Origin of the sequence: Eubacterium oxidoreducens, assembly GCF_900104415.1 — a bacterium.
GTDB lineage: Bacteria > Bacillota > Clostridia > Lachnospirales > Lachnospiraceae > Eubacterium_C > Eubacterium_C oxidoreducens.
In genome coordinates this window covers 1-57,671 of sequence record NZ_FMXR01000006.1, presented here as the reverse complement: position 1 = coordinate 57,671, position 57,671 = coordinate 1, and the positions used below count along the sequence as shown (strand labels likewise).

Sequence of the window (57,671 nt, the reverse complement as noted above, 5' to 3'; positions counted from 1 at the left end):
CATGGAAATGGTCTTGATGGACTAAAAGCGCCAAATCAAATATTAGATGCCGGAAACTCCGGAACAACCGTACGTCTTTTAAGCGGTATTTTGGCCGGACAACAATTCGCATCACAGATCACCGGCGATGCGTCTATCCAAAAAAGACCAATGAATCGAATCATCGAACCGCTTTCAAAAATGCATGCTGCCATCCAAAGCGATCGGGCAAATGGTTGCGCACCGTTATCCATCAGCCCTTCACAGCTTAGAGGAATCACTTATCATTCACCGGTTGCTTCTGCTCAGGTAAAATCCTGTGTATTACTTGCAGGCATGTATGCGAATTCTCCCACTACAGTGATTGAACCTGCGCTTTCTCGTAACCATACAGAGCTCATGCTATCTGGGTTTGGTGCAGAAATTACATCTCACAATTTTACTGCAACGATTAACCCAAGGCCTAAATTACATGCAATGAAAATCCAAGTTCCGGGAGATATTTCTTCTGCCGCCTACTTCATTGCCGCTGCCTTACTAATTCCAAACAGCGAAGTTTTGATCAAAAATGTTGGTCTCAATCCAACAAGAGATGGCATTATCAAAGTTGCGCAAAGCATGAATGGAGATATTCGTTTCCAGAACAAACGCATCGTATCCGGCGAACCAGTCTGCGACCTTCTTGTTAAACACAGTAATCTAAAAGCAGCTAACATTGGCGGAACCGATTTGATTCCAACACTAATTGATGAAATTCCGATCATCGCGGTAATGGCTTGCTTCGCACAAGGAACAACCGTTATCAAAGATGCGCAAGAACTAAAAGTTAAAGAATCCAATCGCATTGATGCTATGTGTCTTAACCTAAATCGTATGGGTGCTCAAATCACACCTACCGATGACGGCATGATTATAGAAGGCGGCAAACCGCTTCATGCAAGTTCTTTGGTTACAACACATAATGACCACCGAACAGCCATGGCCATGACTATTGCAGGACTTGCCATCGGAACCAAAAACCCATTAGACAATTCCGATTGCGTCTTTGTATCCTATCCGAATTTTTTTGATGACTTGCATCAATTATTGCAGTAAAAAAAGCTACCGCTTAGATCTATCAAACCATCTAAGCGGTAGCTGATTTTTTATTTTATTATTTTCCTAAATTTTCCTCAAACAATTGATAAATCTCAATCTTAACAGCATCTGCATCCGGCATTCCTACGAAAGTAGCGCCATAATCATATTCATCCCCAACCTTATTACAGCGAACAACTTCTAAGACTGTTTCAATCTTCTCTTTTGTCCAAATTGTAATCTTCGCATTATAATATGAACCAATCTCAAGCGGAACCTTTGTTTCAAAGCCTATACCGCTCTTGGACATATCTTTCACTTTTACATTAGCAAATTTTACAGTTGTTATTCCATCGCCGTTGTCAAGTCTTTCAATTTCCACATTGACATCAAGCGGCAAACGCTTTGATTTTCTTCTTTCGTCCATAATACACTCCTCCTGAGATTGTGAATAATATTTATAAATATTTTCTCACAACCCCAAATCGATGTCAATGAATTACAATATTGTTCCCAGTGTTCTTCTATTTAAACCACCACTTAATAAAAGCCGTAGCCCAGGGGAGCATCCCCAGTTCGTTTAGCTTATCTATTAATTCTAAAATCGCAAACGGAGCAACCGCAACCAACACATATAGCCATTTAGGTGTCCAGTGTTCTATCTCCTTAGTGTCCGGTTTTTCAACCTTTGACACATCAATGTTTTCTTCCTCTGCTATTATATATAAACATTTTGTATAAGCATTGATATAAATCTTTTTGCTCACTTCCCTCATAATCAGCCCAAATATAGCTAAGCCAACAAACACAAATACAATTTGCCATCTTGGCTGAAATACAGCCACCATCTCCAGCGAAATGCCCCCTACAACCACTAGCATAAGACGTTTCACTCCATAACTAGCCTCCTTCGGTTTTTTTTGCACCACTCGAATCCCCCCTATAACGCATTCTATAACCAGATAGATTATCAAGATTGCGCTCATTACGTGCAAATACAAATTTTTAAATTCTGTTATTTCAATAAAACTCATTCTTTATTTTCTCCTTTTTGATTTGATTCTTTTATTTATTCAAACCACTTAATAAATGCCGTAGCCCAGGGGCACATTCCCATTTCATTTAACTTATCTAAAATTTCAATTATAGAAAAAGGACCACAGAACGCTAGAATGTATACCCACCTAGGTGGCCAATTCTTTACTACTTCTTCCGGATTTTTTTTCTTCACTTTGGACTGGTCTGTTCTCTTAAATACGCTCATAGTATAAATTCCCTCTTCATATTGATCCACGTAATAATCAATAACACACGATCTTACAAACAAAGCAAGAAGCACACATATAATTAGCACAAAAATGATAGGCCATCTTGGTTGAAATAACCCTGCCCATGAAGGACTTCCTAATATCAATGCCGTCAAGCTCATCCTCTTCATTCCATAACTTGCTTCCACCGGTTTATTTATCCTTATTAGGATCCATTCTATTAGTTCCTCTGCATATATATACATCCAAAAAAGTATAAGCGTTGACAATATGAGAAATTCTCTAAATTCTGTTATTTCAATTAGACCCATTAACATTGTGCCATCTCCTACTACTTACTACTGTTTTTTTGTAGATAATAAAACCCCGGCTCTCTATCTTTCCCAATATTGTTCCCGGTGTTCTTCTATTCAACCCACCACTTAATAAAAGCCGTAGCCCAGGGAAGCATCCCAAGTTCGTTTAGCTTGTCTATTAATTCTAAAATTGAAAACGGAGCAACCGCAACCAACACATATAGCCATTTAGGTGGCCAGTGTTTTACCACTTCTTCAGGGTCTTTTTTTTCTATCTTTGACACATCAACTTTTTTTGACGTCCCATTATATATACACCCTTTTTATAAAGTTCAAGATAAGCATTTATACTCACCTGTCTCTCGAATAATCCTAATAGAACTAATCCGACAAATACAAAAACTATTTGCCATCTTGGCTGAAATATTGCCACGATTACAAGCGATAATATTCCTAAAGACACTAACATAATACGTTTTATCCCATAACTAGCCTCCTTGGGTTTGTTCCGTTTCACTCGAACCGCCTCTATAACGCCTTCTGTAATAAGATATATCCACATGATACAAATCATTAAATCTAAATACCAGTCTCTAAATTCTGTAATTTCAAGAAAACTACTATCAAGAAAACTCAACATTATTTATCTCCTACTTACTACTATAACGGGACCTTCCAAATATCCAATATCTTCTCGATGTGCGGATATTTTTTACTGTATCGCTTCTTCGATGCTTTCAATATTATTCATCGGATCATCCCAGGTTGCCTGTACCTCTCCGTTCTTCGCCCAAATCACAAAAGGCACTGAGTTAATCCCATATGCTTCAAGAAAACTCTGATACTCATCATTATTGCTCTTTTCTTGATCTAAATTCGTATAATATGTGGTCAGCTCCACACTATCACGTTCCAACACTGTTGTTATCTCATTTTCAAATTCAAAGCAGTCTTGACAATCTTCTCGACCAATATACACGACAACATCGTCTGCATTAGTTAACACATCCTCAACTTCCCTTAAGCTTACTCCATCAAACCATTCGCTTTCTATATAATCTTCCTGCTTTGCAGCCCCCACGGTGTAACCCTTAAACTCATTATAATGAATCACAATGTTAATCACACACAACGCAACGGATACTATTAGCAAAATAATCGAAAACTTTCCCCTATCGGCAGATCTCCATGCCATTATCAAAACCACCGCCAGTACAGCAAAAATCAATGAAATCCATGACATTACGGATGACGCAGTAGACTCACTAATCGATGGATTGCTATCTAATATATACCCGCCACGTATCAGTATAATCACCGAAACCATGATGGGAATCATCATTAATATACCTAATAAATACTTTTTCATGTCCTCACCTGTTATGAAGTGACCTCCTGTCAAGTGTTTTTTCAAGAAATCACATCAAGCTTTTCCTTTCTTTAGTTTTAACACTGGGTACAGAGGCATTGTTGTTATGCAGATGAAATCTGATAACATCTGATTTCTCTGCTTAGTCACAAATTATGATATTACCTATGCCACTTTACTGGATGCTGCTTTTGTGGACTAATTCTTCAGATGCCTTTCAGACAATCTTCGATTTGAATACACACATCATTCACATAGGAACTGTATAGTATAACCATCGAAGGAAGCAAATCCTTAGATAAAACTTTTTCATAATCTCCCTCTTTTAAGAACCTGCGATAAGGCTGAATTCTCCCCCCTCATGTCAGTCCTATCGCAGGTTCTTTTTTTGAATCTTTTGCGGTTAGCACTACTCAAACTGCTTTGTCTCTTTAATCAAAAACAATAATTCCTTCTTTACCACTTTTCTTACATAACATTCATTTACGATAAAATCTAAGATTCCTAGAAGAATACTCACGCCGATTATCATAAGAATTATAATAGAAATCCGTTGGCTATCCATCATAAGCACTGTCAATAAAACGATGCATATTCCGGCTACCAACCAAAGGCCTGCAAAAATTTTATTTATATTACGACGATAAACAGCACGAAGTCTCTTCTCGCTAAATCCCATAAATTTCATTATGCCCATATCCTTTCGGCTCATATCAACATAGGCGATCAAAGAAAGGACTAAATTTATTGATGCAACAATTAACAGTACTGCAATCATCAAAAAGAACAAAACACCATTTTTCTGCAGACTGCTTCCCATGGCATCAAAGGCCGAAAAAGTATAGTTGATATCATAACCTGCCTTTGCTAATTTTTCGGCAGCCAAATCAACCTGATACAAATCATCCACATATACATATGCGGAATATACTGTAATCTTGTCTGCTACTTCGGCATCATAAATACTATCCATTTCATTATATTCGTCATAATATTTTTTCAAAATATTTGAAAACGTATCCTCATTTACATATACTTCGTAAAGCTCCTCAAAATCATCCGAAAAATAGTCAATGGATTTCTTTGCTATGACATCTTTTCTTGGATATGTAATCCTATTCGAATCATTGGAGGATACATTTCCCTCATTATCAACTTCAATAAGCGGTATATCAATTTCAAGTTCTTCCTCTTTAAAATCATTGGTGTAAAAAGTATCACTTTCCATTTTTTCCAATGATATATAATCCTCTGCATCCCGGTCTGCTCCAATAAGATTTACCGCATATTCATCGTTTATTGTTGCTCCGTTTATGGAATAAAGGAACCCTACCGTTCCCTGAATATCTTTCGTATCCATTATCTTTTCTATTTCTTCTTTATCGATACTGTTAAGATTTCGATAAGAATTATCTGCATATTTTCCCTCAAGCGACAAAATATGAACGATATCATTTTCCGTATAATTCTTTTTCACATCGTTAGAATAATTAAAATAGAATAGCAAAGAAAAGCACAAAAGCGCTATCATGATCACAAATATGATGAGGGATAATTTAAGATAGGAACCGGATTTTCTTAAGATAAGTTTTGAAACGTATTTATCATTATACTTCAATTAGTTCCCCCTCCTTAAGCTCCAGTAATGTATAATCGGATGTTTTCTTTATATACTGATGACTTACTACAATTACAAGAGGGCATTCTAGGGAGAAAATATATTTCATTATCTCCTCACTGTTCTTTTTATCAAGATTTGCGATTGGTTCGTCCATCATTATAACGTCTGCACTTGAGCAAGATAAGATTGCTAACTGAACTCTCTGCCTTTCCCCGCCGGAAAGGAGACCCACCTTTGTTTTTAATTTATCCCGCAAATTAAATTTATCTGCATATCTTTGTATCAGTTCCTCTTTTTCTTCCGATTCAATAGCGATACATTTAAGCATAATATTTTCATATACGGTCAAATTATTAAAAATCATCGGTTCCTGGAACAAATAATTTATTACCAAATCATTCGTTTTAATATATCCGGAATCGGGTTGAAGATATCCCGAAATCAAATTGAGGAGTGTTGATTTTCCGCCCCCGTTTTCGCCTTGAATAATATATCTTCCCTCGTGAAATTCGTAAGAAAGCTTTTTAAAGATCTCTTTGTTTTTATATTGAAAACACAACTCGCTAATCGTAATCATATCTCTCATTTTGTTTTTTCGATCTCCAATACATCTGTCTGACCTTCACAATATATATTTAATTTTGAGTCATCAATAATGTAGCCGTCAAAATCTTTTTCCGTTTTTATAATCTCGCCGCTTTCAATATCAACAATATCAGCGGAAATGTCATTTTCTTCATCTACATAAACTTGAAGAAGCAGCCCATAATCGGAAAGGACCTCAAGATCTGCATCCTCTTTTGTTGAATAATATTTCTTTCCGTTTAAATCCCGCAAATTGTTTTTACTATCAATATACAAAAGCTCATCGTTATAACGGTAAATATAATCTGTGTCTATTTTTGAGATTTTGTGAGATTTATTCTTTTTCAATGAATAATCATATAATTCAATGGCCTCTTCATCCTCTAAATATTCTGTATAATATAAGTCGTCATTAATTATGACACCGTTTGATACGAGAGGTTTGTCGAATTCATAAAAATCAACGATTTCATCTCCTTCGATATACGCAAGAGCCCTGGTCTCGGAATCCCCCAGGTCATTGATTCCATGTATAAAATACATATTTTCATTATAATAGCCAATAGGACAAAGAGAATCTGTTTCTACCACATCATAAACAGATTCCGCACAATGCGTTTCTTTATTGAATTTAACAACACTAAACTTATTGTAACCGGAACTGCCTATCGTATAATAGGTGTTATCATACTCTTGCCCTTTTACTCCATAGGCAAATAAATTATTGGCAGCAGAGCTATAAAGCGCTTCCCACTCCTTTGAATCTGTATTATAAACACCCAAATTTTCTTCGTAGGTGTTATATAGAAGTACCTCGTTTCCTTTAATCGCTGTTTCCGAAAAATAATTGTAGTCACTTACTGCTTCATCTTCGTATGAATATACATCAGTTTCATCTTTTGAAGAATCGCAGCCACACAATGCACATATTGCTGCTGTCACTAGAATTATTTCTAAGGTTTTTCTCCCCATGTGCTTCCCCTCTCTGATTGTACCTACACGTGATAAAGGGCTTGGCTTACCAACCAAGTTCCTTACTCAAATATCCTTAAAATTTGATTAACATCCGCATGATACGGTTGTCCTCTTATATCCGCCAGCCAGCTTTACAGAAGCTGTTGTTGTAATCCAAAAATTATATCCTGCCAAATCACAATCTGGTGAAATTGTAAAATTCGAACGTTCGAACTCTACTTTGCTCCCGTTTGTTGAAGCCCAATACTTTGTTTTAGATTCAATATTCTGCCAAGTACTACTGGATCCCGCCGAAATTGAATACGAGTTTTCGTGCCAGAATATTTTGCATATACATAAAACTTAACTTTTCTTACAACACCACTTGAACTTAGTGAGCCATACGTCTGACGTTCTGCATGTGCATAAAGAGTTCCCCCACCATTTACAGAAATATTTTCATCATCTTTTGTGTAATAATTGGCCAGATTTGCAACACTCACATTGACCGGAAAAATAGATAACCCAAGAACTAAAACCGTAGAAAATTTAATAACTTTTTCATTTTCCCCTCCCCAACTTGAAAAGCTTTAAATTGCTTAAAATGCTTACATCCTACACTCTAGCCTTCCTATAATTTTTTGTCAAGATTTTCTATATTATCCGTAATAAACATAGCATCCCCAAAGGAGAAAAAACGATATTGTTCTTTTACAGCTTCTTCATAGGCAGCTAACACATGCTCTCTTCCGGCTAACGCAGATACCAACATCAAAAGCGTAGACTGCGGCAGATGAAAATTCGTAATAAGGCAATCTAGAATCTTAAACTGATATCCCGGATAAATAAAAATATCCGTCCAGCCACTTTTCGCACTCAACTGTCCATCCTTCGCAGCAGACTCAATCGTTCTGCAACTTGTCGTTCCCACGCATATCACTCTGCCGCCTTTCTTCTTCGTATTATTAATAATATCAGCAGCTTCCTGATCTATCTGATAAAACTCACTATGCATATGATGATCTAATACATCCTCTACTTTTACCGGGCGAAAAGTTCCAAGTCCAACATGAAGTGTAACCTCTGCGATTTCGACTCCCATCCTACGAACTTCTTCTAACAATTCTTTCGTAAAATGTAAGCCAGCTGTAGGTGCTGCAGCCGATCCATCGTATTTCGCATAGACGGTCTGATAACGGTTTTTATCTTTTAATTTATGAGTGATATAAGGCGGAAGTGGCATCTGTCCAAGTCTGTCTAATATTTCTTCAAATATACCTTCATATGAAAATCGAATCAATCGATTTCCTTCTTCTACAATATCTACCACTTCACCTTTTAGTAATCCTTCACCAAAGGACACTCTCGCGCCGACTTTCATTTTCTTTCCCGGCTTTACAAGACATTCCCAAATATCATTTTCTTTTCTTTTTAGCAAAAGCACTTCTATTTGTGCACCGGTATCTTCTTTTTCACCATATAATCTAGCCGGAATCACTTTCGTGTTATTCAAAACAAGACAATCTCCCGGCTTCAAATACTGTGTAATATTTTTGAAAATTTCATGTTTCAACTTGCCGGTTTCTTTATCCAAAAGAAGTAATTTCGAAGACGAACGATCTTCTAATGGATCTTGTGCAATTTGTTCTTGTGGTAAATAAAAATCAAAATCTTTTACAAGCATTTATATCGCTCCTATATTTTTTACTAAGACAACATAACCTATCATAAGCAGATTCTTATTTATTGTCAATGAAAAAGGCGCCCCTTAGGACACCTTTTTTCGCTCTTGCAGGATGAAACGTCAAGACTCGCTCGCGAGTCTTGCGCGCCGGATTCGGGTCTGCTTCAGCAGACAAATTCCTGTCCGAATCCGTGCGCATCCTCGCGGAGCGTTTAACTCAGTCGGAGCTTGTACCCCGACTGAGTATAGTTTGTCATAACCCCCACCTACGCTAACGCTTAGTGAGGTGGGGGATTTCTTCGACTGAGTTAAATCCTCTTATTAATAAGTATGAACATATCCTCCGATTGTTCCTAATGATTTCACTGCTTTCTTTGAGCCTTTAATCTTTCCATTTACTATTACTTTGTAATAATAATAATATTTCTTTGTATTCACGCTTTTCTTAGCAACTTTTGTAACTTTATAGCTGGTTTTTTTCGTAGTTTTCACTTTCTTCCAATTAAGAGTGGATGTATCCGAAACATAACTAGAAGATTTTGCGCAATAGACCGTATAACTCTTGGCATTTTTTACTTTTTTCCATTTTACAATAAAGCTTCCTTTTTTCAAGCCACTCTTTGAAGAAGTATCCTTAGCCTGTGATTGTGCAAATAACGTTTTAGAAGCGCCTTTAAAGGTTATTCCATTAGATTTAAAGTACGGTGTAACTACAATCTTATATCCGGTACCAGGTTTTGTACAGGCAAGTTCATAGTAAGTTCTTGCATAAGTAGAATAATATGTTTTAATTTTTTTGCCCTTATAATTATATACCTGAATGATATATCCATAATTACTGCTTCCGTCTGCACAACCATAGCTCAAATAAGAAGCATCACTATCTACTGTCCAACCGATTCTTGCTTTATATTTCGAAGAAGATGAAAATCCAAAATGATCCACCAAAGCCAACTTATTAATTGCAGACGGAGTAGTCATTGCATAGCCGTAATAGGCATAATTATAAGTACTTGTTTCTGTATTCGGTAACACATAAACTGCAACATAACTATTTTGCACCAAACCTGAGATTGTTACTGTCTTGGACGTGACAATTGTACTTCCCGAACTCATTGTCGAACCATTATAACCAATTACATATTCTACCGTCCAGCTTGTTGATGCTGAATTTGAATCATCCCATGTAAGAGTAACCGAATTACTCGTCGCCTTGGTCTGCTTTAAATTATTAACCGTTCCGTAATATCTTACAGAACCTTTTGCCTCATCTTGAAGAACCGAATTCTCCATCATCTCCGACTGATTTGTCGTATCTGCAAATGCATTTACATTTCCCATGGTTATCATCGTAAACGCTGCCAAAAGCAGACACAGTGTTTTTTTAAACTTTTTCATTTGTTATATCCTCCCATAATATAATCCAATATTTATTATTTTCTAAGTTCTATCTGTAATTCTTCAAGCGCTTTTAAGATTTTATCCATCGCCGCAACAACATCAGCATCTTCAAGTGTACGATCTTTTGCTCTAAATACAAGTGAATACGCCATGGATTTAAATCCTTCTTGCACCTGTTCCCCTTCATAAAGGTCAAACAAAGCAAGAGATTCTAATATCTTACCACCTCTCTTCTTAATGACAGCCTCAATCTCACCTGCCATAACATGCTTAGGTACCAACATAGAAATATCGCGGGTAATCGCCGGATATTTAGCAATACCTTCGTATTTACGGTTAAATGTTGCCATCTCAACAATATAAGGCATATCAATAACCGCAACATAAACGCGGCCTTTCATATCATAATTCGCCACTACCTTAGGATGAACCTCTCCAAGATAGCCAACAATCTCGTTATGATAAATAATATCTGCCTTTCTTCCAGGATGCAGATATGGTCTATCGCATTCAGGTGTATAGTAAATCTCATCCTCCATGCCAAGCTGGTCAAACAATTCTTCCACAACCCCCTTCATGCTGAAGAAATCGCCCTCTCCATACATCCCAAGGGTGAGCTGCATTCTCTCTTCCGGAAGTTCGGTAACCGGAACTTGCTTAGGTAAATAGATATTACCCAGTTCATAAAGTCGAACATCTTTATTTCTGCGATTATAATTCGTTGATAGCGATGTGAGCATTCCATTCAAGGAAACCGTTCTCATTATGGAGAAATCTTCACCTAACGGATTCGAAATCGTTACCGCATTTCGCACCTTGCTATCTGCCGGTATTAATAACTTATCATATACCTTTGGACTTTCAAAAGAATATGTCATTCCTTGTGAGAATCCGCAGAATTCAACTACATTCTTAGCAATCTGTTCAATCCGAAGTTTATAAGACAAATGGCCGGCAGTTGCTTCTCCGGTAGGAAGCGAAGTTGGAATCTTATCATATCCATAGAATCTAGCAACTTCTTCCGCAAGATCGTTCATACATTTTAAATCCTGTCTCCAAGAAGGAATCACAATTGATTGCTCACCCAAATCATAGCCAAGACCAATCTTCTTAAAGTAACCAATCATTTCATTTTCCGGAATATCAGTGCCTAAAAGCGCATTGATTGCATCTGCATCAAAAGGTACCCGATTGCCACTTTTTTTGTTCGGATATACATCCACAATACCACCAACTACTTCACCAGCTCCAAGCTGTTCAACCAATTCACAGGCGCGGTTTATTGCTTCAAGTGCCGTATTTGGATCTAATCCTTTTTCAAACTTACTTGATGCATCCGTACGAAGACCAACTTTCTTAGATGAAAGTCGAATATTCGTACCATCAAAGCAAGCAGCTTCAAAAAGCATGGTATCTACCTCATCTGTAATCATTGAATTTTCTCCACCCATGATTCCGGCGATTCCAATTGGCTTTTCTCCATCGCAAATCATAAGTACATCATGATCAACTTCACGCTCTTGTCCATCAAGGGTAGTAAAATGTTCATTATCATTTGCTCTTTTTACAATAATTTCATTACCGCTAATTGTAGACAAATCATATGCATGCATTGGCTGACCATATTCTTCCATTACATAATTGGTAATATCAACAAGGTTATTAATCGGTCGAATTCCATGCGCAGCAAGTCTTCTTTGCATCCATTCCGGAGAAGGTGCAATCTTAATATTTTTCACAACTCTAGCTGTATATCTCGAGCATAAATCTTCATCCACAATGGACACTTTTATATAATCTTGTGTTTTTTCCTCATTACCGGTTGGATTTATTGTTGGTTCTTTAAATTCACATCCAAAAGTTGCTGCAGCTTCACGAGCAATTCCAATCACACTAAAGCAATCTACTCGATTAGAAGTAATCTCATATTCAACTACCACATCATCAAGCCCAAGTGCTTTTACTGCATTTTCACCCGGTTTTACATCTTTTTGGAAAATATATACACCATCATCCGGCGCTTCCGGATAAAAGTCCTTTGTCGAGCCAAGTTCTTCTATTGAACACATCATACCATTTGACTCAACCCCTCTTAATTTTCCTTTTTTAATCTTAATGCCACCTTTGGTTATTTTTCCATCGTGACCACCGGCAACTCTTCCGCCATCTAAAACAACCGGAATCTTATCACCTTCTTTTACATTGGGTGCGCCTGTTACAATCTGTACCAAATCACTCGTTCCAACATCCACTTGACATATAATCAATTTATCAGCATCCGGATGCGGCTCAATCTTTTTTATCTGTCCAACTACAATATTCTCAAGATTTTCGTCTAATATTTCTATTGTTTCAACTTTAGACCCGGATAATGTCATACCGTCTACATATTGCTGTGGTGTGACATCGAGCTCAGGTACTAAAACTTTAATCCAATTAAGTGATGTCTTCATGTTCTATATCCTCCTAAAACTGCTCTAAGAAACGAATATCATTTTCATAAAGCAGACGCATATCGTCGATTTCATATTTTAACAATGCAATTCTTTCAAGACCTAATCCAAATGCGAAACCACTATATTCATTAGGATCGATATTGCTCATTTCCAACACATGTGGATGAACCATACCACAACCAAGGATTTCTATCCAGCCTTCACCTTTACAGAATCTGCAACCTTTACCACCACATTTGAAGCAAGATACATCAACTTCAGCACTTGGTTCTGTAAATGGAAAATGATGCGGTCTAAATTTAATTTTGGTATCTTCCCCAAACATTTCCTTTGCAAATTGCTGTAATGTTCCCTTCAAATCAGCAAATGTGACATTTTTGTCTATCACCATACCTTCAATCTGGTGGAAAGAAGGCGAATGCGTTGCATCCACTTCATCCGAACGAAAGACTCTTCCCGGGGCAATCATACGAATCGGAAGCTTTCCCTTTTCCATTGTTCGAACCTGGATTGGAGAGGTTTGTGTACGAAGAACGATATCACTGTTTACATAAAAAGTATCCTGCTCATCTTTTGCCGGATGATTTGCAGGAATATTAAGTGCCTCAAAATTATAGTAATCATATTCAACTTCCGGACCTTCTACGACTTCATACCCCATACCAATAAAGATTCTTTCGATTTCCTCTAACGCTATGGTATTAGGATGTTTGTGTCCAATTTTACTTTTCTTTGCAGGAAGTGTTACATCTATAACTTCTTTTTTTAATTTCTTTTCCAAAGCGGCATCCTCAAGTGCCTGCTTTGTTTCATTTAATATTTCTTCAATATTCTTACGAACATCATTGACCATCTGGCCAAACTGTGGTCGTTCTTCAGGCGATAAATCTTTCATCCCTTTCATAATAGATGTAAGTTCACCTTTTTTTCCAAGAATCGATACTCTAATTTCATTAAGAGTATTCAAATCCTGCGTCTCTTGCAATTTTTTTAAAGCTTCCCGGCGTATTTGCTCAAGCTTTTCTTTCATGGTTAATATACTCCTTTAATTTAGTTTCTTTGTATCACCAAGATCTTCCGTCTTTTCCTCATCTTCATCTATAAAATGCGCATATTGATTACGCACAATGGAAAATCCCGATCTAAAATTCTTAACTTCTTCATCGTGATGAAGTTTTTGAACTTCTAAAGCCCTGTTTCTTTCATCGAACTGTTCACGATATTGTTCATGAACCTTTTTGTATGTGCGTTTCGAATTTCCTGTGTTTTCTTTTCTTCCCGGTAAAATAGCATGCACCGCGCGCACCGATTTTTTTTCTTTTAACTTGGCATAAAGCACCCGAAATTCAATTTCAAATATCACATTAACTTCCGCACAAATAAGCATTATCGTAAGACAGATATACAACCAAAATGTAATAATCATCAAGGATGCCAATGATCCATACCACGAAAAAGAATTCGATAGCTTTACAAAAATCGATAAGAAAAAAGTAAATACATACCATGACGCAGCACATCCAACCGCACCAGGTAATTGATAGAAAACAGAAGAATTCTGCGGGCTGTTAGGCAAAAATTTAAACATAAAAGTAAAAAATGCTACCAACAGTACAAAAATAATCAAAAATCTTCTTCCAAGCAAAAACGAAATAAATTTTGCAAAAACGGCTTCATCATAATTATTTGTCATCTCTGCAACATTGGTTCCAAAAACCAATAACATCATCAATACAATCACGACAACCAAAAACAGCGAGGTGAAAATAATCGCTCTTAATCGAATCAAGAACCAGTTACGAGTCTCACGAAGATTATTAATCTGATTTAAAGCATTTACAATACAATGTACGCCTTTTGAAGCAGACCAAATCGCAAATATCGCACTGACAGAGATAACTCCTGCTGATTGACTATAAACCGTATCAACAATTTCAGTCACATAATTTGTCACATACTCAGGTGTAATCTGTTCAATAATATAATGAATCGTATCTATACTTGCAGGTGTATATTGAATCAGCCACCCAAGTAAAATAATAAAAGGCACTGCAGACAGAACCAAAAAATAACAAATCTGCCCTGCATATGCACTAATACAATCTTCCTGATATGCTTTTATTAAAAAATTTCGAATAACTTTTTCTATATCTTTTTTGTCAACTTTTCTATTCATAATCTACTCTCTAAAAAAGATATCTAAAAATATCTTTTTTCCCAGAGTGCCGTTTCCGGAATTTTGAGTCCTAGCAATAAGCCAGGTGGGCCTCCGCAACTACTCTTTTGCCGTCCACTAACTGTCCTGCGACAGGAGGCGTGACATCCAAGCAGCGATATAAGAATCCCATTCAAAATGATGTAGGTTCAAAATATCCGGCGGCTCGAACACCCCAGGAAATAGTCATGTTATTATAACGAGTTGGCTTCTTTTACTACTTTCATTATAGCATCTTTTGCGTCAGATGGAAGCTTATTATAACCTTCAATTTCTGTATCCAAAGATGTTACATAATCCAAGCGATCCTGCATTCTCGCTTTCATTTGATCCACATAGGATTTATCGTTAAGGTCAGGCACAAAACCTTCCCAATCAAAGATTTCGATATCTGAAAACGGTCCCCATTGTTTGAAGGTAGCCTTTTTCTCAACAATGGATTCCAAAATTCCAAGCGTATCCTTAGGCTGCACTTTCTTGCCCATAAAATCTCCGGTGTTGATAATGTAACAATCTACATTTTTTTCTTCTACCAATTTCTTGAATTTGGAATAATCATTTGCCAGCGGATAGGTTCTAAACGGATTCGCATACGGCTCAACAACTAATGCATTTGGATCAACGCCTTCTTTTAATCTTTCGGCTGAAGAACGCTTTGTAGCAAGTGTTGCTCCCATAACAGCTGCAAGAGAAGCTCCTTTCAACTTAACAACCGGTGGGATTGTAGGATCTTTCATAATCCAGAAAATTGCATTAACCGGAGAATCAAGCTTATCTACACGGTTAGGTGACCAAAGCTTTGATTTAATTGCGCGTCCATTACCGTTACGTACATCTTCCGTAACCAAAACAACCTTGCCGTCTTCATCTAAGGTTGCAGCACAGTTTTGCGCTGTAAGCAAATATTTATTATCTTCACAATCGCATGGATAATCTGCTGTCTTATCAAAATATGTTGGCTCTAATGCAATCGATGAGCAAGTATCAGAATTGATTACAAATGCATCATCATGAAGTACCATAATAGAAGGATATTTTCCGTTATGCTTTGCATGCGTCAATGTTGATTTTCCTGAGCCGGAAAGACCAAATACAGCTGCAACATATTTAGAACCATCTTCTAAGGTATATTCTTTTTGACCACCATGGCAGGAAGCATATCCGTTACGATTCGCAATTGCCCATGCAATTGTCAAAGTTCCTTTCTTATGTTCCCCAAAATATCTCATTCCAAGAATTGCTGCACAATTTTGTTCTGTATTAAAATAACAAAGGCAATTTGGATCAGATACATCCGTTTGATCGGTACCTTTCCACTGCGGATCCGAGAAAATATAAATATCCGGCTCATTTCCATATACTTTGGAATTTTTATACATCTTTACATACTGTTCAGACTGATACTGGAAGTTAAGCATCCAAGAATAAAGAAGATTTTCTTCTCCTTGCGGAATTAACAGATGTGCTTTTACCATAAATTCCGGATCCAGTCCGATATAAACCTGTGCATGATACAGCTTCTTCCAGCGAGCATCATAAACGGCATCCATAACAATCTTATCAAGCTTCGTTTCATCTACTCCAGGTTGTCCTACGATTCTTCTTGCAGGAGCATAACGACCGGTTATAGAACCATCATTAAAAAGCAATACTTTAGCATCCGGCTCTAATCCGAAATCTTCACCTTTGTATACCGGCATATCTGTTACAACGGTTCCCGGTGAATTTTTTGCAAGTTCATACGCCTGCTTTAAAGTATTAATCTTAATGACATTGTTTCCATAAAAAGCGGTCTCAATAATTGATCTCGTTTTTGAAAAACCAACCTTTCCCGGTCCAATCTCACTACGTTTGAAATTCGCTACTGTTGCCATTAGTCTTTCCTCCTAAATGTTTATAAATAGTATTATTTTACAAATGCGCTTTTTCCAAATACATATGGCATTATATCAGAAAAAAGCATCGTTTTAACATCTTCTTTTGTTCGGCATAAATATAACTCAAATGTATCAACATCCACAAATTCACAAAGAGCCTGCCTACACACACCGCACGGAGTAATATAGTCTTTCTCATCATCCGAGCAAATTGCAATCGCTCTAAATGATTTACATCCTTCTGAAACAGCTTTAAACAAAGCTGTTCTTTCCGCACAATTCGTCGGAGTAAATGCTGCATTCTCAATATTACATCCGGTAAAGACTCTTCCATCTTCTGCAAGCAATGCTGCCCCAACCTTAAAATTAGAATATGGAGCATATGCCAATTGTTTTGCTTCATATGCTTTTTGAACAAGCATTTCTTTTGTCATATCTTAACCTTCCAACATGCTGATTGCACTACTCGTTCCAATGCGCGAACAGCCTTCTTCAATATACTGTTCCATCTCTTCCCGAGTTCGAATTCCACCTGCCGCTTTTATTTTAACATTTTGTCCGATGTATTTTTTCATCAATCTTACATTGTCCAAAGTTGCGCCTTTTGTACCAAATCCTGTCGAGGTTTTGATATAATCTGCATGGCAAGCAGTTACAATCTTACTCATCTGTATAATCTGTGCTTCTGTCAAATAGCAAGTCTCAATAATAACTTTCAAAATCTGATCTTGACATATGGCACGAATTGCCTTGATTTCTTCTTGTACATATGTATAATCTTCATTCTTTACGGCTCCAATGTTGATTACCAAATCAATATCACTTGCTCCGTCAGAAACTGCTTTTTTCGCCTCTGCAATCTTCGCCGTTGTAGAACAATTCCCAAGCGGAAACCCAATCACAGTCGTAATTGGCAGATTCGGATATTTCTCATGAACTTTTGCAATATAGCAACTTGGAATACATACACTTGCCATCTTATGTTCAATTGCTTCCTTGCAAAGTTTATCAATCTCGTCCCAAGTTGTAAATGCTTTTAATGCTGTATGATCAACATAGGAATATAATTCTTCTTTTTCCATATTCAATCTACCTTTCTTAAACTTTTTTCATTATACTCATTTTCATTGAAAAAATCCACCTTTATTCTGAAGCTTTGGACAGTACCATTTTCCTTTTTACAAATTTCTAGATATATGTTACTATATTTAAAATTTAACGAACTTTCGTATTGATTATAAATAAAAGTACATATAGGATGAAGGAGGCAACTATTTGGAGACTAATTCTTTTTGCGAAATCACCCCCGAGCTTATTGCTCTTTCAAAGAAAAATAAAGAAGCAACAACCATTAATATGGACGATTATACAAAATATGATGTCAAACGAGGTCTTCGAGATTTAAATGGTAAAGGTGTCCTTGTCGGTCTAACGGAAATTTCGGACGTGAACGCTTCAAAAGAAGTGGATGGAAAGACCGTACCGGCTCCGGGACGTTTGTTTTATCGTGGTTACAATATTAAAGATTTAATCAAAGATATTCCTTACGAAAATCATTTTGGCTACGAAAAATGTACTTATCTTTTACTGTTCGGAGAACTTCCTTCTTTAAAGGAACATGCTGATTTTATCAAAATACTATCTAATTACAGAACACTACCAACATCTTTTGTTCGAGACATCATCATGAAAGCACCCAGTCGTGATATGATGAATACACTTGCACGTAGCGTACTTACCTTATACGCTTATGATAATCGTGCTGATGATATTTCTGCGCCTAATGTTTTAAGACAATGTCTTCAGTTAATCAGCTTATTTCCAGTACTTTCTGTATATGGTTATTTAGCTTACAAACATTACCATGACGGAGCCAGTTTATTTATCCATTCTCCTAGGGAGGACTTTTCAACAGCTGAAAATATCCTGCATTTATTACGACCGGATAGTCAGTTTAGCCCACTTGAAGCAAAGCTGCTTGACATCTGCCTCATCCTTCATATGGAGCACGGCGGCGGAAACAATTCTTCGTTTACTACACATTTATTATCCTCTTCCGCTACGGATACATATTCGGTAATTGCTGCTTCTTTAGGTTCTTTAAAAGGGCCTCGACATGGCGGTGCTAATATTAAACTCGTTCAGATGTTTCAGGATATGAAACAAGTCTTAAACGACTGGGAAGATGAAGACGAAATTTCCTCTTACTTAAGAGCATTATTAAACAAAAGAGCCTTTGATCATTCCGGTCTTATTTACGGAATGGGACATGCTGTTTATTCGTTATCAGATCCGCGTGCCGAGGTTCTTAGAGAATTTGCGCAAAAACTTTCCATCGAAAAAAATTATACGAAAGAATTTGCGCTTTATCAAAAAGTAGAACGTCTAGCACCTAAAATTATTGCAGAGGAACGAAAAATTTATAAAGGCGTAAGCCCGAATGTTGATTTTTTCAGTGGATTGGTATACGAGATGCTCGGACTTCCACTAGAGCTTTATACGCCGATATTTGCTATCGCAAGAATTGCAGGTTGGAGTGCTCACAGACTAGAAGAACTGAACCTAAACAGTAAAATCATGCGTCCTGCCTACAAATATGTTGGCAATTATAAAAACGATTAAAAAAACACAAGACATTAATGAGTCAACTCAATTAAATGTCTTGTGTTTTATTTTATTTTTCTTCTTTTGGCGGCTGTGTGGTCAAAAGTTCAAACCAGAAGGTACTACCTTTTCCCACTTCGCTCTCTACTCCATATTTGGCACTATGCAAATCCAGAATATTTTTCACAATAGAAAGGCCAAGTCCGGTTCCCATAACCGCTCTTTTATGTGTTTTATCCACTTTATAATAACGATTCCATACATAAGGAAGCTGATCTTGCTCAATTCCCACACCTGAATCCCTGACTTCTATCCTTACATATCCAGGATTTACTTTCTGTCTGACGATGACTTTTTTATCATCTCCAGTATAATTGATAGCATTATTTACAAAATTATATAACACCTGGTAAATCTTGTATTCATCAGCCTCAACATACACAAGCTGATCCGACTCAAACACAATCTCGTATCCTTCATTTTCCCGAAGTTTATTATATCTTTCAAGAACACAGCGAATTTTTTCCGTAAGATTAAATACACTTAGATTAATCTCTAATACACCGGCTTCTAATTTTGAAATATCGAGCATATCATTTACAAGATTGGTCAGCCGATCCGCTTCATCAATTATAACCTGAACATTCTCTGGCGTATTCTCATCCGGCAAATCGCGCATCACTTCAGAGTATGCCCGAATCATAGTTAATGGTGTTCTAAGGTCATGTGACACATTCGCAATCAGTTCTCTTCTAAAGCCTTCAGACTTCCCTAGTTCTTCTGCCGCATAATTCAAGGTATCCGTCAATTGACCGATTTCTCTATAATCATTTCCTTCAAACTTAACATCAAAGTTTCCTTTGGCCAGTTCTTTTGCAGATTCATTTACGCTGATAATGGATTTGGATACCGATTTTGAAAGTAACCATGCTATAAAAAGCGCAATTATGACCATCGCAATCGTAATCCACGCCAAAAGAATGCGTAACGTATTAACAGTTGCGTCAACCGGCGATAACAAAGAATGCACCAAAACGACAAGATCTTCTCCATTAACATTAACAATATTCACATAAAGAATATTTTCATACATCCCATTGGAGCCACTGTTCATTTCAAAGCTGTCATTTTCCTTTTTTTCACTGATTTCAGCCGGAATATTATCATCCGAAAAAGTCCCTGACAATCCTTCTTCTGTATGCTGAGAGCCAAATTCATCCTGATTTTCATGGTTGCCCTTAAACGAAATGATTGTACTTCCTCCATCCGCTTCAGCCTGTGAAACATACTTTTGAAAAATGCTTTCCGGTATATTTACCAATCTTGATGTTGGCAAATAACTGACTCCGTACAACGATTGTCCTTCCATATCACAGACAAGCAAAGATAGATTACTGTCCGCAGCTATGGTATCGAGTTCTTCATCTACATCATCCGCATCATTATTTTCTTCCAAAAGTCCTACAACTTCCGTAACTGCAACATCTGCTTCTTTTTGCTTAATCAGTTTATAAAAGCTTTCCAAATAGCATATCTGCAAGATCCAAAGCAATGCCAGCAAAATAACCGTCAGTACAATAAAATACGTAAAGATTTTCCATTTAATACTAAGATTTCTAAAGTTATGCCTCAAATCGATAACCAACTCCTCTCAACGTCACCAGGAACTTGCGATATGGTCCAAGTGAACTTCGAAGTAACTTTATATGCGTATCCAAAGTACGATCATCGCCATAATAATCATACCCCCATACTTCGGTAATTAACTTTTCTCTCTCAAGTGCAATATTCTTATTGCGAACCATATAGAATAACAATTCATATTCTTTTGGAGACATATCCACGCGTTCTCCGTCTATTGTTACGGTTCGACCTGTAAAATCAATAACCAGTCCTTCTTTTTCAAATATTTCGCGTTCCGGATTATCTGATTTCATAGCATTACGACTCATAACAACTTTACAACGCATCATTAATTCTTTTGGCGAAAAAGGTTTGACTACATAATCATCTATTCCAAGTTCAAATCCATGAATCTTGTCATACTCCTCACCTCTGGCAGATAACATAATTACCGGTATCTGTTTAAACTTTCTTATCTCACGACATGTGGAAAAGCCATCCAGTTCCGGCATCATAATATCAAGCAAAATAAGATCAAAGTCTTCTTCTTTACAGATTCGAATAGCTTCCATCCCATCCTTCGCTTCTTTCACCTCATATCCTTCAAATTCGGCATATTTTTTTATAATAGAGCGAATTTTCTCTTCATCATCTACAACTAAAATTTTTTCCATAAAATTATTCCTTTCCGGCCAATCGACCCAACTGCATTTATTATAAATAATTACTCTACAAAATGTAAATACGCTTTTCTTTTATCCATTATTTTTTTTTAAATACATTAAAATTTAAAGCAAATGTATTTTGTTTTTATGAAAAAAGGTGTAAAATAGTACTATATGTTAAGGAGGAAGTACGATATGGAAAATAAATCGCTCAAAGCACTAATCGGAGACGATTCCGCTTTAATCCGCAAACAACTAAAGGATGTATTGGTAGAATGCGGTTGTTTAGAAGTTTTCACCGCTGCCAACGGCCAGGAAGCGATTGATTTATACAAGGTTCAAAAACCGGATCTTATTTTTTTAGATATCGTTATGCCTGTATGCGATGGAATTGAAGCAACCAAAGCAATTCATAGTATTGATTCTCATGCCTGTGTTGTAATCATTTCATCCGTTGGAACTCAGGTCTTATTAAAAAACGCCATCGAGGCCGGTGCTAAGGATTTCATTCAAAAACCGGTAAAAAAAGAACTCATTAAATCCATTGTCGAAAAGCGCCTTAAGGGAGAATTATAATGAATAGTCATCTTTGGGGAAATTATTTATTAGAACATAAATATTTAACAGCAAAAGAGCTTTATGATGCTATGTATGAAGATAAAGATAATCATGAATTATCACTTCCTGTCATTGCCATTTATGAAGAAGCGCTAACTGCTGTCGAAGTTAATCGCATTGAAAAATATTGCGAAGAGAACTTCAAAGACTTTCGTACTGCAGTTTTAGATCTTGGTTATTTTAACGAAGATTCCTTAAATCTACTTCTTCACCAGGAATATCCAAGTTATCTTCATCTTGCGCAAGAGCTCATTGACAAAAAAACCATTGATTACAAGCTGTTTCAGGATATTATGGTTAATTATCATTCTGATACCGAAATGTTCAACGAACAACACGAAGATGAGATTGATGAAACCATTTCCTCTTTATTAGCTTCATCATTAGGACAATCTCAATCCATTATGATGTATAAGGATTATTTCTGCTTGTATATGAAGCTTTTGTTCCAGCAGTTAGCCGATACGGTTGACAGTGATTATACTCCGCTTCCGCCTATGGAATGTCCGGAATATCCTTCCGCTGTTCTAGTATCGCAAAAAGGTACCTTTGATGATGACAGCTATTTTTATTCTGCGCTTGCTATGGAAGAAGATGATTCGATTCGTTTTGCTAATTGTTTTGCTGCTAATCTGGGAATGGAACCTTTTAACGAATACAACGAATATGTATTAGCTGCGATTGAAGATTTTTTAAATACTTTAAATGGTTTTTTTGCGGTAAATATTTCAAACATTCATACGAAAGAATTTTCTATTGATCCACCACAAGATTTATCATATAAATTTTACGCCCCTACTGAGCGCAATTTTTTGTTACCGATTGTATTTTCTTTTGGAACTATCAATTTCATCCTAAGTATACAAGAATAATAATTAAGCCCAAGTCTTCTGACTTGGGCTATTTTTCTACCTTTCCCCCACCTACGCTAACGCTTAAATGTGGGGGATTTCTCCGACTGAGTTAAATGTTCAAAAATGCTTTTACTGCGTCTTCCATCTTATCCGGATCGCATTGTGTGTCATGAACAATCTGTGCATTTCGAATCTCTTCAATTGCATCCGGCACCTGTACCTTTGCAATCTTGGATAATTCATCCACAAGATCGAAATCATCCCAGGAATTATATTTTGCATCAATTGCATTCATGACGCTTCTTGTAAACTTAAACGGGCTTGCCGTAGATGCAACCACCGTAAGCTTGTTATCTTTTGTCTCTTTTACATATTTTTTGTAAACATCAGCTGCAACTGCAGTATGCGTATCAATGACATAACCTGTTTTATTATACAAATCATAAATGCATTTTGAAGTTTCTTCTTCTGTAGCAAAATTACCATAGAAATCAGAAAGCTGTGCCTTCATCTCTTCCGTAATTGTATAATTGCCATCTGTACTTAACTCTTTCATAAACGAAGCACTTTTCTCTGAATCATTTCCACAGATTCTATAAATCAAACGCTCCAGATTAGAAGAAATTAAGATATCCATAGAAGGAGATGTCGTCAAAATAAATTCACGATTTTTATCATATGTTCCATTTGAGAAGAAATCAAAAAGAACTTTGTTTTCATTCGATGCGCAAATTAATTTATCTATTGGCATTCCTAAATTCTTAGCATAATAAGCCGCCAAAATATTACCAAAATTACCGGTAGGAACTACAACATTCATGGTTTCGCCATCTTTCAAAGCTCCATCATGATATAATCTTGCAGCAGAATATACATAATAAACAATCTGTGGTACAAGACGACCGATGTTGATGGAATTTGCTGATGAAAACTGATATCCGGCAGCATCCAATTCTTTTTCAAGTTCACGATCGGCAAACATCTTTTTTACTCCAGTCTGCGCCTGATCGAAATTGCCATAGATGCCAACCACATGAGTATTATCTCCTTTTTGTGTTAACATCTGTTTTTCCTGAATAGGACTTACTCCGTCTTTCGGATAAAATACTATAATTTTTGTTCCCTTTACATCTGCGAATCCAGCGAGCGCAGCTTTACCGGTATCTCCGGATGTCGCTGTCAAAATCACAATATCATTCTTGACTTCATTCTTCTTCGCAGAAGTTGTAAGAAGATAAGGAAGTATCGACAATGCCATATCTTTAAAAGCGATTGTCTTCCCATGGAAAAGTTCAAGGAAGTATGCACCATCTGCTTCTTTCAGTTCTGCAATATTTTTAGTGTCAAACTTCTCATCATATGCATTCGAAATACAATATTTCAGTTCCTCTTCAGTAAAATCAGTTAGAAACAGCTTCATAACTTCATATGCAACTTCCTGATAGGACATCTTTCCAAGCTCAGCAAGCGATACCTTGAGCTTTGGTAGTTCATCCGGTACAAATAATCCACCATCATCAGCAAGTCCTTTTAAAATTGCCTGTGAAGCAGTAACTTTTACTTTATTATTTCTTGTGCTGGAATATAACAAATCCATGGTTGTTCCTCTTTTCTATCATTTATTTAAAGTTCGATATTTATTATATAAGAGCACCCGAACAGTGTCAACGAAATGATTTGTAATTCGTGTCAATATAATCTATAATTTTTATAGGAAATATAATTTTGCACGAATGAGATGATGACCCATGTTAAAAGGCGTTTATACCGCAAAGAAAAAGAACGGTACAGAATATTTTCGTTCTAATATTACATATAAAGGAAAGCATATTTCACTAGGAAGCTTCGATACAGAACTTGAAGCTTACGAAGCATACCTTGAAGGCGGCGATCTTATCACTCGCAGCAACATTGATATAGAAACCGCTTTTCGTGCATGCAAACGTCTATCCTTTGAAAAGATTGTTGTTCTTCTTAACTATCGTGATAACAAATTATATATTGGAAATCCTATTTACCTTCGCAAAAACTATTTCAGTTATTATTTAAGCAAGAACGAAGAACTAAAATTCGATATCGACGATTTATTCTATTATTCTTCTCATAAGATTCTTCGCCGGCAAAACCATCTTTATGTAAATGATTACGGAATGCAATATCGTATTTTAGAACGCTACGGCATTCATGCGCACAGCGTACCTAATCGTGATTATAAGTTTGCAAATGGTGATGTCACAGATTATCGTTATTCCAACATTTTGCTTTTAAATCCTTATCACGGTGTAACGACCATCCAAGATGATATTCATACAAAATATATTTGCAAAATCCATATCAATGGCTATTACAAGATTGGCACTTTTTCAAACGAAACAGATGCTGCGATTGCATACAACAAAGCCGTTGACTTCGCTTTAAAACATGGAATTGAAAAAAATTTTCCTGTTAATTTTATAGAACATCTAACCCCAAAAGAATATGCCGAGCGTTATGCTTGCGTAAAACTCTCAAAATCCTATTTGCGTTTTCTAAACGATTTATCCTAGTGTCATGCCCCTTGTTTAACCGAAACTATAACAGTTCAAAAAAGCCGCTGCTTATTCAATATAAGCAACGGCTTTCCTATTATCCTATTAGTTATTGATTAATTTATCCTCTTCGTTATTCCAGCTATAAAGCTTACGAAGTTCAGCTCCTACTTCTTCAAGTGGATGCTCAGCAGCATTTCTTCTCATAGCTTTGAAATGAACCTGATTACAGCTGTTCATGTCTGTTAAGAATTCATGAGCAAATGTACCATCCTGGATTTCTTTCAAAACTTTCTTCATAGCAGCCTTAGACTCATCATTGATAATCTTAGGTCCTGTTACATAATCACCATACTCAGCTGTATTAGAAATGGAATATCTCATTCCTGCGAAACCTGACTGATAGATTAAGTCTACAATCAATTTCATTTCATGAATACATTCAAAGTATGCGTTTTCCGGAGCGTATCCTGCTTCAACCAATGTTTCAAATCCAGCCTGCATAAGAGCTGTAACACCACCACAAAGTACAGCCTGTTCACCAAAGAGGTCTGTTTCTGTCTCATCACGGAATGTTGTTTCAAGAACACCGGCTCTTGCTCCACCAATTCCAAGCGAATAAGCTAATGCTTTTTCTTTCGCTTTACCTGTTGCATCCTGCTCTACAGCGATCAGACATGGAACACCCTTGCCTTCTTGATATTCGCTTCTAACAGTATGTCCCGGTCCCTTTGGTGCGATCATTGCAACGTCAACATTCGCCGGTGGAATAATCTGGTTAAATGTAATAGCGAAACCATGAGCAAACATAAGCATATTACCTTCTTCAAGGTTTGGCTCAATGTCTTTTTTGTACATTGCAGCCTGCTTTTCATCATTGATCAGGATCATGATGATATCAGCTTTCTTAGCAGCCTCAGCAGCTGTATAAACTTTTAAGCCCTGCTTTTCTGCTTTTGCCCATGACTTACTGCCTTCATAAAGTCCGATGATAACATCACAACCGGATTCCTTTAAGTTAAGTGCATGTGCATGTCCCTGGCTACCATAACCGATAATTGCGATTGTTTTTCCATCCAAGATTGAAAGATTACAATCTTCCTGATAATAAATTTTTCCCATTTTAGTGGTTCCTCCTAAATTGTTTTTAAATAGTTAATCCAGCATTATAACATCTGACGTTCCTCGGGAAAGTCCCGTGAACCCAGTGCGAGCAAGTTCTAATATTTCGTAGTCATCAAGCAGGCTTAAGAACGCATCTAACTTACCTTGATCTCCGGTAAGTTCAATAATCAAAGAATCATGTGCCCAATCTAGAACATTCGCTCTAAATCCATCCACAATGTCTAACACACTGCGGCGTCCCTTGGTATCAACTGCAACTTTTACCAAGAGAAGCTCTCTACATACAGAATCACCACTTTTAAGCTCTTTGATATCTATCACATCTTCGAGCTTCGCAAGTTGTTTTTTTATCTGTTCGAGATCATTTTCTTCTCCGGTTGATACAATTGTAATTCTTGTAAATCGTTCATCTGCAGTAACACCTGCCGAAAAACTGTCAATATTAAAAGCTCTTCTACTGAAAAGCCCTGATATATGACTGACAACACCGGAAGTGTTCTCAACCAATAATGATAAAACCTGTCTTCTCATTTAAGAAATACTTCCTTTTCCATTGTTTTTACCACGCTTTTCATTCTAGCATAACTATTTTTTTTGTCAATAAATTCGTCATATGAATACAGTTTTGTTCTGACATTTTACACAAAAATATTTCCCTGACATCATTTTAGTCAAGACTCGCTCAAAGTTAGAATTTACCTGCTTTTGCAGCTTCTTCGATAGAAACCGCTACCGCAACGGTGGCTCCTACCATTGGATTGTTACCCATTCCAATTAATCCCATCATCTCAACGTGTGCCGGTACAGAAGAAGATCCTGCGAACTGTGCGTCCGAATGCATTCTTCCCATAGTATCAGTCATTCCATAAGAAGCCGGTCCGGCAGCCATATTGTCCGGATGAAGTGTACGTCCGGTTCCACCGCCTGAAGCAACAGAAAAATATTTCTTACCTTCTTCTATACATTCTTTCTTATATGTTCCTGCAACAGGATGCTGAAAACGTGTTGGATTGGTTGAATTACCGGTAATAGATACCCCAACCTTCTCAAGATGCATAATTGCAACACCTTCTTGTACATCATCAGCTCCGTAACATTTCACAGAAGCTCGAAGTCCTTTCGAATAAGCTTTTTCATATAAAACTTCTACTTCATTTGTCTGATAATTCATTTTCGTTTCAACATAAGTAAATCCATTGATTCTAGAGATAATCTGTGCTGCATCTTTTCCCAAACCATTCAAGATAACACGAAGTGGTTTTTTTCTTACCTTATTGGCTTTTTCCGCAATACCGATTGCTCCTTCCGCAGCTGCAAATGATTCATGTCCGGCTAAAAAGCAAAAGCATTCTGTTTCTTCCTCTAAAAGCATTTTTCCAAGGTTTCCATGACCAAGACCCACTTTTCTGTGATCTGCTACAGAACCCGGAATGCAAAACGACTGAAGCCCTTCTCCAATTGCTGCAGCAGCATCCGCCGCTCTTTTACAACCTTTTTTTATTGCGATAGCCGCACCAACTGTATATGCCCAACATGCATTTTCAAAACATATCGGCTGAACACCTTTTACGAGATTATAAACATCAAGTCCGGCATCTTTTGTAATCTTTTCTGCTTCTTCAATAGAAGCAATTCCATTATCATTTAAGACCTTGTTAATCTGGTCAATTCTTCTTTCATATGATTCAAATAAAGCCATTATGCGATTCTCCTTTCTATTCTTTTCGTGGATCAATGATTTTTACTGCATCATCGACACGGCCATACTGCCCTTTGGCTTTCTCCCAAGCAGTATTCGGATCGTCGCCATTCTTAATAAAATCCGTCATCTTTCCAAGACTGACAAATTGATATCCAATCACTTCATCATCTTCATCAAGTGCAAGGCCTGTGACATAACCTTCTGCCATCTCCAGATAACGAACACCCTTTTTCTTTGTTGCATACATTGTTCCCACCTGAGAACGAAGTCCTTTTCCAAGGTCTTCAAGTCCGGCTCCAACAACAAGACCATCATCAGAAAACGCACTTTGCGTACGACCATAAACGATCTGTAAAAAAAGCTCTCTCATAGCTGTATTAATTGCATCACATACAAGGTCTGTATTTAACGCTTCAAGGATTGTTTTTCCCTGAAGGATCTCAGCTGCCATAGCTGCAGAATGTGTCATACCGGAACATCCGATTGTCTCAATCAATGCTTCTTCGATTACACCTTCTTTTACATTTAACGTCAACTTACATGCACCTTGTTGCGGAGCACACCAACCTACGCCATGCGTAAATCCCGAAATATCTCCAATCTGTTTGGCGTGAACCCACTTGCCTTCTTCAGGAATCGGTGCAGGTTCATGCTTTGCCCCTTTTGCTACAGGACACATAAGTTCTACTTCTTTCGAATAAATCATCATAAAACCCCTTTCCAGTTTTATTATTGTTCTTCAAAGACTCTCACAGTCTTATTCTATTTTCACATAGTTTCCTAAAAAGGTAAAGAAACTAAACAAAAATCTTTTATTTTTTTGCTATAATTTCGTCCTGGTTTTTATATATGTGTTTTTCTAAAATCACTCCTCGTACGCACGAAACAGGATAGACATTGGATTGTCTTCCTATTACAGTACCGGGATTCAAAACACTATTACAACCAACCTCAACTTCATCAGCGAGCATTGCGCCTACTTTTTTTCGGCCTGTTTCAATCTTTTCTTGTCCACATTTAATGACTACATTGGTCTTGTCCGATTTTACATTTGATGTAATGGAACCGGCTCCCATATGTGCTTTATAACCTAAAATTGAATCTCCCACATAATTATAATGTGGAACCTGAACCTTGTTAAACAAAATTACATTTTTTAATTCGGTAGAGTTTCCAACTACTGCACCTTTTCCAACAATCGCATTGGCTCTAATAAAAGCACATTGACGAATTTGCGCATCCTCATCAACAATTAACGGACCACCAAGATATGCACTGTCAAATATTTTGGCACTTTTAGCAACCCAGATATCCTCTCCACGTTGTTCGTAAATATCCGGATCAAGTGTCGGTCCTAACTGTCTTATATAATCACCTAATCCTTCTAACAATTCCCAAGGATAAGTCTTGCTTTCCATATAATCTTTTGCAATCGTCTCTTCTAAGTTATAAAGATTCTTTATTTTGCACTGTTCCATCTTTTTCCTCCTTCGCCGGCTCGTTCGCCGTATTATTATTGTCAAAATCAAATACTACATGATAGTTTTCATCAAAGATAAGCCTAGCGTCAAAAAGCGAACCTGTCTTTGAGGTAAATCCTTTCAATACATCGGTCCTTTTCTCCATAATTAATTTTACAAATTGTTCTTTCGAAAGCTCTAATCCGGCAACTTTTCCAACAAAAAAGTCACAGGCATCTTCACGTTCTTTTATATTATTTAAGCATTTATATCCCCAATCATTTTTTATAATTTCACCACCACATTTCGGACATTTCACGCCTTCAAGATGCTCATCTAAATCCTCAAAGACAAATTTTATTCCATTTACTTTACCATGTTCATCCTTTCCCAGACAAAGCCTTGCTTTAAATTCGATTCCTTTTTTTGATTTAAACCCGCAAATCACATCTGTTATTCCCTCACGAAGCAATTGTATTATCTGCGCATCCTTAATCTTAACTCCGGCTATTTTTCCGATATTAAATCGACAACTTTCGGCTTCATTTTCACGATTATAATTACTACAACCATATCCAAATGAAGTCTTTACAATATCCCCACCACAAATCGGACATTGTACATCTTTTAAAACCTTCGCTTCGACATGTTCAAAGTCAAAGACGATTTCGGACTTTCCTTCTTCATTTTTCTTAAGTTCAAGACAAGCATCAAAATTTTTTCCGGCCTTACTTTTAAATCCGCGAATAGTTTTGGTTCTTCCCTCTTTTAAAAGTTCCAAAACTCTTGCCTGTGGAATCACTTTATTTGCAATCTTACCTATATAAAATTTGCAAGAATTCGGATCGGTTGAAGAAAAATTAGCACATCCAAAACCAGAGTTTCGAATCAAAATTTCGCCACCACAATCCGGACAACACACACCTTCTAATTTATCCGGTTCGATTCCATCAAAATCAAATACAATTGTTTTTTTGTTTTCTTCATCATCCTTTAAGACCAATCTCGCCTTAAAATTTTTTTTTGATTTTGATTTGAATCCAGATAGAATCTGTGTCTTTCCATCCATTAATAACGATTTTAATTCATCTGTTGTTAATTTCCGTCCGGCAATTTCACCTACAGAAAATGTACACTGCTTATGCTCTCCCATTCGCTGTTCACACGAAACACCATAGCCCGTCTTAACAAGCCTGCCATTACAAATAGGACATTTTAAATCCTCTACATATTCAATCGGATTTTCAGAAAAATCAAACTGCACCTGCACTTTTCCGTCTTCGTCTTTAACCAGTTTTAAAACAGCCTTAAATTTACTTTTATTTTTTGATACAAATCCATCTATTATCCCGGTTCTTCCATTATTTATCAAATCTATAAAATCTTCTTCTTCCAAAGAAACTCCTGCGATTTGTCCAATGCTAAATCTACATTTTGTTTTTTCATCAAAATAATTACTGCATCCATATCCAAAAGCAGTTGTTGTAAGTTCACCTCCACATACCGGACATTTTACCCCGAGCGGTTTGCGTGTCGCGATTCCTTTTGCTTCTTTCCCTGTAAAGGGGTGAAATCTAACAGCGAGTTGATTGGTATAATCTGCGCCAATCATTTTATTCGTCTCATTGATAATAAATGCCTTTAACTTATCGCGATATTCTTCATAATCAACAGAGCCATTCACAATTCCCTCAAGTCCCTTTTCCCAAGATGCCGTCATCTTAGGACTAAGAAGCGACGGAATAGTAAGTGCTACCACTTCATAAATCATTTCCCCTATTTTCTCCGGTGTAATGATCTGTGTCTTAGGATGCTCATGCAAGTATTTAATATCAATCAGTTTCTGAATAATTCCGGCTCTAGTCGCTGATGTTCCGATTCCGGAATTCTTAATTTGTTCTCGAAGCTTTTCATCTTCAATCAAATTGCCGGCATGCTCCATTGCGCTCGCAAGCGTTCCGCCTGTATAACGTTTCGGCGGTGACGTTTTCCCTTCTTTGATTCTAAAGCCATTTACCTTAACTAAATCACCAACAGCCGCATCTTTTACAAAAGCAAGAAATTTTTCCGGAGAAAATTTCTCCCCATCATCCTCTTTTTTCTTTTCGTTCGCAATCCCTGCAATTTCCATATATCCAGGTTTTTCTAGGATTTTTGTTGAAGCAAAAAAATGTTCTTGTTCTATTTCAATCTCCAACTTGACATTTGTATATTCTGCCGGCGGATAAAATATAGAAAGAAATCTTCTTACAATTAAATCATAAACCGAACGTTCAACACTACTAAGTTTCTCTAATCCACTTGTCTGCCCCGTCGGTATAATCGCATAATGATCCGTCACCTTCGAATCATCAGTAAACGGCGGCTTTATAATGTCTATATACATTTTCTGATTTATAATCTTTTCGACACATTCACCGGTCGGCTCATAGCTTTTTAGCCGATTCAAGTTTTTATAGATTTCTTTGGCAATTGCTGTCGATAGCACTCTTGCATCCGTTCTGGGATATGTTGTAAATTTCTTTTCATACAAACTTTGTGCAATCTCGAGCGTCTTCGCCGGATTGATTTTAAAACGTTTTGAACATTCAAGCTGAAGCTCTGTAAGATTAAATAATAGCGGAGCTCTTTTCTTACTTGTAGAAATTTCTCGTTTTTTTATCTTCGCTTCTTTATTCTCAAGTGTTTCGATTAATACCAAAGCATCTTTTTCTTCATTAAAACCATTTTCTTTATAGAGAAGAGGCGACTCAAAATAAGCACTTCCTTCTATTGTTTTCCATTCCGCATCAAAAGACGCATCATCAAAATTACCTAAAACTCGATAAAATGGTGTTTCTACAAAGTTTCGAATCTCACGCTCTCTTTGAACAACCATTCCCAAAACGCAAGTCATAACACGACCAATTGCAATTGCCGAATACCTTGTCGTAGCTGCAGCATCATTAAGCATTCTTCCGTATTTAACAGATAATGCCCTCGAAAAATTAATTCCTATACTATAATCCTCAATCGTCCTCATAATCCCGGACTTTGCAAGGTTATCATACTCAGACATGGGACGTGCTTCTTTTAAACCTTTAAAGATTTCTTCATCCGTAAGAGAATCGAGCCACACGCGAAGTTCTACCATACCTTCACGTACGCCTCCTAACATACGAATATTCTCTTCAATTGTCTGTCCTTCTTTTCCCGAGTCACCGGCCCAATATACCGTATCGATTTCCTCATCATGCAAAAATCGATGAATCGTTTCGTATTGCTGTGCAGAACTTTGAATGACACCATATTTATATGATTCCGGCCAAAAAGGTAAATCTTCTAATCTCCATTTTTTATATTTCTCATCATAAACCTCCGGATAAACCAACTCAACGAGATGACCATAACACCAAGTGATTACATATTGATCATTTTCCATGTAATTTCTACCCGCATTTGAAGGAACTTTTAAAACCCTCGCATAATCCCTGGCTGCTGATGGTTTCTCCGTAATAATTAATTTTCTTGACAAATTATATTCTATCCTTTCCAACGATTCTTCTAACAATTATTAAGTTAGAAATTCTTCAAATTGATCAAATTTACATTACTTAGACGTTCAGAAAGTGATTGCAGTTTATCATCGAAATCCTTGGATGCAAACAAATAATAATATTTAGGTTCAATTTTTGCTTGTTTAGACGTTTCAAGCAATTCTTTAAAATCACAGTGCGTAACCAATCGATCATCCCAATAACATTTCGCAACCAATTTTTCACGAATCTCATTCTGTCCAACAATGTCAATTCGCCCCTGCTTTCCAACCCACGTTCCAATTGATTTTAATTTTAATGGCAACTGGTGAGCATAATTCATAAGCAAAAGATACTCTCTACAGATGTTTATAAAATGTAGATTTAAATATTTGTCCAGTCCTTCCGCGATATATTTATCATAAAATTCACTTGCTGACATCTGTAATAATTGCGATTTGCGAGAATATACGAACTTAAACCAAAAGTTAATTAACTGATTTTTTATCACATAAACGCCTTTTTTAACATTGTCCCAACCGCCGGTTTCAAACGATTCCACCTTTTCTATCACATCAAAAGCAGAAAGATTTTTAAGATATACGGAAATTTTTGCTCTTGAATATCCGGTTACATGATACAAATCATTCAGTTTCGTATTACCCTGTGCAATCGCATATATGATTGTATCATAAACGCTAATCTCTCTAAGTTCTCTTGATAAATAGTTCTCTGCTTCATGAAATAATGCCCCATTTGGTTCAAGAATCAGATTGATAACATTTTCTTTCACGCTTTTATCCGGATCTATTTTTTCTAAATATCCCGGAACTCCGCCAAAGATTCCATACAGATAAACAAGTTCCTTTGTTTCATAATTTTCAAACGCTCGAACAATATCCAAAAATCCCCATTCTTTAATTTCCATCACTTCTACCGTTTTTTGTTTCAACTGATCAATACGCGGTAAAAATTCTTTCCGAATCCACGGAAGTTCTGAAGAAACCAAAATAAACATGACTTCATAATCGTTCATTAATGAAATAATAGACTCCAGAAAATGAGAATGTTTTTTATCGATTAATTGAAATTCATCAATAATCACAACGCTCTTTGATGTATGTCCATCTAAATAAGCGCGAAACAAACTACTATAATCATGCTCACAATCATCTGTTACAATCTGATTTAATTCTTTCGATAGCATCTCGTACTGTAACTGCTTAGAAGCATTCAATGCATGATAGTAAAACGCCTTCTTCTCCTTGGCAAATTCCAAAACAGTCGCACTCTTACCGCTTCCATGTCTTCCATAAAGCAAAAGAATCTTACTTTCCTTGCTTTCGAACACCCGATTCATTTCATGTAAATCATTATTTCTGTTTTTCACTTTAACATTCACCTGCTTATATACCAAAATATTTTATAGATTCTCATGTGAAACATTATTTATTATATCATAATTTTATTTTACAAACAAGAAAAGCCAGGATGTAATCATCCTGACTTTCGATTAAATTCATCTAATTATTTTTTTGTAATATATCCCTGAGCTTTTAATAGTTCAGCACAAAGTACTGCTCCACCTGCAGCTCCACGAATTGTATTATGTGAAAGACCAACGAACTTATAATCATAAACAGAATCTTCTCTTAATCGACCTACACTAATACCCATTCCGTTTTCATAATTAACATCCAATTGAACCTGCGGTCTGTTATCTTCTTCTAAATACTGAATATACTGCTTTGGCGCACTTGGAAGTTTTAATTCCTGCGGAATTCCGCTAAACTCATTAATTTTTTGTATGAGCTGTTCTTTTGTTGGTTTCTTCTTAAACTTTACAAAAACAGTTGCCGTATGACCATAAAGAATCGGTACTCTAATACATTGACTTGTAATTTTAATATTATCCGCCGGCACAATTACGCCATCTTTAATTTCACCCCAAAGACGAAGTGGCTCTTTCTCGCTCTTTTCTTCTTCACCACTGATAAACGGAATAATATTCGCCTGCATCTCCGGCCAATCTTTAAATGTCTTTCCGGCACCAGAAATCGCCTGATAGGTTGATGCAATTACTTCATATGGTTCAAATTCTTTCCATGCAGTCAAAACAGGTGCATAACTTTGAATGGAACAGTTCGGTTTAACCGCAATAAAACCACGTGTTGTTCCAAGACGTTTTTTCTGAAATTCAATAACCTTCATATGCTGCGGATTAATTTCCGGAACAACCATAGGTACATCCGGTGTCCAACGGTGAGCACTGTTATTGGATACTACAGGCGTCTCTGTCTTAGCGTATTCTTCTTCAATTTTCTTGATTTCATCCTTAGACATATCAACCGCACTAAATACGAAATCCACATGAGAAGCAACTTCTTCTACTTCATTCACATTTCGTACTACAATCTTTTTCACACCTTCCGGCATTGGCTTTTCAAGTTTCCAGCGATTGCCGACTGCTTCTTCATAAGTCATACCGGCACTTCTTGGACTAGCCGCAATTTCTGTAACTTCAAACCAAGGATGACCATCCAGCAAAGAAATGAATCTTTGACCTACCATACCGGTTCCACCCAAAATACCAACTTTTAACTTATCACTCATTGAACGAATCCTCCTATATCTTAATCAAATATTGGTTATACTGTTGAACTTGTCTGTCCGCGATACACAAACAACTGTCCGTCTGAATGTATGATAATACACTTAATATCAAAATACAATTACTTACTTATTTGTAACCGCTATTCATACCATATATTAGAATCAGCAGCGTTGTTTAACCAATTTTCTCCGATTGTGCTAAATATTCCTTTTCCGCTTCAATGACCTTTAACATCGCTTGCTCTGAAGGTGCTCCAATTGTCAAACGTTTATTAACACAGGTTTCCATAGAGATTGCATCAAAGATATCTTCTTCAAACACATCCGAAAACTTCTTAAGCTCCTCCAAAGACATATCATCAATCGCTTTGTTATTTTCAATACAATGCAATACAATAGCGCCTATAATGCCATGTGCATCGCGGAACGGAACTCCATGATTCACAAGATAATCCGCTGCATCCGTTGCATTTGTAAATCCACCATTCGCGCTATCACGCATACGCTCTTTATTAAATTTCATTGTAGAAAGCATTCCATCAAAAAGTGCGATACATCCCTTTGTTGTATCAATTGCATCAAATGTCAGTTCTTTATCCTCTTGCATATCTTTATTATAAGCCAAAGGAATTCCTTTCATTGTAGTAAGAAGGCTGTTTAAAGCTCCATATACACGTCCTGTTTTACCTCTTACTAATTCGGCGATGTCCGGATTCTTCTTTTGCGGCATTATACTACTACCTGTGCTATATGCATCATCAATTTCAACAAAACGGTATTCGTTGCTGTTCCAGATTATAATTTCTTCACTAAATCGACTTAAATGCATCATAATGGTTGCCATAGCTGCTAAAAATTCAATTGCATAATCACGATCCGAAACACCATCCATTGAATTTAATGTTGGTCCTTTAAATCCAAGAAGCGACGCCGTGTATTCACGATCCAAAGGATACGTTGTTCCTGCAAGCGCACCACTTCCTAAAGGACAATAATTCATTCTTTCATATATATCAAAAAGACGCTGGCGATCACGTTTAAACATTTCAAAATATGCGCCAAAATGATGCGTCAATGTAATAGGCTGCGCTTTCTGAAGATGCGTAAATCCCGGCATAATTGTTTGCGTATTTTCTTCCATAATACGTAAAATCGTTTCAAGAAGACTCTTAAGCAAAAGATCCATCTGCTCCACTTCACTGCGCACATACATGCGCATATCAAGTGCAACCTGATCATTACGGCTTCTACCGGTATGAAGTTTTTTACCGGTATCCCCTAAACGGTCAATTAAAGTCGCTTCTACAAAACTATGTATATCTTCATACTTATCATCAATTTCAATTGCACCGGACTCTAATTCATTTAAAATATTTTGCAGTTCATCTTCTAAATCTTTCGCTTCCTTCTCTGTCAAAATCCCTTGTTTCCCAAGCATCTTAACATGTGCCATACTTCCGGTAATATCCTGCTTGTACATCTTTTTATCAAAAGATATAGACGCATTAAACGCATACACCAATTGATCGGTTTCTTTTGTAAATCGGCCGCCCCATAATTGTGCCATGATTTAATTCCTCCTTAATTTTTAGTATTCATCTCCATATATGTGCTGCAAAAACGCTTTCACGCTCCACCAAGCAGCTTTGGCATATTCATTATAATTACGAGTTCTTTGAAATTCATGAAACATACCTTCATAAATTTCCAGATTCGCATCTGCGCCACATTTAATGGCTCGTTCTGCGAAATCAACAGAACTGTCTAATAACATTTCATAACTTCCAACCTGCATAAGCATAGGCGGAAAACCTTTAAAATCTTTTACAAAATACGGAGAAACGTAGCGATCTTTTAATGATTTTCCGGATGATTCCACATATTTGTGAGCACTCATCTCAATCACATGATTTCCTCCAAACAATGCATCGTAGCGTTTCATTCTCCGATACGAAGAAGAACTACCTGACATATCCGTCCATGCTGAAAATGTAATTACACACTTCGGAACTTCGATTTCATGATCCAATAAATATTCTATCAAAGTTAAAGCCAGATTACCTCCGGCGCTATCTCCTGCGACAATGATATCCTTGCCTTCATATCCTTGTTCCAATATCCATTTATATAATCGAACCGCTTCATCTAATGGCTCCGGAAACTCTGCCCCATCAAGCACGGTTTTATAATCAAGAATAACAACGCGTGCATCATTAGCAGCTTCTGAATAATACCAGGAATAATTCATCTTAAGATCGGTCATACGACCCACATAACCACCTCCCGGAATCATAAGCACCACACGATGTTTTTCATGTTGCGGCATTAAAAATTCAATATTACTACCACGAAATACCGTCGTATAATGTGTATATCCTTCCGGAATTTTAATTTTAGAAATTCGCCTACCGTGTTTATCATACTTTCCATGTTTAAAAAAGCTACGATACACCCTTCTTGTCGAGCCAAGTGTTGATAGCGCCATAAGTCCAGCGCGAACACTTGCCGTCTTCCAATCCAAAAAGGGTGGTTTGGTAATTCCTTCTGCGTCTGACAACACAATCACTCCCATAACGATTAGCATTATGAGATGAAAAAGGTTATGCCAAAATCCAGTCAAATATAGATTCCAATATCCAATCAAATGAACAACCAGTGCAACTGCGGCTACAATCCCCATCATAAGACGCCGATAAAAGGACACAAAAAAACCGTAAGCAATTGCAATTAATACAACACTTACAACGCCCCAGCATATACAAAATAAAACAAGCCTAAGCGTCAGCTCCATAAAAGTCCCTCACGACATCCATTTGTCCAATTTCCATTAATTATTATAAAAAAAACCTTTCTAAAAAACAACAACCCCTGCAAATATAAATTCGCAAGGGTTAAAAGCCGATAGCCGGACTTGAACCGGCGACCTACGCATTACGAATGCGACGCTCTACCAACTGAGCCATATCGGCATTGACAAAGACTATTATATCGAATTTGAGAAAAAATGCAACAAATATTTTAAAAGAAAATCGATAAAATAGACTTGTAGATTCTTCTATAAAATGATATATTAAATCCACGCTCAATTCATGAGCGCTTCTTAAAAATCTTAATCATTTCAAGCAGTCTAATCCTTCTATATTATTACGAAGGAGAATACATGACTTATTTAGAATTCAAAGAAAATATATTACATGATATCACATTAGCATTTCCGGAAGAAACTTCCATTACCATAAGAAGTATCCTAAAAAACAACGACACGCGCTTAGATGGTCTCGTTATTATGGAACAAGATGCAAATATTGCACCTACTCTCTATCTAAATCACTATTTCAAGGAACTTGATAATGGTTTTACCTATCAGGAAATGCTATTCAAAATCAAACAGGATTACGAATTATTCAAACCCACATCTAACGTTGACATTTCCTTTTTTACCGATTATCAAAAAGCACAAGATCACATTGTTTATAAATTAATTAACTATGAAAAAAATATCGATTTATTAAAAGAAATACCACATGTTCATTTTATGGATCTTGCAATCGTTTTTTACTATTTACACCTTGATGATTCCTATGTCCGAAATGGTATGGTTTTAATTCGAAACGACCTTTTAGAGTCTTGGAACATCTCGATTCGTCAGCTTATGAATAAAGCCATCGAAAACACTCCAATCACTCTACCTTCTAACATCATCAGTATGCAGGATATGTTAAAAACCCTGCTCCAGGATGATAAAGAATTGGAGCAGATTATAGCCGAAGACAAAGCGCCGATTCCTATGTATGTTATTACCAACACTGAAAAAATCAACGGAGCTGCCGTCATGCTCTATCCCAATGTTTTAAAAAATCTTGCACAAACAATGAAGTCTGATCTTTACATAATTCCAAGCTCAGTTCATGAAATCATCGCCATTCCGCAATCCCATGCAAAAGACAAAAGTGCGCTAGATGAAATGGTTGTAGAAGTCAACCAAGATCAAGTCCCGGATGAAGAAATCTTATCCGATCATGTCTATTATTATTCCTTAGAACAAGATCAAATTATTTATTAAAAAAATGTCGCATTTGATAACACAAAATGTATTATCAATGCGACATTTCATTATTTTGCCAATGCTTTCATCTCACGAGCATTTGAAATTACAGTATCCGTTATCTTAGCCCCACCTAGCATGCGCGCCAATTCCATCACGCTTTCTTCTTCTGAAAGCGGTGTGATTTGTGTTAAAGTATTGGCATTTTTTATCTGTTTTTCTATCAAAAAATGTGCATCTGCCCTAGAAGCAATCTGCGGCAAATGTGTAATGCAAATAACCTGGTGTGTTTTCGCAATCTGTTTTAATTTTTCCGAAACCATCTGTGCTGTCCTCCCACTGATTCCGGTATCAATTTCATCAAAAATAAGTGTTAAAGGTCTTTCCACGCCGGCCAGCAATTGTTTAATCGCCAGCATGATACGTGACAATTCCCCGCCTGAAGCAATCTTCGCAAGAGGTTTTAATTCTTCGCCTGGATTGGTAGCAATCATAAATTCAATCTGATCAAATCCCTCTTGTGTGTAATAATCTAATTTTTCAAATTCCACTTTAAAACGAACATCAAGAAAATTCAAATCACACAACGCTTCTATCATCTTAGTTTCAAACTCAGATGCCTTCTGTTTACGAAGCTCACTTACGCGATTACAATTGTCATGAAGCGTAGCTGTAATATCATCTAATTCTTGTACGGCAGCATCTTTTTCAAGCTCGTAATTGCGAAGTTTATCCGCCTGTTCCTTCTTCGTCGCAAGCGATTCCATAATCATTTTATAAGAATCACCGTATTTTGATTTTAAATGATTAATTTCATCTAATCTTTTCTCTGTTTCATAAAAATCCTGCTCTGAAAATGCAAGTTCTCCCTGATAATCTCGAAGCGTGTAATTAAAATCATTCAGAAGATTTGAAACTTCTCCTAACTGATTGCATATAGTTTTTAATTCTTCATCATAATCCTGTACAAAAGAAAGCTCCTTAATCGCTCTTGCTATTTGCTCAGAAGCATTATTGCTTGCACCGGAAGTACACTCATAAGCAATCGATACTGCATCCATTAATTTTTTACTGTTGAGCATCTTTTTATAAGCCGTTTCCAGTTCTTCATCTTCACCTTCAAGCAAACCAGCATTTGTAATCTCGGCTATTTCATATTCTAAAAAAGATAATTGTCGTTTTCGCCCCTCTTCATCAAGAGAAAAATCTTCCAACTTCTTTTTCGCCTTCTTATATTGTTTATAACAATCCGCTAATTCTAATTTCAAATTTCCAAAATCACCGGTTGCAAAATCATCTAAAATAGATAAATGTTTTTTCTTATGAAGCAAAACTTCATGTTCATGTTGTCCATGAATATTAATTAAAAGCTGTGCAATACTGCGAAGTTTTGCAAGAGGAACTGTTTCACCATTTATTTTAGCAATTCCTCGCCCTCCGCTAATCCGTCTTGACAAAATCACGCAGCCTTCCTCCACCTCGACCTCCAATCGTTCGAGCTGTTTTAGAACGCTTCTATCATCCACCTGAAAAACAAGTTCTACCAATGCCGGCTCCGCTTCATCACGTATCATCTCACGTGGAATCTTTTCTCCAAGTGCAAGATTCATAGACCCGATTAAAATCGATTTTCCCGCACCGGTTTCACCTGTTAAAATATTCAAACCTTCATAAAAATCAATATCCGCTTCTTCAATCAATGCAATGTTTTTAATGTGTAAATTAATTAACATATATTCACCTTTTTTTCGCCTTACTACACACTTCTTACAAGACACCCATGAACTCAGATATATCCAAACAAATATCTAAACTCGTATCATGCATCTTTTCACTTACAACCCAAACTTGCAAAGCTTTTTCTCTCTCAAACCTTGTATTAAATCTGACTAAGAACGCTTTCTATCTTTTCCATCAATTCTTTCGTCTGATCAACGCTTCTTACCGCACACATCACGGTATCATCTCCGGCAATACACCCAACAATCTCATCCCATTTCATATGATCAAGTGCTGCCGCTACTGCCATAGCCATTCCGGATACCGTCTTAATCACCAAAATATTCATGGCATGATCCATAGATACATACCCTTCTTTTAAAACACGATAATATTTATCATTTAAATTTTCATCATGAACCTGTCTAAGCGAAACATATTTATGCCGACCATCACTTAAAGAAACCTTTGTCAGCTTCATTTCCCGAATATCACGTGAAATAGTCGCTTGTGTAACCTTATATCCGGCACACCGAAGCTTATCAAGCAATTCTTCTTGTGTTTCCAAATCATATTTTTCAATTATTTCAAGTATCTTATTTTGTCGATTTGATTTCACTATAATTACACCTTATCGTTAGAATCATTATAAACAGACATCTTCTTTTGGAGAATTTCAAGAAAACTTTGAGAACCAATCTTCAAGATTTTCACCATCAGTGGAGATTTTGAAATCGTAATTTTCTCTCCCACATTGAGAGACATCAACTGATCACCATCAAAGCTCACAACAACTTCTTCATCTTGTTCCGCTCTTCTTTCAGCAATCTCCAGACAAATAGTATCCTCCGGTGAGATCACAATACTTTTAGAACTTAACGCATGAGGACTAATCGGTGTAATCAACAACAAATCCGCCTTAGGATCCACAATCGGACCTCCAGAAGACATACTATATCCGGTAGAACCGGTCGGTGTCGATACAATAATTCCATCCGCATTATATGTTGTGAGATACTTATCACTGATATATACATTAATTCGAACAATCTGAAGAAGTCCCATCCGATGAATTACCACATCATTTAGCGCACACCCTTTAACATTTCCTTGTTCATCAACCCCTCGCAGCATTATACGATTTTCAAGTTCATAATGATCCTCAAAAATCTGATCAATTGCTGCAAATACAGTATCTCTGGTCAATTCACACAAATATCCGAGTGTACCAAGATTTACACCAATAAGCGGTATTCTAAGCGAAACAACATCTCTGGCTGTTCGAATCAAAGTACCGTCTCCCCCAAGAACCAAAATCACTTCTGTTTCTTTTGGAATCTTACTACAATCAATTTTATTATCTTCTTTTTCATATGGTCTTGTGACAAAATAATCACATACACCACCACGATTCTTTATATATGCTTGAACCTGATGTGTCATTTCCAAATCCGGATCTTTAAATGTATTGGATATAATAAAAAAATGTTTCATATCTAATCTAACGTCTCGTGCGCCAACGAAACCACGCCCTCAACGGTGTAACCCTCCTCATTCGTCGCATTCTTCTGAATATGAAGCAGATACTCGATATTTCCTTCCGGTCCCTTAACCGGAGAAAAATCAAGATGACAAACACCAAATCCTATTTCATTTGCAAAAGAAATCACGTTCTTTATCACTTCTCTATGAACTGCCGGATCTCTTACAACCCCTTTTTTTCCGACTTTTTCACGACCCGCCTCAAATTGCGGTTTAATAAGACACACCATCTGTCCATCTTCTTTTAACAGTTCCTTTGCCGCCGGCAAAACTTTTGTTAAAGATATAAACGATACATCTACTGAAGCAAAATCCAGCACATCATCAATGTCCTGCGGCGTTACATATCGGATATTAGTTTTTTCCATACAGACCACTCGTTCATCCTGCCGTAATTTCCAGGCAAATTGACCATATCCCACATCAACGGAATATACCTTGGCGGCACCATTTTGTAGCATACAATCCGTAAAACCACCAGTAGAAGCCCCAATATCCATACAGATATAACCATCTAGACTTAGCTGGAATTGTTCCATTGCTTTTTCCAGTTTCAAACCACCTCGACTGACATATTTTAATGTCTTGCCATGTATCTCAATATTTGCATTTTCATCAAATGTACTTCCTGCTTTATCTTCTCTTTGACCATCCACAAACACCTGGCCGGCCATAATCAATGCTTTCGCTTTTTCTCTTGAAGGTGCAAGATTTCTTTTTGTAACTAATATATCCAGTCTTTCCTTCATAAAACGTCTCCATTATTTCTCATATTGTGCCAAAATTCTTTTTGACACAGAAGTTGCATCAAGACCAACTTCTTCAAATAATTCATCCACGCTTCCCTGCTCTATATAATCATCCGGTAATGCTATTGTAAGAACGTCAAGCTCTATGTTCTCCTCTTTCACAAAGAGTCCCACATGCTCACCAAAACCGCCACTTCGAACGTTTTCTTCCATCGTCACAAGCAAAGTATGCTCATCTGCCAATTCACGAATCCGATCTTGATCAAAAGGCATCGCAAATCTAGCATTTATTAACGTAGCTAAAACACCTTGATTTTTTAACTGTTCTACTACTTCTACCGCAATCTTCACCATATTTCCCAGAGCCAAAATTGCGATATTCTTACCTTGCTGGAGCATTTCGGATTTTCCATATTCAATTGGATTACGCATTTGTTTTAAATCACTATACGCCTGTCCTCTTGGATATCGAAGCGAAATCGGTCCATCAAAAGCAATCGCGAATTTCAGCATATCCGATAGCTCCCATTTATTTTTTGGAGCCATCACCGTCATATTTGGAATCGACATCATATAAGATACATCAAGCACACCCTGATGCGTTTGACCATCAGCTCCAACAAGACCTGCTCTATCAATCGCAAAAACAACATGGAGTGACTGCATACAGACATCATGAACAATTTGATCAAATGCCCTCTGTAAAAAAGAAGAATAAACAGCCACAACCGGAACAAAGCCTTCCTTCGCTAATCCGGCTGCAAATGTAACCGCATGCCCTTCCGCAATACCCACATCAAAGAAACGCTCCGGATAACGATTATGAAAACGCTTTAAACCAACACCATCTTCCATGGCTGCTGTGATCGCAATCACATTTTGATTACGTTCTCCCATCTTCACCATGACAGTAGAAAAAACATTTGTATAATTGGCAAGCGTCTGCTTTTTCTTCGGAAGACCACTCTCGACACAAAAAGCACCGGTTCCATGAAATCTTGCCGGATGGCGTTCTGCATGGATATATCCTTTTCCTTTTTGCGTAACTACATGAACCACAACCGGCCCTTCAATATTCTCAGCTTCCACAAAAGCACGATACATCGTCATAATATCATGACCATCATAAGGTCCAAGATAAGTCAAACCAAGATTTTCGAAAATCATCCCCGGAATCAATAATTGCTTTAAAGAGCTTTTGGTACTTTGAATATTATGTACCATTTTCTCTCCATATAACGGAATCTTATTTAGCGACGCTTTAATTCCTTCTTTTAAGTCCTTATAGGCTCCGGTTGTTCTGATATTTGATAAGTGAGCCGGCAATCCGCCAACATTTTTTGAAATTGACATCGTATTGTCATTTAAAACAATTATAAAATTCTTTTTTAACAAAGCTGCATTATTTAATGCTTCAAATGCCATTCCTCCGGTCAGTGCTCCATCCCCTATCACACACGCCACTCGATAATTCTCACCTTTTAAATCCCTTGCTGTTGCAAGACCAAGCGCAGCCGATATGGACGTTGAACTATGACCTGTATTAAACGCATCACACGCGGATTCATTTGTTTTAGGGAAGCCACTAAGACCACCATGTTTACGCAGGGTATCAAATCTGTCCTTACGTCCTGTAAGAAGTTTATGTGTATAAGATTGATGTCCTACATCCCAAACAAGCTTATCTTCCGGAAAATGAAGTGCCAAATGCAAAGCCATAGTCAATTCAACAGCTCCAAGATTAGAAGCTAAGTGTCCGCCGTTTTCCGAAACCGTCTGAATTAAAAATTCTCGAATTTCCTTCGCCAACGGATTAAGTTCTTCATGTTTAAATTTTCTGATATCATTAGGACGGTTTATTCTATCAAGTAACATAAACAATTTCCCCTTACTTCTTTCTGTTTACAAGTGCCATTAACAGTGATTTCAAAAATTCATTTGCACCATGTAATGAATCAAGAAGTCCTACAGCCTCATTGGTATAACGCTCAACATCGGCATGAGACTGCTCTATTCCTTTTAACGATACATAAGTCGTTTTATTATTTTTACAATCAGAGCCAACCGGCTTACCAATCATTTCTTCATCACCCATAACATCCAAAATGTCATCTTGGATTTGAAATGCCAGTCCAATATTCGAAGCAATCTTTTGAATTTTCAAAACATCCTCATCCGAGGCCTCTGCCAAAATTGCCCCAATCATCATAGATGCTTCAATTAATGCACCGGTTTTCAAGTGATGAATAAATAAAAGCTGCTCTTGTGAAAGTGGTTTTCCTTCCATTTCAACATCTACCGTCTGTCCACCCACCATGCCATAAATGCCAGCTTTTTGTGCAAATATCGAAAGCGCTTTCCCGATATTTTTATTCTCCGGTTCTACCTCATAAGCTTTTGCCGCCGTTTCAAAAGCGTACAAAAGCAGCCCATCACCGGCCAAAATCGCCATTGCTTCTCCGTAAACAATATGCGTAGTCTTTTTTCCTCTTCGATATTCATCATTGTCCATTGCCGGCAAATCATCATGAATAAGAGAGGAAGTATGAAGCATCTCCATTGCAGCCATAAACGGTTCAACCAGTTTTATGTTCTTGCCGCCAAAAAGTCGAAACACCTCCAACATCAGCATCGGTCGAAGGCGTTTACCTCCGGCATTAAAACTGTAATTCATTGCCGAAAGGACTGTTTTTTGATACCCTTCTTCTTTCGGAAGGAATCTACAAATAATTTCTTCTACTTCTTTTGTGTGCTTTGCGATCTGTAACTCCATAAAGTTCCTCTATTCTATCAACTCGTTCTGTGCATTAATAACTTCCATTTTTTTCTCTACACAGTCAATCTTATCTTTACATAATTTTAAATAATTCATTCCCTGTTCATAAAACTCAAATGAATCTTCAAGTGAAACTTCTTTTTGTTCCATCTTACTTAACAAACTTTCCACTTGTTCAAACAACTCTTCAAGAGAATAATCCTTCTTTTCTTCACTCATCGGTCTCTTCCTTTATCTCAATCACGCTGGTTTTCAGCGTACCATTTGTCATGCGGATATATAGTTCATCTTGCTCTTTTACCTTTGTAACATCATTTACCATATGATGATATTGATCAGTTACATAACTATAGCCCTGTGTCAATTTTCTCATTGGCGACTGGCCATCAAAACGTTCTGCGTAAAGCTGCAATCTATGCTTATTGTTAACTAATAAGCGCTCCATTTCTTTAACCAATCTTATCCGCAATTCTTTTTCATATTTTCGTTTTAATAAAATCTGCTGATTCGGATTATATTTTTGAAGTCTTGAATTGATTGAACTGTATTGATACTTGGCTTTTTCAACTTGCAACTGTAACCCCTGCAGCAAATGATATTTTAAATTTTCTATCTTGTTATGAAACTCCTGATAATCAAAAATGGCAAGTTCTGCAGCTGCCGACGGAGTAGGCGCTCGAAGATCCGCTACATAATCCGCAATCGTTGTATCAATCTCATGTCCAACAGCAGAAATAACAGGAATAGTACAATTGAAAATAGCTTCTGCTACAACTCTTTCATTAAATGCCCACAAATCTTCCATAGATCCGCCACCGCGTCCTACTATCAAAACATCCGGTCGCACGGACTCCATAGCCAAAATGCCTTCCGCAATACTTGCCGCTGCGCCTTCTCCTTGTACCTGTGCATGATAGAGTATAATTTGCACATAAGGATTTCTTCGAGATGCAACATTTATAATATCGCGTATTGCTGCGCCGGTTGCAGAAGTTACAACACCCACCGTAAATACATACTTTGGAATTGGGCGCTTGTATAACGAGTCAAACATGCCCATCTCCTCAAGTTCAGCTTTAAGCTGCTCGAACTGCGCATGCAAATCACCGGCTCCTTGTTTTTCAATTGAAGCGGCCACAATACTGTACGTTCCTCTAGGGGCATAGGTATTCACCTTTCCTTTTACTACAATCCGATCACCGGTCTTAAGGCGAAATTTTAATCCTGCTGTAACACTCTTATACATAATCCCATTCATTACAGATTCAGAATCTTTTATAGTAAAATAGATATGCCCGGATGAATGATACGTACACTGCGAAATCTCACCTTTCACCAAGACATTCTTAAGAAGATAGTCCTGTGCAAACATTTCTGCAATATATTTATTTATCTGGGATACGGTATAAATATTCTCCTGTCTCATGAAGCAAATTTAGCCAACACAGCATTTACAAAAGAAGAAGAATTATCCTCGCCAAATTTCTTTGCAAGTTCTACCGCTTCATTTATCGCTACAGATTCCGGAATATCCTCATCCATTGTTATTTCATATACACCAAGGCGCAATATTGCAAGCTCCACCTTACCCATGCGAGAAGTTTTCCATCCAACACTTTTTTCATTGATTGCAGCATCAATCTTATCGATATTTTCAAAGATATTTCTAGTTTTTGCTTTAATCAATTCATGCTCTTTTGTTGACTGATTTTCTACAACTTCCTGATCATCATTTTCTGCTTGTTCTTCCTCAAAAAAAGAGTCTAACTGCTGAGAAAATTCATTCTCATCATAAAACTCTATCTGAAAAAGCAATTTAAATATTTGTTCTCTAATTTTTCTACGGGTCATACAGTTTCCCTTTCTAAGTTTATATGTATGCAACTTAAGAGTTTGCTTTCGCAAACTCTTAAGCATCACAACTCCTATTAGTATTTATTTTTTTGTTCCCATATCAACAGATGCAATTTTGACATTCACACCTACAACCTCTAATCCTGTCATTGTCTCTACAGCCGTTTTGGCTTTTTCTTGTACATTGGCAGATACTTCCGGAATCGAAAAACCATAGCCGATATTAATCGCCACATCCACGGTTACTTTGTTTCCTTCATATGAAATACGTACCCCTTTTGTTGTATTCTTCATGGAATGTTTACTCAAAAGTTCATTCGTAATATTACCATACAAAGATGTAACTCCTTCCACTTCCGTTGCCGCTAATCCAACAATGTTCGCAACCACGTCATCCGAAATACGAATATCCCCCAATTTACTCTCTGTTATCTTTCTATTTTTACGATCTTCTGCCATATTATAAACCTCCGAATTAAGCTATATAATCTATAAAATTATAGCACATACGCTTATTCTTTTTCAACATAACCCTTTGCGAAAACATTTTCCCCTCCAAAGCGTGAAATAAAATCATTTTCTGAAATAATTTCGATTCCAAGCGATAATGCTTTTTGGTTTTTGCCAGATGTTGAAGTCACATCATTATTAATCAGATAATTAGTCTTTTTTGACACGCTTGATGCCACACTTCCATTTTCACTTTCTATAAACGAGGCAAGTTCAGAGCGATTTTTAAATCGCACCAAATCTCCTGTTACCACAAATTTCATTCCCTTCAAGGAACCATCCGTTTTATCTACAGCTTCCATCGATTCAATATTTAGCAGATCCAGCAATTCATAAAACACTTTTCGATTCTTATCATTTTGGTACCACTTTATAATCGAAGTGGATTTTTCTGTGCCAATGGTTGCGATATCATCAAACCCGCGCACTTCCTCTAAACGTTTCACAAATTCCTTCCAGCCAATAGCTTCCATTATTTTCTTTGCTGCATCAACTCCAATTTGTGGAATACATAATGCATAAACAAAGGAAACCGGTGAACAGCTGCGACTATTTTCAATGGCCAAAAGAAGATTTTCGCACGATTTGTCCCCGAATCCGTCTAGGTTACGAATCTCATCCTCGTATTGATGCAAATGATAAAAATCTGCAAAATTATAAATATAACCGAGATTCATAAACTTCAAAATCGTCTGCACACTCATACCATCAATATCCATTCCGGTCTTACTGACAAATCTGGCAAATTTCATGACATGTTTTGCGGCACATTCTTCATTCGTACAATGCAACGTTTTTGTTCCGGAATGTTGCGAAATCTTCACCTGCGTTGCGGCATTACAAACCGGACATTGAGCCGGTATTGCAAACACGCCTTTTGCTTCCTTTACTGAAATACACTTTGGAATTATCTTATTTGCTTTAATAATTTCCAAAATTGTCTCATGATTTTCTCCAATTCCAAGTCGTTCCATTTCTGATATATTGCACAACGATGCACGAGAGACCATCGTCCCTTCAAGCCAAATAGGTTCAAATACCGCAACCGGAGTAATTGTAGAAGCAGCGCAAGACCATTCTACATGATCCAATCTAGAAAGCGCCGAGACATCCTGCCATTTAAATGCCAAGCCTCCTCGCGTTGCATGATGCCCGGTTACAGAACCGCCTGAGGAATAATTCGTATCTTCATAACAGATTACTAATCCATCAACCGGAATATCCATCTTCCCGTTTTCTACGAGTTTAGTCCAGCGTTCCACCACCTGCGGTAACTGCTGTGCATTTGTTTTCTCGTAATCTACAATATCAAAGCCTTGATTTTTCAAAAATTCCATCCGCTTTGACCAATGAACGATTTCATCATCAATATGTACTAATGTAAATGCATACAGATGTACCTTACGTTTTTTTACAGTTTCTAGATTCGTTGCATCAAGAGCTAAGGTTCCTGCCGCAAGATTTCGCGGATTGGCATAATCATCTTCATTATCCAAAGAAGCATTTATCATATCAAAGTCCGTATAACTGATAACCGCTTCTCCACGCACAACCAAGTGCCCGCGATATTCGATTTTAGACGGAACTGCCTCAATAGCATCTTTCATATAAGTGATATTATTTCCAGCAACACCACTTCCTCGCGTCAATATCTTTGTCAAACTTCCATTATCATAGGTAAGTACCAACGTCAATCCATCAAGCTTCCAGCTCAAATTAACTGGTCGTTGCCCTGCCCATTCTTGCAACTTTGTCACTTCTTTTGTTTTAGCAAGCGATAAGGCCGGATATTCATGTTCTTCTCTTGCTCCATTTTTTACCACAGCACCGGTTGTCTGTGTCGGTGAATTATCGAGTCTGTATCCTGTCTGCTGTTCAAGTTTAACAAGTTCATCAAATGCTGCATCCCATTCATAATTAGACATTATTTCCTCAAGTCCACCATAATAGCGATCTGATGCCTCATTTAACAGTGTAACAAGTTCTTCAATTCTTTTTTTATCATCCATTTCTTAACCCTCTTCATTCCATTTGACCGTATCACTTGAAGAATTCTCAATCCGTCGATACAATTCCTCTTTCTCTTCTTGGGTAATTTCACGATACGTACCTTCTTTTAAATCCCCTAATTTCAAATTCATGATTCGTTCTCGTTTTAACGAAACCACCTCATAGTCAAAGAATTCACACATCCTTCGAATCTGACGATTCAAACCTTGTGTCAAAACAATCCGAAATGTTTGTTTAGACACTTGCCAAATACTACACTTTCTGGTTACGGTATCTAAAATAGGCACCCCATTTGCCATCCCATCCAAAAACTCCTTTGTAATCGGCCGATTCACTTTAACTAAATATTCCTTTTCATGATAATTTCCGGCTCGCATTATTTTATTAACAATTTCTCCATCGTTCGTCATAAGGATTAATCCGTTCGAATCCTTATCAAGACGCCCAATCGGATAAATTCTAATTGGATATTTGAGAAAATCAACAATATTATTCTTTTCTCTTTTTTCCGTTGTACATACGATACCAACGGGTTTATTAACCAGCAAAATCACTTTTTTTTGATTCACCCGGACTTTATTATGGTCAACACAAATCTCCTCATCACCTTCTACCTGTTGACCAAGTTTTGCTTTCCTGCCATCAACCGTAACTCTGCCTTCTTCAATCATTTTATCCGCCTGTCTTCTGGAACAAACTCCGATATCCGACAGATATTTATTTAATCTCATATTATCAAATCCTTATCATTCACTAAAAGTAAAAAGACTGTTTGCCAAAGGAACCTTTTATTCGATTCCCTCCGCCAACAGCCTTTAAAAAACATTTATTGTTCTTTTAATACAGAAGTCTTAATATAGCCCGTCTTACCGTTCCATTTTACTTTCGTCCAACCACTATCTAAACATTTAACAACCGTTACCTTTTCTCCTGAATATGCAAGTCCAATTCTCTTAGAATTTTCACTGGCTTTTTTTCGAATATTCACAGACATGGTCAATCTGATTTTATCGCCTTTAGAAAATGCAGTTGATTCCGCAGATGGTTTTTTCTTTGTTAAATATTTTGACTTAATATAACCGGTCTTGTTTTTATATTTTACTTTACTCCAACCATTATCCATCTTCTCAATAAGTTGGACTTTCTTACCTTGTTTTAACAATCCCAAAGACTTTGAATCTATAGAAGCTTTCTTTCGAACATTCACTTCTGTCTTAGCATAAACATAAGTAACTTCTTCTTCCTGTGATGAGTCTTCACTAGTTTCTTCTGTAGATTCTTCTGTTGACTCTTCTGTCGTTTCTTCTGTAGATTCCGCATCTGTTGTTTCTTCGGTTTGCGTTTCGTCCGTTGTTTCTTCCGTAGTAGACTCCTCAGTTGTTGTATCTTCCGCAAACTCTTTTTCTGCAGCTTCTGCATCATAATTCTTATACCAATCAGATACTGCATTTGGAATCGTCTCTTCCATTAACGTTTTCAAAGCTTCATCTGATTCTAAAGCTTCTTCATATTTTTCACTGACATCTTTTTGCAAAAGAACCACATCATCTGAATTTTCAAAAGAATCGATCAATTCCGAAACATTTTCATCCTGCTGAGTTTCTTGTACGCTTCGATTAAATGAACTATAGGCATTATCAATATACAATTCTCCATCATCATTTGTCTGGATATAGAAGAAATCAAGTCCCGGAACCAATGTGTCAATATTTGCAAACTTGATTGAGTACTCAACCGAAACAAAATATGAATAATCATCATATCCTTCTTTTACATGACATTGAATATCAGAGTATTCTTCGGAATATTCAGAATATAGTTTAATATAACTTTTTTCTTTCGTCGTAATCGGCGTCGCAATCGTCTGCAGCGTCTCTAAATCATTTTCAGCATATGCAGCATAATATTTTGTAATTAATGTCTCAACATCTGCATATTCTTTCTCGGTATCATATTCTTCATTAACCTGCTCATTTTTATATTCCATAAGTTCTTCTTGTGTGGAAAAGTCAGATTGCATAGTTTCTTTATTTGAACCATGATGTCCGGCAATTGCCAATATAATAAGAAAAACAACCACAATCCCTGCACCAATCAATTGCTTCATATGATGCTTGCAAAATTCTATTACTATTTCTAACGTAAGATTACTAAATATTTCCTTTGAATCTTTCTTCATACTTTAACAACTCCATTTATTATCCTCGGATTAAATGAATTAATCTTTCCATTTACGGCTTAAAGTTTTAAAAAAATAAAAACTCTAAGCAAATGCATCCAGCGGGAATCGAACCCACACCATCAGAGTCGGAGTCTGACATTCTATCCGTTAGACTATGGATGCTAATAATTACAGCAGATGTTATAATACCATAATCCATTATAAAAAGCAAAGAATTTCTTGTGCAATCGCGCTGACTGTGCGATTATCCGTACAAATCTCACAGTCTTTTGCACGATCATAAAAGGGCTGTCTTTCGTTCAATAATTTTTCAATATATTCAACATTCATATGACCCTTAAGCATTGGTCTATTCTGTGATTTTTTTACCCTTTGATAAATTGTTTCTGGTGAAGTTTTCAAAAATACTACTTTTCCGGCAGCTTTCATAACTTTAACATTTTCTTCTTTCATTATAATTCCGCCACCACAAGAAACTATTGCTTCCTCTTTCGAAACAATTTCCTTTAAACATTGCGTTTCAATATTACGAAAATATTCTTCCCCATATTTATCAAAAATTTCAGGAATCTTCATCCCCTCTTTTTTTTCGATATATTCATCTGTATCAATCAGTTTCATATTCGCTTTTTTAGCAAGTTCTTTGGAAACTGCCGTCTTACCGGCGCCCATAAATCCTATCAAAAAAATCATATCATTCACCATAGCTTTCATGTATTATTTCAAGAACCGTCTTTAATTGTTCGAATCCAATCTGCCCCGGTGCCGATTGACCCTTTCCGGCTCCAAACGTAATACAACTTCCAAACGTTTCTCCGCATACCCTTGAAACACTTCCAACCTTTCCCATTGTCATTGTAACAATCGGAAGATGCGGAAACTCTTTCTTTAATAGAGCATTCTGATACAGCAATCGCAGCACATCAAATTCATCCTTAGGATATGCTGCAAACTTTACAATATCCGCACCACCTTGCTTCATGTCTCTAAGGATCATCTGAATGATTTGATTTTCCGGTGTTTTTTCAAAATCATGATGCGAAGCAATCACTTTAACACCATATTGCTGCAAATGAGAAATTGCTTTTTTAGGATTTGTCGCCTCAAAATATTCTAAATCAATGATATCAATCACATCTGACCCTGCCGCTATTTCATTAAGATGCATAATCTTTTCTTCATCAAGGTTCATTGACCCGCCCTGTTTATAGGAGCGAAACGTAAAAAGCATTATCGTCTTTATAACATCTTTTTTAATTGCTTCTAAGACTTCACAAACAGCACGATCCGATAATACTTCATCAAAATAATCAACACGCCATTCGATCATCTGTGCTCCAAGTTTTACATATTGTTTTATTTCATTTATAATCTCTTTTTTTGTATGTGAAACAACCGGTAAACAGATAACAGGTCTGCCATTTCCTATTGTTATATTCTTAATTGTAATCTCTGTCTGCATAAGAATCTCCAATCTTCTTTTAACAAGTATAACGATTCCCTAACCGGTTGACAAGCATCTTGAAATAAAATAAAATTAGAAATGTTATTTTAACACATTAAAGTGGAAAAGGAATAGGAAAATTATGATTGAAATCACCGGAAAAACCAAGCTTACTGGTCTTCTCGGACAACCCGTAGCCCACAGTATATCACCGGCTATGCATAACAAATCATTTGAACTAAACCATCTAGATTATGTTTATCTTGCATTTGATGTTGCACCAGATCAACTCTCTCACGCCGTTTCCTTTTTAAAAGAAACAGGATGTGTCGGATATAACTTAACGATGCCTCACAAGCGTGCTATTATCCCATATCTTGATGAACTAACCCCGGCCGCCCGACTGGCCGGTGCTGTTAACACCGTACTTCTTAGAGATGATGGAACATTACTTGGACATACTACCGATGGGATTGGATTTTGGAGATCGCAAAACGAAATTGGTTACAACCACATAGGCCAGACTGTTACTTTACTTGGAACCGGTGGCGCCGCAACTGCAATTATGGTGCAAGGCGCTCTTGACGGAGTCAAAAAGATTAATGTTTTCAAAAGAAAAAACAGCACCTTTGAAGAAGCGCAAAAAATGATTGAAACAATTCGTTCTAACACTGATTGCGAACTTCAGTTACTCGATCTTGCTAACCTAAGACTTCTTCGCGAGTGCATTGAAGAAAGCTCTATCTTGATAAATGCAACCAATGTAGGCATGGAACCGGACATCGAAAATAGCATCATTCACGATTCCTCCCTGTTTTCAAGTCATCTACTGGTTTCCGACATTATCTACCATCCACGTAACACTAAATTTCTACAATTAGCACAAAGTCAAGGATGCATGACAAGTAACGGACTATATATGTTATTATATCAAGGTGCTGCATCTTTTAAGATGTGGACCGGCAAAGAGATGCCAACAGAAACAATCAAAGAATTATATTTTCAATAAAGGAGTCAACTCATGAGTTTCGAATTTTTAAAAGAACTTCCTTCTCCGGAAGAAATCAAAAAGCAATATCCGGTTTCACAAAAGGCAAAAGAAGCGAAAGATGCTCGCGATGCTCAAATGCGAGATATTCTTACCGGTAAATCTGATAAATTTATCGTAATCATTGGACCTTGTTCTGCTGATAACGAAGAATCTGTACTTGACTATATTCATCGTCTTGCAACGGTAAACGAAAAAGTAAAAGATAAACTTTTAATTGTTCCTCGTATTTACACAAACAAACCTCGTACAACCGGCGAAGGCTATAAAGGAATTGCATCACAGCCTGATCCTGAACAAGCACCGGATCTTCTTGCCGGACTGATTGCAATGCGAAAAATGCATCTTAGAAGCATGGAGGAAACCGGTCTTTCAGCAGCAGATGAAATGCTTTATCCAGAAAATTGGATGTATGTAGAAGATCTTCTCTCTTACGTAGCAATTGGCGCCCGTTCTGTAGAAGATCAGCATCATCGTCTAACAGTTAGTGGTTTTGACGTCGCATCAGGTATGAAAAATCCTACCAGTGGTGATTTTTCTGTCATGCTCAATTCCGTCTATGCGGCGCAGCATCCGCACAATTTCGTATATCGTGGCTACGAAGTAGCTACCAACGGAAACGATTTAACTCATGTGATTCTTCGTGGTTCTGTTAACAAACGCGGAGTCTGTGTTCCAAACTATCACTACGAAGATCTCAATCGTTTAATTACCATGTATGACAAAATGGATCTTGTAAACCCAGCCTGTATTATTGATGCCAACCATTCCAATTCTAATAAGCAATACATGGAGCAGATACGTATTGTTAAGGAAATCCTTCACAATCGTCATGAATCTAACGATATCAAAAAGATGGTAAAGGGTGTCATGATTGAAAGTTATATCGAAGGCGGTAATCAGAAAATTTCCGAACATATCTATGGAAAATCTATTACCGACCCTTGTCTCGGATGGGAAGATTCCGAAAAACTGATTTATACAATTGCTGAAATGGCCTGATTCTTACAATCTGATTGAAAATTCAGCATAAATCATCCACCTTTTAAAGGCGCACAATCGAGTAGGAGGGAGTGACTAGCTCCCGTCCTCTCACAGCACCGTACGTACCGTTCGGTATACGGCGCTTTCAATAGTTGACGTGCACAGACTGATAGGCCGTGGCTAAATCATAGAAGCCACTGTTTATCAGTCTATCTTTTGTCATCGCCATGTTGACTGCGACTGTATGTGTGGTAAACCAATATCCACGCCGACTGTTGCCAGCCATATGTGCCAAGTCCTTAGGCACACCCATCTTAATCAGATTTCGCACCTTTGTCTTGGGCTTCTTCCATTGTTTCCATATACACATACGTATTCTGTGATAGAGCCATCCATTGATTTCGTCTATGTTGTTCTTCATGCTTGCTATACCGTAGTAGTTAAGCCATCCTCTCGCATATACCTTGATTTTCTCAAGACTAGGCTTGATGGACTGCACAGACTTACGGGAAGATAAATCTTTCAGTTTTGACTTGAACTTCTTCCATGACTTTGGATGAACCCTGACATAAATGCCACTTCCGTTCCTTCCCAATGCAAAGCCAAGGAATTTAAAATTTCGGATAGCAAACACGCTGACCGTACGACTTTTCTCTCGATTTACTGTTAACTTCAGTTTCTCTTCGAGATATTTTGTACTGCTTTCTAAGAGTCTCTCT

55 protein-coding genes, 2 tRNA genes and 1 other RNA gene (1 of these 58 running past the window's edge) are annotated in these 57,671 nt (G+C 37.0%); 8 read left to right on the top strand and 50 right to left on the bottom strand.

Going from position 1 to position 57,671, the window contains the following annotated elements:
- On the top strand, positions 1-1,074 hold the 3' portion of the coding sequence (gene aroA / locus BLS20_RS03210) for a 3-phosphoshikimate 1-carboxyvinyltransferase (protein WP_090172149.1). It extends 201 nt beyond the left edge of the window; only the last 1,074 of its 1,275 coding nucleotides appear in the window; its start codon lies off the left edge, out of view; it ends in the stop codon at positions 1,072-1,074.
- A gap of 58 nt (positions 1,075-1,132) precedes the next feature.
- On the opposite strand, the gene BLS20_RS03205 is transcribed toward aroA, so the two are convergent.
- The 19 genes from BLS20_RS03205 to deoC all read right to left on the bottom strand — a co-directional run bounded on the left by BLS20_RS03205 (position 1,133) and on the right by deoC (position 17,864).
- The gene (locus BLS20_RS03205) at positions 1,133-1,483 is read right to left on the bottom strand and encodes a PilZ domain-containing protein (protein WP_090172147.1); all 351 of its coding nucleotides are present in this window, start codon (positions 1,481-1,483) and stop codon (positions 1,133-1,135) included.
- A 97-nt stretch (positions 1,484-1,580) separates the two neighbouring features.
- Positions 1,581-2,090: a hypothetical protein gene (locus BLS20_RS03200; protein ID WP_090172145.1), complete on the bottom strand. Its 510-nt coding sequence runs from the start codon at positions 2,088-2,090 to the stop codon at positions 1,581-1,583.
- A gap of 35 nt (positions 2,091-2,125) precedes the next feature.
- Positions 2,126-2,641 (bottom strand): hypothetical protein, encoded by a 516-nt coding sequence (locus BLS20_RS03195; RefSeq protein ID WP_090172143.1) that lies wholly within the window; start codon positions 2,639-2,641, stop codon positions 2,126-2,128.
- An 89-nt stretch (positions 2,642-2,730) separates the two neighbouring features.
- Positions 2,731-2,904, bottom strand: coding sequence for a hypothetical protein (locus tag BLS20_RS13665; protein WP_176762269.1), 174 nt, complete (start codon positions 2,902-2,904; stop codon positions 2,731-2,733).
- Positions 2,892-3,260 carry a hypothetical protein gene (locus BLS20_RS03190; protein ID WP_090172141.1) on the bottom strand — a complete coding sequence of 123 codons (369 nt, stop codon included), beginning with the start codon at positions 3,258-3,260 and terminating at the stop codon, positions 2,892-2,894. The genes BLS20_RS13665 and BLS20_RS03190 overlap by 13 nt, the downstream gene beginning before the upstream one ends.
- Before the next feature lie 72 nt (positions 3,261-3,332).
- Entirely contained in the window at positions 3,333-3,989 is a 657-nt protein-coding gene (locus tag BLS20_RS03185; RefSeq protein ID WP_090172139.1) for a thioredoxin family protein, read from the bottom strand.
- Positions 3,990-4,398: 409 nt separating this feature from the next.
- Positions 4,399-5,607: an ABC transporter permease family protein gene (locus BLS20_RS03180; protein ID WP_090172137.1), complete on the bottom strand. Its 1,209-nt coding sequence runs from the start codon at positions 5,605-5,607 to the stop codon at positions 4,399-4,401.
- Positions 5,597-6,196 (bottom strand): ATP-binding cassette domain-containing protein, encoded by a 600-nt coding sequence (locus tag BLS20_RS03175; RefSeq protein ID WP_090172135.1) that lies wholly within the window; start codon positions 6,194-6,196, stop codon positions 5,597-5,599. Before BLS20_RS03175 ends, BLS20_RS03180 begins: the two co-directional genes overlap by 11 nt.
- Entirely contained in the window at positions 6,193-7,224 is a 1,032-nt protein-coding gene (locus BLS20_RS03170) for a hypothetical protein (RefSeq protein WP_143010218.1), read from the bottom strand. The genes BLS20_RS03175 and BLS20_RS03170 overlap by 4 nt, the downstream gene beginning before the upstream one ends.
- Before the next feature lie 161 nt (positions 7,225-7,385).
- A complete protein-coding gene (locus tag BLS20_RS13660; RefSeq protein ID WP_090172130.1) occupies positions 7,386-7,652 on the bottom strand; it encodes a hypothetical protein in 267 nt (88 codons plus the stop codon).
- A 128-nt stretch (positions 7,653-7,780) separates the two neighbouring features.
- Positions 7,781-8,833 (bottom strand): tRNA preQ1(34) S-adenosylmethionine ribosyltransferase-isomerase QueA, encoded by a 1,053-nt coding sequence (gene queA / locus BLS20_RS03160; RefSeq protein WP_090172128.1) that lies wholly within the window; start codon positions 8,831-8,833, stop codon positions 7,781-7,783.
- A gap of 321 nt (positions 8,834-9,154) precedes the next feature.
- On the bottom strand, positions 9,155-10,231 hold the full coding sequence (locus BLS20_RS03155; RefSeq protein ID WP_090172126.1) for a fibronectin type III domain-containing protein: 1,077 nt from the start codon (positions 10,229-10,231) through the stop codon (positions 9,155-9,157).
- Positions 10,232-10,266: 35 nt separating this feature from the next.
- Positions 10,267-12,687, bottom strand: coding sequence for a phenylalanine--tRNA ligase subunit beta (pheT, locus tag BLS20_RS03150; protein ID WP_090172124.1), 2,421 nt, complete (start codon positions 12,685-12,687; stop codon positions 10,267-10,269).
- A 13-nt stretch (positions 12,688-12,700) separates the two neighbouring features.
- Positions 12,701-13,720, bottom strand: coding sequence for a phenylalanine--tRNA ligase subunit alpha (pheS, locus tag BLS20_RS03145; protein WP_090172122.1), 1,020 nt, complete (start codon positions 13,718-13,720; stop codon positions 12,701-12,703).
- 15 nt (positions 13,721-13,735) lie between these two features.
- Positions 13,736-14,866 (bottom strand): YihY/virulence factor BrkB family protein, encoded by a 1,131-nt coding sequence (locus BLS20_RS03140; protein ID WP_090172120.1) that lies wholly within the window; start codon positions 14,864-14,866, stop codon positions 13,736-13,738.
- Positions 14,867-14,900: 34 nt separating this feature from the next.
- Positions 14,901-15,090, bottom strand: a non-coding RNA gene (ssrS, locus tag BLS20_RS03135) — 6S RNA.
- A gap of 9 nt (positions 15,091-15,099) precedes the next feature.
- Entirely contained in the window at positions 15,100-16,779 is a 1,680-nt protein-coding gene (locus tag BLS20_RS03130) for a phosphoenolpyruvate carboxykinase (ATP) (RefSeq protein WP_090172118.1), read from the bottom strand.
- Positions 16,780-16,811: 32 nt separating this feature from the next.
- On the bottom strand, positions 16,812-17,216 hold the full coding sequence (locus BLS20_RS03125; protein ID WP_090172116.1) for a cytidine deaminase: 405 nt from the start codon (positions 17,214-17,216) through the stop codon (positions 16,812-16,814).
- Between the two features lie 3 nt (positions 17,217-17,219).
- Positions 17,220-17,864: a deoxyribose-phosphate aldolase gene (deoC, locus tag BLS20_RS03120; protein ID WP_090172114.1), complete on the bottom strand. Its 645-nt coding sequence runs from the start codon at positions 17,862-17,864 to the stop codon at positions 17,220-17,222.
- Between the two features lie 193 nt (positions 17,865-18,057).
- On the opposite strand from deoC, the gene BLS20_RS03115 reads away from it, so the two are divergent.
- Positions 18,058-19,404 (top strand): citrate/2-methylcitrate synthase, encoded by a 1,347-nt coding sequence (locus BLS20_RS03115; RefSeq protein WP_090172111.1) that lies wholly within the window; start codon positions 18,058-18,060, stop codon positions 19,402-19,404.
- 52 nt (positions 19,405-19,456) lie between these two features.
- Here BLS20_RS03115 and BLS20_RS03110 read toward each other — a convergent pair whose 3' ends face one another.
- Both BLS20_RS03110 and BLS20_RS03105 read right to left on the bottom strand, forming a co-directional pair.
- On the bottom strand, positions 19,457-21,019 hold the full coding sequence (locus BLS20_RS03110) for a sensor histidine kinase (RefSeq protein ID WP_090172108.1): 1,563 nt from the start codon (positions 21,017-21,019) through the stop codon (positions 19,457-19,459).
- Positions 21,009-21,683 carry a response regulator transcription factor gene (locus BLS20_RS03105; protein WP_090172106.1) on the bottom strand — a complete coding sequence of 225 codons (675 nt, stop codon included), beginning with the start codon at positions 21,681-21,683 and terminating at the stop codon, positions 21,009-21,011. The genes BLS20_RS03110 and BLS20_RS03105 overlap by 11 nt, the downstream gene beginning before the upstream one ends.
- A 186-nt stretch (positions 21,684-21,869) precedes the next feature.
- On the opposite strand from BLS20_RS03105, the gene BLS20_RS03100 reads away from it, so the two are divergent.
- Together BLS20_RS03100 and BLS20_RS03095 are read left to right on the top strand one after the other, a co-directional pair.
- Positions 21,870-22,250 (top strand): response regulator, encoded by a 381-nt coding sequence (locus BLS20_RS03100; protein ID WP_090172104.1) that lies wholly within the window; start codon positions 21,870-21,872, stop codon positions 22,248-22,250.
- Positions 22,250-23,164 carry a hypothetical protein gene (locus BLS20_RS03095; RefSeq protein ID WP_090172102.1) on the top strand — a complete coding sequence of 305 codons (915 nt, stop codon included), beginning with the start codon at positions 22,250-22,252 and terminating at the stop codon, positions 23,162-23,164. Before BLS20_RS03100 ends, BLS20_RS03095 begins: the two co-directional genes overlap by 1 nt.
- 91 nt (positions 23,165-23,255) lie before the next feature.
- Here the strand turns inward: BLS20_RS03095 and thrC are convergent, their stop codons facing one another.
- Positions 23,256-24,743, bottom strand: a complete 1,488-nt coding sequence (gene thrC, locus BLS20_RS03090) for a threonine synthase (protein WP_090172100.1) — start codon at positions 24,741-24,743, stop codon at positions 23,256-23,258.
- Between the two features lie 151 nt (positions 24,744-24,894).
- Here thrC and BLS20_RS03085 point away from each other — a divergent pair, with 151 nt between their 5' ends.
- On the top strand, positions 24,895-25,692 hold the full coding sequence (locus tag BLS20_RS03085; protein WP_090172098.1) for a hypothetical protein: 798 nt from the start codon (positions 24,895-24,897) through the stop codon (positions 25,690-25,692).
- An 87-nt stretch (positions 25,693-25,779) separates the two neighbouring features.
- Here BLS20_RS03085 and ilvC read toward each other — a convergent pair whose 3' ends face one another.
- The 11 genes from ilvC to BLS20_RS03030 all read right to left on the bottom strand — a co-directional run bounded on the left by ilvC (position 25,780) and on the right by BLS20_RS03030 (position 39,058).
- The gene (gene ilvC / locus BLS20_RS03080; RefSeq protein WP_090172097.1) at positions 25,780-26,796 is read right to left on the bottom strand and encodes a ketol-acid reductoisomerase; all 1,017 of its coding nucleotides are present in this window, start codon (positions 26,794-26,796) and stop codon (positions 25,780-25,782) included.
- A 33-nt stretch (positions 26,797-26,829) separates the two neighbouring features.
- A complete protein-coding gene (gene ilvN, locus BLS20_RS03075; protein ID WP_090172096.1) occupies positions 26,830-27,330 on the bottom strand; it encodes an acetolactate synthase small subunit in 501 nt (166 codons plus the stop codon).
- Between the two features lie 157 nt (positions 27,331-27,487).
- Positions 27,488-28,498, bottom strand: a complete 1,011-nt coding sequence (locus BLS20_RS03070) for a GGGtGRT protein (RefSeq protein WP_090172095.1) — start codon at positions 28,496-28,498, stop codon at positions 27,488-27,490.
- A gap of 16 nt (positions 28,499-28,514) precedes the next feature.
- Positions 28,515-29,207 (bottom strand): iron-sulfur cluster assembly scaffold protein, encoded by a 693-nt coding sequence (locus BLS20_RS03065; RefSeq protein WP_090172094.1) that lies wholly within the window; start codon positions 29,205-29,207, stop codon positions 28,515-28,517.
- A 106-nt stretch (positions 29,208-29,313) separates the two neighbouring features.
- Positions 29,314-29,979 carry an LbetaH domain-containing protein gene (locus BLS20_RS03060; RefSeq protein ID WP_090172093.1) on the bottom strand — a complete coding sequence of 222 codons (666 nt, stop codon included), beginning with the start codon at positions 29,977-29,979 and terminating at the stop codon, positions 29,314-29,316.
- Positions 29,948-33,475 (bottom strand): DNA topoisomerase III, encoded by a 3,528-nt coding sequence (locus BLS20_RS03055; RefSeq protein ID WP_090172587.1) that lies wholly within the window; start codon positions 33,473-33,475, stop codon positions 29,948-29,950. The genes BLS20_RS03060 and BLS20_RS03055 overlap by 32 nt, the downstream gene beginning before the upstream one ends.
- A 44-nt stretch (positions 33,476-33,519) precedes the next feature.
- Positions 33,520-34,866, bottom strand: a complete 1,347-nt coding sequence (locus BLS20_RS03050; protein WP_143010217.1) for an ATP-binding protein — start codon at positions 34,864-34,866, stop codon at positions 33,520-33,522.
- Between the two features lie 137 nt (positions 34,867-35,003).
- Complete coding sequence (gene asd, locus BLS20_RS03045; RefSeq protein ID WP_090172091.1) at positions 35,004-36,089, bottom strand: aspartate-semialdehyde dehydrogenase; 1,086 nt, start codon at positions 36,087-36,089, stop codon at positions 35,004-35,006.
- A gap of 175 nt (positions 36,090-36,264) precedes the next feature.
- On the bottom strand, positions 36,265-37,656 hold the full coding sequence (gene argH, locus BLS20_RS03040; protein ID WP_090172090.1) for an argininosuccinate lyase: 1,392 nt from the start codon (positions 37,654-37,656) through the stop codon (positions 36,265-36,267).
- A 21-nt stretch (positions 37,657-37,677) separates the two neighbouring features.
- A complete protein-coding gene (locus BLS20_RS03035) occupies positions 37,678-38,880 on the bottom strand; it encodes an alpha/beta hydrolase (protein WP_090172089.1) in 1,203 nt (400 codons plus the stop codon).
- Between the two features lie 105 nt (positions 38,881-38,985).
- Positions 38,986-39,058, bottom strand: a tRNA-Thr gene (locus BLS20_RS03030).
- Between the two features lie 191 nt (positions 39,059-39,249).
- Between BLS20_RS03030 and BLS20_RS03025 the strand changes: the two genes are divergently transcribed.
- Positions 39,250-40,152: a DUF5688 family protein gene (locus tag BLS20_RS03025; RefSeq protein WP_090172088.1), complete on the top strand. Its 903-nt coding sequence runs from the start codon at positions 39,250-39,252 to the stop codon at positions 40,150-40,152.
- A 50-nt stretch (positions 40,153-40,202) separates the two neighbouring features.
- Here the strand turns inward: BLS20_RS03025 and recN are convergent, their stop codons facing one another.
- The 16 genes from recN to aroD form a co-directional block, all read right to left on the bottom strand.
- Entirely contained in the window at positions 40,203-41,867 is a 1,665-nt protein-coding gene (gene recN, locus BLS20_RS03020; RefSeq protein ID WP_090172087.1) for a DNA repair protein RecN, read from the bottom strand.
- A 146-nt stretch (positions 41,868-42,013) separates the two neighbouring features.
- On the bottom strand, positions 42,014-42,472 hold the full coding sequence (gene argR / locus BLS20_RS03015) for an arginine repressor (RefSeq protein WP_090172086.1): 459 nt from the start codon (positions 42,470-42,472) through the stop codon (positions 42,014-42,016).
- Between the two features lie 5 nt (positions 42,473-42,477).
- Positions 42,478-43,347, bottom strand: a complete 870-nt coding sequence (locus BLS20_RS03010) for an NAD(+)/NADH kinase (RefSeq protein ID WP_090172084.1) — start codon at positions 43,345-43,347, stop codon at positions 42,478-42,480.
- Positions 43,348-43,349: 2 nt separating this feature from the next.
- Positions 43,350-44,144, bottom strand: a complete 795-nt coding sequence (locus BLS20_RS03005) for a TlyA family RNA methyltransferase (RefSeq protein ID WP_090172081.1) — start codon at positions 44,142-44,144, stop codon at positions 43,350-43,352.
- 12 nt (positions 44,145-44,156) lie between these two features.
- Positions 44,157-46,019: a 1-deoxy-D-xylulose-5-phosphate synthase gene (gene dxs / locus BLS20_RS03000; protein ID WP_090172079.1), complete on the bottom strand. Its 1,863-nt coding sequence runs from the start codon at positions 46,017-46,019 to the stop codon at positions 44,157-44,159.
- A gap of 13 nt (positions 46,020-46,032) precedes the next feature.
- The gene (locus tag BLS20_RS02995; RefSeq protein WP_090172077.1) at positions 46,033-46,917 is read right to left on the bottom strand and encodes a polyprenyl synthetase family protein; all 885 of its coding nucleotides are present in this window, start codon (positions 46,915-46,917) and stop codon (positions 46,033-46,035) included.
- Between the two features lie 9 nt (positions 46,918-46,926).
- Complete coding sequence (gene xseB / locus BLS20_RS02990; RefSeq protein WP_090172076.1) at positions 46,927-47,139, bottom strand: exodeoxyribonuclease VII small subunit; 213 nt, start codon at positions 47,137-47,139, stop codon at positions 46,927-46,929.
- Complete coding sequence (gene xseA, locus BLS20_RS02985; RefSeq protein WP_090172074.1) at positions 47,132-48,346, bottom strand: exodeoxyribonuclease VII large subunit; 1,215 nt, start codon at positions 48,344-48,346, stop codon at positions 47,132-47,134. Before xseA ends, xseB begins: the two co-directional genes overlap by 8 nt.
- Positions 48,343-48,771: a transcription antitermination factor NusB gene (nusB, locus tag BLS20_RS02980; RefSeq protein ID WP_090172584.1), complete on the bottom strand. Its 429-nt coding sequence runs from the start codon at positions 48,769-48,771 to the stop codon at positions 48,343-48,345. The genes xseA and nusB overlap by 4 nt, the downstream gene beginning before the upstream one ends.
- Before the next feature lie 84 nt (positions 48,772-48,855).
- Entirely contained in the window at positions 48,856-49,233 is a 378-nt protein-coding gene (locus BLS20_RS02975) for an Asp23/Gls24 family envelope stress response protein (protein ID WP_090172071.1), read from the bottom strand.
- Between the two features lie 53 nt (positions 49,234-49,286).
- On the bottom strand, positions 49,287-51,293 hold the full coding sequence (gene ligA / locus BLS20_RS02970; protein WP_090172067.1) for an NAD-dependent DNA ligase LigA: 2,007 nt from the start codon (positions 51,291-51,293) through the stop codon (positions 49,287-49,289).
- A gap of 3 nt (positions 51,294-51,296) precedes the next feature.
- Complete coding sequence (gene rluF / locus BLS20_RS02965) at positions 51,297-52,025, bottom strand: 23S rRNA pseudouridine(2604) synthase RluF (RefSeq protein WP_090172065.1); 729 nt, start codon at positions 52,023-52,025, stop codon at positions 51,297-51,299.
- Between the two features lie 95 nt (positions 52,026-52,120).
- On the bottom strand, positions 52,121-53,473 hold the full coding sequence (locus BLS20_RS02960; protein WP_090172063.1) for an SH3 domain-containing protein: 1,353 nt from the start codon (positions 53,471-53,473) through the stop codon (positions 52,121-52,123).
- Positions 53,474-53,566: 93 nt separating this feature from the next.
- A tRNA-Arg gene (locus BLS20_RS02955) sits at positions 53,567-53,638 on the bottom strand.
- A 36-nt stretch (positions 53,639-53,674) separates the two neighbouring features.
- Positions 53,675-54,190: a shikimate kinase gene (locus tag BLS20_RS02950; protein WP_090172061.1), complete on the bottom strand. Its 516-nt coding sequence runs from the start codon at positions 54,188-54,190 to the stop codon at positions 53,675-53,677.
- Positions 54,171-54,938, bottom strand: coding sequence for a type I 3-dehydroquinate dehydratase (aroD, locus tag BLS20_RS02945; protein ID WP_090172059.1), 768 nt, complete (start codon positions 54,936-54,938; stop codon positions 54,171-54,173). The genes BLS20_RS02950 and aroD overlap by 20 nt, the downstream gene beginning before the upstream one ends.
- A 124-nt stretch (positions 54,939-55,062) precedes the next feature.
- Here aroD and aroE point away from each other — a divergent pair, with 124 nt between their 5' ends.
- Positions 55,063-55,929, top strand: coding sequence for a shikimate dehydrogenase (gene aroE / locus BLS20_RS02940; protein ID WP_090172056.1), 867 nt, complete (start codon positions 55,063-55,065; stop codon positions 55,927-55,929).
- 12 nt (positions 55,930-55,941) lie between these two features.
- Positions 55,942-56,970: a 3-deoxy-7-phosphoheptulonate synthase gene (locus tag BLS20_RS02935; protein WP_090172054.1), complete on the top strand. Its 1,029-nt coding sequence runs from the start codon at positions 55,942-55,944 to the stop codon at positions 56,968-56,970.
- Between the two features lie 127 nt (positions 56,971-57,097).
- On the opposite strand, the gene BLS20_RS02930 is transcribed toward BLS20_RS02935, so the two are convergent.
- On the bottom strand, positions 57,098-57,671 hold a 574-nt coding region (locus tag BLS20_RS02930; protein ID WP_278286152.1), incomplete at its 5' end, for a group II intron maturase-specific domain-containing protein.

What these genes read in the sequence shown, in the direction of transcription:
- BLS20_RS02995 (WP_090172077.1), bottom strand. Translation starts at nt 46,917, where the DNA reads ATGGAGTTACAGATCGCAAAGCACACAAAAGAAGTAGAAGAAATTATT.
- aroE (WP_090172056.1), top strand. Translation starts at nt 55,063, where the DNA reads ATGATTGAAATCACCGGAAAAACCAAGCTTACTGGTCTTCTCGGACAA.
- nusB (WP_090172584.1), bottom strand. Translation starts at nt 48,771, where the DNA reads ATGACCCGTAGAAAAATTAGAGAACAAATATTTAAATTGCTTTTTCAG.
- BLS20_RS03100 (WP_090172104.1), top strand. Translation starts at nt 21,870, where the DNA reads ATGGAAAATAAATCGCTCAAAGCACTAATCGGAGACGATTCCGCTTTA.
- dxs (WP_090172079.1), bottom strand. Translation starts at nt 46,019, where the DNA reads ATGTTACTTGATAGAATAAACCGTCCTAATGATATCAGAAAATTTAAA.
- rluF (WP_090172065.1), bottom strand. Translation starts at nt 52,025, where the DNA reads ATGAGATTAAATAAATATCTGTCGGATATCGGAGTTTGTTCCAGAAGA.
- queA (WP_090172128.1), bottom strand. Translation starts at nt 8,833, where the DNA reads ATGCTTGTAAAAGATTTTGATTTTTATTTACCACAAGAACAAATTGCA.
- BLS20_RS03005 (WP_090172081.1), bottom strand. Translation starts at nt 44,144, where the DNA reads ATGAAGGAAAGACTGGATATATTAGTTACAAAAAGAAATCTTGCACCT.
- BLS20_RS03065 (WP_090172094.1), bottom strand. Translation starts at nt 29,207, where the DNA reads ATGATTTATTCGAAAGAAGTAGAACTTATGTGTCCTGTAGCAAAAGGG.
- BLS20_RS03155 (WP_090172126.1), bottom strand. Translation starts at nt 10,231, where the DNA reads ATGAAAAAGTTTAAAAAAACACTGTGTCTGCTTTTGGCAGCGTTTACG.
- aroD (WP_090172059.1), bottom strand. Translation starts at nt 54,938, where the DNA reads ATGCAGACAGAGATTACAATTAAGAATATAACAATAGGAAATGGCAGA.
- BLS20_RS02935 (WP_090172054.1), top strand. Translation starts at nt 55,942, where the DNA reads ATGAGTTTCGAATTTTTAAAAGAACTTCCTTCTCCGGAAGAAATCAAA.
- BLS20_RS03190 (WP_090172141.1), bottom strand. Translation starts at nt 3,260, where the DNA reads ATGTTGAGTTTTCTTGATAGTAGTTTTCTTGAAATTACAGAATTTAGA.
- BLS20_RS03195 (WP_090172143.1), bottom strand. Translation starts at nt 2,641, where the DNA reads ATGTTAATGGGTCTAATTGAAATAACAGAATTTAGAGAATTTCTCATA.
- BLS20_RS03085 (WP_090172098.1), top strand. Translation starts at nt 24,895, where the DNA reads ATGTTAAAAGGCGTTTATACCGCAAAGAAAAAGAACGGTACAGAATAT.
- recN (WP_090172087.1), bottom strand. Translation starts at nt 41,867, where the DNA reads ATGTTAATTAATTTACACATTAAAAACATTGCATTGATTGAAGAAGCG.
- xseA (WP_090172074.1), bottom strand. Translation starts at nt 48,346, where the DNA reads ATGAGACAGGAGAATATTTATACCGTATCCCAGATAAATAAATATATT.
- ligA (WP_090172067.1), bottom strand. Translation starts at nt 51,293, where the DNA reads ATGGATGATAAAAAAAGAATTGAAGAACTTGTTACACTGTTAAATGAG.
- asd (WP_090172091.1), bottom strand. Translation starts at nt 36,089, where the DNA reads ATGAGTGATAAGTTAAAAGTTGGTATTTTGGGTGGAACCGGTATGGTA.
- BLS20_RS03060 (WP_090172093.1), bottom strand. Translation starts at nt 29,979, where the DNA reads ATGGAACAGTGCAAAATAAAGAATCTTTATAACTTAGAAGAGACGATT.
- BLS20_RS03140 (WP_090172120.1), bottom strand. Translation starts at nt 14,866, where the DNA reads ATGAATAGAAAAGTTGACAAAAAAGATATAGAAAAAGTTATTCGAAAT.
- BLS20_RS03205 (WP_090172147.1), bottom strand. Translation starts at nt 1,483, where the DNA reads ATGGACGAAAGAAGAAAATCAAAGCGTTTGCCGCTTGATGTCAATGTG.
- BLS20_RS02975 (WP_090172071.1), bottom strand. Translation starts at nt 49,233, where the DNA reads ATGGCAGAAGATCGTAAAAATAGAAAGATAACAGAGAGTAAATTGGGG.
- BLS20_RS02950 (WP_090172061.1), bottom strand. Translation starts at nt 54,190, where the DNA reads ATGAAAGCTATGGTGAATGATATGATTTTTTTGATAGGATTTATGGGC.
- BLS20_RS03130 (WP_090172118.1), bottom strand. Translation starts at nt 16,779, where the DNA reads ATGGCAACAGTAGCGAATTTCAAACGTAGTGAGATTGGACCGGGAAAG.
- argH (WP_090172090.1), bottom strand. Translation starts at nt 37,656, where the DNA reads ATGGCACAATTATGGGGCGGCCGATTTACAAAAGAAACCGATCAATTG.
- pheS (WP_090172122.1), bottom strand. Translation starts at nt 13,720, where the DNA reads ATGAAAGAAAAGCTTGAGCAAATACGCCGGGAAGCTTTAAAAAAATTG.
- ilvC (WP_090172097.1), bottom strand. Translation starts at nt 26,796, where the DNA reads ATGGGAAAAATTTATTATCAGGAAGATTGTAATCTTTCAATCTTGGAT.
- BLS20_RS03010 (WP_090172084.1), bottom strand. Translation starts at nt 43,347, where the DNA reads ATGAAACATTTTTTTATTATATCCAATACATTTAAAGATCCGGATTTG.
- thrC (WP_090172100.1), bottom strand. Translation starts at nt 24,743, where the DNA reads ATGGATTTGTTATATTCCAGCACAAGAAATAATAAAGTAAAAGTTACT.
- BLS20_RS03105 (WP_090172106.1), bottom strand. Translation starts at nt 21,683, where the DNA reads ATGGAAAAAATTTTAGTTGTAGATGATGAAGAGAAAATTCGCTCTATT.
- BLS20_RS03175 (WP_090172135.1), bottom strand. Translation starts at nt 6,196, where the DNA reads ATGAGAGATATGATTACGATTAGCGAGTTGTGTTTTCAATATAAAAAC.
- xseB (WP_090172076.1), bottom strand. Translation starts at nt 47,139, where the DNA reads ATGAGTGAAGAAAAGAAGGATTATTCTCTTGAAGAGTTGTTTGAACAA.
- BLS20_RS02960 (WP_090172063.1), bottom strand. Translation starts at nt 53,473, where the DNA reads ATGAAGAAAGATTCAAAGGAAATATTTAGTAATCTTACGTTAGAAATA.
- BLS20_RS03035 (WP_090172089.1), bottom strand. Translation starts at nt 38,880, where the DNA reads ATGGAGCTGACGCTTAGGCTTGTTTTATTTTGTATATGCTGGGGCGTT.
- deoC (WP_090172114.1), bottom strand. Translation starts at nt 17,864, where the DNA reads ATGGAAAAAGAAGAATTATATTCCTATGTTGATCATACAGCATTAAAA.
- ilvN (WP_090172096.1), bottom strand. Translation starts at nt 27,330, where the DNA reads ATGAGAAGACAGGTTTTATCATTATTGGTTGAGAACACTTCCGGTGTT.
- BLS20_RS03025 (WP_090172088.1), top strand. Translation starts at nt 39,250, where the DNA reads ATGACTTATTTAGAATTCAAAGAAAATATATTACATGATATCACATTA.
- BLS20_RS03070 (WP_090172095.1), bottom strand. Translation starts at nt 28,498, where the DNA reads ATGGCTTTATTTGAATCATATGAAAGAAGAATTGACCAGATTAACAAG.
- BLS20_RS03095 (WP_090172102.1), top strand. Translation starts at nt 22,250, where the DNA reads ATGAATAGTCATCTTTGGGGAAATTATTTATTAGAACATAAATATTTA.
- BLS20_RS03185 (WP_090172139.1), bottom strand. Translation starts at nt 3,989, where the DNA reads ATGAAAAAGTATTTATTAGGTATATTAATGATGATTCCCATCATGGTT.
- BLS20_RS03200 (WP_090172145.1), bottom strand. Translation starts at nt 2,090, where the DNA reads ATGAGTTTTATTGAAATAACAGAATTTAAAAATTTGTATTTGCACGTA.
- pheT (WP_090172124.1), bottom strand. Translation starts at nt 12,687, where the DNA reads ATGAAGACATCACTTAATTGGATTAAAGTTTTAGTACCTGAGCTCGAT.
- BLS20_RS03125 (WP_090172116.1), bottom strand. Translation starts at nt 17,216, where the DNA reads ATGACAAAAGAAATGCTTGTTCAAAAAGCATATGAAGCAAAACAATTG.